We start from the raw sequence: 56,779 nt of genomic DNA on the forward strand, positions 1-56,779 counted from the left end.
AGCCCGTGCGCATGGGATCGACGTGATTCTCGACGGCGCGCACTCACTGGGCCAGATGGAGGTCGATCTCGCCGACATGGGCGTGGAAATGGCGGGCTTCAATTTGCAGAAATGGATCGGCGCGCCGCTCAGCCTCGGAGTCATTCACGTACGCCGCGAGCGCCTGGCCGATTTCGCTCCCGATATGGGCAACCCCAGCTACCCGGCCGACGACATACGCTGCCTCACACCCTATGGCACCCCCAATGTACCGGCGCTGATGAGCCTGCCGACAGTGTTCGCCGAACACCAGGCACTGGGGGGCTGGCAGGTGAAAGGTGCACGCCTGCGCTACCTGCGCGACCTCTGGTTGCCGGCGGCGCGTGCGCTGCCCGGCATTGAAGTGCTCACGCCGGACGATCCGCGCCTGGCGTGCGGCATCGCCTCGTTCCGCTTTCGCGACGTCGAGGATCAACAAGGCAAGATCGACCAGTTGCTGGCGCAGTTCAATATCTTCACGGTGGCCCGCGCCGGCTCGGCGTGCGGACCCTGCATACGGGTGACGCCAGGCATCAACACCACGCCAGCCGACATGTATGCCCTGGCGAGCGCCTTGACGCTGATGAGCAAGTGACTGAACGCGGTTGCACTACAAGATCTGCGCGGCGGGCGCCGCGCAGATCCAGATCACCCAAGGGCAGGGCGCCCCCAGGCCGGCCTCAACGGTTGGGGGTGACCCGCCAGATGGTGTTGGCCAGGTCGTCGGCGATGATCAGCGCACCGCGAGGGTCGACCGTGACGCCCACCGGGCGGCCGCGGGTCTTGCCATCGTCGCCGCGGAAGCCAGTGGCGAAGTCGATAGGCTCGCCGGCGGGTTTGTCACCGGCGAACGGCACGAAGATCACCTTGTAGCCCACGGGATTGTCGCGGTTCCAGCTGCCGTGCTCACCGACGAATGCACCCTGGGCAAATTTCTCGCCCATGGCCGGGATCGAGAAGTCCACACCCAGTGCAGCCACGTGGGAGCCCAGGCTGTAGTCGGGCTTGACCGCAGCGGCGACTTTCGCCGGGTTCTGCGGCTGAGCGCGGGAATCGACGTTCTGGCCCCAGTAGCTGTACGGCCAGCCATAGAACTGGCCTTCACGTACCGAGCTCAGGTAGTCGGGCACCAGGTCCGGGCCCAATTCGTCACGCTCGTTGACCACCGCCCACAACTGGCCGGTCCCCGGCTGAATGGTCAGCGCTGTCGGGTTGCGTATACCGGTCGCGTAGGGCTTGTGCGCACCGGTCTGCGCATCGATCTGCCAGACCATGGCGCGGTCGATCTCGACCTCCATGCCGCGTTCGGTCACGTTGCTGTTGGAGCCGATGCCCACGTACAGGTAGCGCGCGTCGTCACTGATGGCCAGCGACTTGGTCCAGTGGTGGTTGATCGCCGACGGCAGGTCGGCCAGTTTGGTCGGTGCCGCGCTGGCTTTGGTCTGCCCGTCGGTGTAGTCGAAGCGCACCAGGGCATCCTGGTTGGCCACGTACAGTTTGCCGTTGGCATAGGCCAGGCCGTAGGGCGCGTTGAGGTTTTCCGCGAACACCGTTTTCAGCTCATAGGTGCCGTCGCCATCGGCGTCGCGCAGCAGGGTCAGGCGGTTGCCGCCTTTGACCTGGGTGTTGCCCTGGGCCTTGATGTAGCTGGCGATCACGTCCTTGGGCTTGAGCTTGGCGGCGCTGCCGCCGCGACCCTCGGCCACCAGGATGTCACCGTTGGGCAAGACCAGGGTCTGCCGCGGGATGGCCAGGCCGGTGGCGATCGCGCTGATGGTATAGCCTTGCGGCACGGTCGGCTTGCTGTCACCCCACGCCACCGGCTCGGCGATCTTCATGCTCGGCAGCAGGCCGCGCTGCGCTTCCGGCAACTTCGGGTCGGGCCCGCGTGCCTGGGTGCTGTCGGCTTCGCTGCCGCAGCCGGCGAGCAACAGCGCCATGCTCAAGGCCGTCAATGCGCCTGAATATTTCATCGAACACCTCCCGAACGCAGATTGCTCAAGCCGATCCATGCCGCCACCAGCGACAGTACGGTCACCACCACCGACATGACCAACCCGGTGGGCATCACCGCCCAGGCATCCTTGGCATGCTCGAAGGCGTTCACCAGGCCCAGCACCCACGTGACCAGCAACAGCAGAAAATACAGCACCGCACGGCCGCCCTTGTGCTCGGCACGGATCAGGTTGATCAGCGCAAAGACCAGCGCCAGCCCGCAGAACACCAGGCCACCGGCGATGAGCCAGGCGGCGAAGTTGCTCCATTGGATCTGGTAGCTCTGGTAGTAGGCGATATCACTGAGCAGGGCGCCGAGAAACAGCGGCACGGTGCCGGCCAGAAAAATCGCATGCAGCGGGCCTGGCCTGTGTCGATAGGCGAGTTGGGTAGAAGTGGTCACGATTGTTCCTCATCGTTGGACAACATCGGCACGGGTGTACCGGCTCGTCAGGGGCGCAGGGTGCGCATAGCAAGGGATCGCCGACGCCAACTGTTAGTTCACCAGGCTTCGTGTCGAAATATTTTAAGCGGCGCATGCGCAGCCCTGCGCAATGGCCCGAGCCAGACGCCACCGGCCGTCGGCCGCCGCGATCTTCATTCAATCAATCGCCTCGAGTGGCCGATACAACGCCAGCCCATGCTTTCGCAGGGTTCCCCTTCTCGAGGTCTGTCATGTTCAAAACGTCTCTGCGCGCACAGGTCCTGGCGCTGCTGGCCACTGGGTTGCTGATCCTGCTGCTGATTGCCCTGGGCAGCTTCAAGTTTCTTGCGGCCAGCCTGGACGACTACACGGCGCTGGTGGCGGGGCCCCTGCGCGCCACTGAACTGGTCGACCGGGCCAACGTTCAGTTCAAGACCCAGGTGCAGGAGTGGAAGAACGTACTGCTGCGCGGGAAGGATGCCAAGGCGGCGGACAAGTATTGGGCGCAGTTCGAGGAGCAGGAGCGCGCGGTGGCGGCGACCTTGCAAGCGCTTGGCGAGCTGCCGGGGGTGCCCGCCGGCATCAGTCAGAATGCGCAACGCCTGCGCGCCGAACACGCGGTGCTGGGTGCGGCCTATCGCAAGGGGCGCGACGCCTTCCTGGCCAGCGGCGCCGATGCTGCCCGCGGTGACCGCGCCGTGGCAGGCGTCGATCGCGCTACCAGCGAGCAGCTCAATGCCCTGGTCAGCGAACTGCGTACACTCGCCGACGAACAATCGCTGCTGATCAACCACCAAGGCCACCAGGCGATCATCTGGGGCATCGCCATCATGCTGATGTCGGGCCTGTTGATCACGGCCCTGAGCCTGTGGCTGGTCAACCGCAACCTGGTCACCCCGGTACGCGATCTGATCGACTACGTAGCGCGCCTGAGCCAGGGTCATCTGGCCGAGCGCGTGGTCAGCCATCGTCGTGACGAGCTGGGTCGCCTGGCCGTGGCGGCGAACACCCTGCGTGATTTCCTCGCCGACACCTTCACCCGCCTGCAACGCAGCACGGCCGATCTGGACCAGGCCAGCGGCGAGCTCAACACCATCGCTGCAGTCATGCTGCAGGGCACCAGCGAGCAGTTCGAACGCACCGACCAGGTGGCCACGGCGATGCAGGAAATGTCTGCGACCGCCCAGGAAGTCGCACGCCACGCCGCTGGCGCAGCCACTGCGGCGGATGACGCCGACCGCGAAGCCCAGGACGGCGAGCAGGCGATGCAAGCCACCATCCATACCATCACCCGCATGCGCGGTGAAATTGCCGTGACCGGCGATGTCATTCGTCAGTTGCGCGACGACAGTGGCCGCATCGGCAAGGTATTGGAAGTCATCCGCGGCATTGCCGACCAGACCAATCTGCTCGCGCTCAACGCCGCCATCGAAGCCGCGCGCGCGGGCGATGCCGGCCGCGGGTTTGCCGTTGTGGCCGACGAAGTGCGTACCCTGGCGCAGCGCACCGCCGCCTCCACCCAGGAAATCCATCAGATCATCGACACCGTGCAGACCGGCGCGGTGAACGCCGTGCAGGCCATCGAAAGCGGGCAGAAGCGCAGCGACGAGGGCGCCGAGCAAGTGGTGGCGGCGGGTCAGACTCTGACCCGCATCACCCAGACCATCGAGTCGATCAGGGACATGAACCGGCAGATTGCCACCGCTGCCGAGGAACAGAACGCGGTGGTCGAAGACATCGCGCAGAATCTGGTGGAAATCACCGCCATCGCCACCACCAACCAGGGCAGCGTCGAGCGCACGCAGGCTGCCAGCAGCCACCTGCATCAATTGTCGGCGGAACTGGCTCAGGTCACCGCGCGTATCAAGGCGGCCTGATCAACCGCCTCGCCGCCAGCTGGCGCTACGTGCCCTTGGGCAGCAGCCGCGCCAGCTTGCGCATCTCCACTTCGGCCTTGGCCAGCTCCGTGGCCGACGCTTCTTCCCAGACCCGCTGCAGCGGCTGCAGGTCGGGCTCGACCTTGACCTTGATGCACCACTGGTGATGGTCGTGCCACGAGCCCAGTGCCGACTGCACCGCCTTGAGGGATTTCTCCGCCTTGGGCGACAGCGGCGACAGGTCCCCGAACGCCTGGATCAGGTAGCGAGTGCGCTTGACCAAGATCCGCAGTTCGTGGCGGTCGAACTCGGCATCCTTCAAGGCGTGCCGCAGCTTGCGCACGTGCTTGTCGAGGGTCTTGACCACGAGCTTTTCGAACGCTCGCGAGTGGCTGCCCAGTTCGCTGGCGCGGAACGCGGCCGACCAGGTGTCCAGCGCACTGAACAGGGCGTTCAGGCTCGAATGGTCGACGATCCCCCGATGCTCGCCTGCAAGCCGCGCGCGACGTTTCTCGGTCGCGCCGTGCAAGCCACGCCGCTCCAGCTCCTGCACCATGACTTCCAGATCGCGGGTGGGCGTGGTGAAGCGGCCCACGTTCTTGGCTGCGCTCAGCAGCGGTTGCAGCGCCGGCAGCGCACGAACCGGTATCAACAGGCTGCGAATGCGCCGTACGGCAATGCGCAGATCGTGCAGCGCCTCTTCGTCGGTCGCTGCCTGCAGACGTACCCGCGCATGAAAGAGCGCCACTTCCAGTGCGATGATCTCTTTCACATAGCTGTCGACAAATGCCATCGAATCCTCCAATAGATAGTCACGCAGCGTCGTCGCGAACGCCTGTTCAGTGATAGACCGGAAGGCCTGGCCAACGTTGCCCAAGTGCACGGATGAATATGTTTGCAAATACATCAACCGCAAACGGGTGACTGATTTTCCTGTCCGCTAAACCTCGAGGGCCCAGTGCGGTCACACCTACACTTTCCACCGCAGGCAAGCGCTGCACGTCCCACCAGGAGCTTTTCGATGACTGTGAAGTCAGACCCCGTCAAACCCTCGACCCTCAACCCACCGGTATTCTGGATATCGGCCATCTTGCTGTTGCTGCTGGTGCTGTTCGCCAGCCTGATGCCGCGGCAGGCGCAGACCTTCTTTGCCGTGGTGCAAGACTGGATTTTCACCAACGTCAGCTGGTTCTACATCCTGGCCGTGGCGATCATCCTGGGCACCGTGGTGTTCCTGGGCGTGAGTCGCTACGGCGACATCAAGCTGGGCCCGGACCACAGCACCCCGGACTACAGCAGCATGACCTGGTTTGCCATGCTCTTTTCGGCAGGCATGGGCATCGGCCTGATGTTCTTCGGCGTCGCCGAGCCGGTCATGCATTTCCTCAACCCGCCCTACGGGGAGGGTGCCACGGTCGCTGCGGCGGGCGAGGCGATGAAGATCACCTTCTTTCACTGGGGCCTGCATGCCTGGGCCATCTACGCCATCGTCGCCTTGATCCTGGCGTATTTCAGCTTTCGCCACGGCCTGCCGCTGACGCTGCGTTCAGCCCTCTATCCGCTGATCGGCGAGCGCATCTACGGTCCCATCGGGCATGCCGTGGACATCTTCGCCATCATCGGTACGGTGCTGGGTGTGGCCACTTCGCTGGGCTTCGGCGTGGCGCAGATCAACACCGGCCTCAACGCGCTGTTCGGCGTGCCGGTGTCGATCCCGATCCAGATCGCCCTGATCATCGGCACCACGGCGCTGGCCACGCTGTCGGTGGTGTCCGGGCTGGACAAGGGCATTCGCCGGTTGTCCGAGCTCAACCTCGGGCTGGCCGTGCTGTTGATGGCCATGGTGATGATTCTCGGCCCCACCGTGCTGATCCTGCAGACCTTCGTGCAGAACACCGGCGGGTACCTGAGCGAAATCGTCAGCCGTACGCTCAACCTCAATGCCTACCAGCCCACCGACTGGATCGGCGGCTGGACCCTGTTCTACTGGGGCTGGTGGCTGGCCTGGTCGCCGTTCGTGGGGCTGTTCATCGCGCGCATCTCGCGCGGCCGCACCATTCGTGAATTCGTCACCGGCGTGCTGCTGGTGCCTACCGCGTTCACCCTGCTGTGGATGACCGTGTTCGGCAACACCGCGATCCACATGATCCTCGAGCAGGGCATGGTGGACCTGGGCATTGCCGTGGACAAGGACACCTCCCTGGCACTGTTCGCGTTTCTCCAGCACTTCCCGTTTTCCGGGGTGATCAGCGCGCTGGCGATCATCATGGTAGTGGTGTTCTTCGTGACGTCCGCCGACTCCGGCGCCATGGTGGTCGATATGCTTGCGTCCGGTGGTTCGGAAAACACCCCCGTACGCCAGCGCATCTTCTGGGCCTCGAGCATGGGCCTGGTGGCGATCGCGCTGCTGCTGGCCGACGGCCTCAAGGCCTTGCAGACCGCAACCATCGCCAGCGCGCTGCCCTTTACCCTGGCTTTGCTGCTGAGCATGCGCGGCCTGCTCAAGGCGCTCAAGCTCGACGCCACCAAGCGTGACCTGCGTCACCAGGCGCTCGCCATCTCGCCAAGCACGCCGCGTACCGGCGGCACCTGGCAGCGCCGCCTGCGTACCCTGGCGATGTTTCCGCGGCGTGCCCACGTGATTCGTTTCATCGAGGACGTGGCGCGTCCGGCGTGCCTTGGCGTTGCCGAGGAATGGCGCCTGCAGGGTTACGACTGCACCGTGGAAGACGGCGAGGAGGGCGGCGTGCGCCTGAGCGTCGGTCCTACCGACACCGCTTTCATCTACGAGATCAGGCCCCATGCCTATGCCACACCCAGCTTCGTCATGAGCGGGCCGCCGGGCGAAGAGCGCAAGTACTTCCGCGCCGAAGTGCATCTGCGCGAGGGTGGCCAGGATCACGACGTGATGGGCTGGTCCCGCGACGAGGTGATCGGCGACATTCTCGACCACTACGAGCGGCACATGCACTTCCTGCACCTGGTGGGTTGAGCTTCACGCCGTTTCAATTTGCAATGGCCGGGCGGTAACATGCCGGCCATTGCCATCCCTCATTTCAGGAGCCACCCATGGCCCATTCCGACATCACGTTCCTGCCAGACCCCGACCCCGAGTCGATTTCCTCGGACGTCGCAGGTTTCGGCGGCCTGCTGGTAACCACTCAGATCCCGACCCGCGCCGACGGCAGCCTGGAGCTGGGCAGCATCACCGAGCAGAGCGAATGCACGCTGCAGGCGCTGAAAGTGGCGCTGGAGGCGGCGGGCAGTTCGCTCGATCGCGTCCTGCACCTGACCATCTACCTGACCGACATGGCCGATCGTCCCGCGTTCAACGAGGTCTACCAGCGCTTTTTCGCCAAGCCCTGGCCGGTGCGTGCGGCGGTGGGCATCACCGCGCTCGCTGCCACAGGCATGCGCGTGGAAGTCACCGCCATGGCAGCCAAGGGCTGATCGTGCAGGAGAGCAGCATGATCGAAGTCACCGAGGTTTCCATCGCGCAACTGCGCGCCGCGCTGGAAAGCGGCCAGACCACCGCTGTCGAGCTGGTCCAGGCCTATCTGCAGCGTATCGCCGCCTACGACGGCGCCGACACGCCCACCGCGCTGAACGCGCTGGTGGTGCCGAACCCCTCGGCGCTGGCCGAAGCCCGCGCGGCGGATGCACGTCGCGCCAGTGGCCAGACGCTGGGGCCGCTCGATGGCATCCCCTACACCGCCAAGGACAGCTACCTGGTCAAGGGCCTGACCGCAGCTTCCGGCAGCCCGGCCTTCGCCGGGCTGGTGGCGCAGCGCGATGCGTTCACCGTCGAGCGCCTGCGCGCGGCCGGGGCGATCTGCCTGGGCAAGACCAACATGCCGCCGATGGCCAACGGGGGCATGCAGCGCGGTGTCTATGGACGCGCCGAAAGCCCGTACAACGCCGACTTTCTCACGGCGCCTTTCGCGTCCGGCTCGTCGAATGGCGCCGGCACCGCGACCGCCGCCAGTTTCGCTGCCTTCGGCCTGGCCGAGGAAACCTGGTCCAGCGGGCGCGGCCCTGCGTCCAACAATGGTCTGTGCGCCTACACACCCTCGCGCGGGATCATCTCGGTGCGCGGCAACTGGCCACTGACGCCGACCATGGACGTGGTTGTGCCATTTGCTCGCACCATGGCCGATCTGCTGGAAATCCTCGACGTGGTGGTCGCCGACGACCCCGACACCCGGGGCGACCTGTGGCGCCTGCAACCCTGGGTGCCGATACCCCAGGTCGCCAGCGTGCGCCCGGCGTCCTACCTGGAGCTGGCCGCGCCCGCCGAGGCACTGGCGGGCAAGCGTTTCGGCGTCCCGCGCATGTACATCAATGCCGACCCGCTGGCGGGCACTGCGGAGCAACCGGGCATCGGCGGCCCGACCGGGCAGCGCATCCACACCCGTGCCTCGGTGATCGAACTGTGGCAGCAGGCACGGCGCGCCCTCGAGGCTGCCGGCGCCGAAGTCGTGGAAGTGGACTTCCCTCTGGTGTCCAATTGCGAAGGCGACCGACCGGGTGCGCCAACCGTGTTCAACCGCGGCATCGTCGACCCGGCGTTCCTTCACCATGAGCTGTGGGACCTGACCGCCTGGGCGTTCGACGATTTCCTGCGCGCCAATGGCGACCCGGCGCTCAACCGTCTGGTGGACGTCGATGGGCCGCTGATCTTTCCGCACGACCCCGGCACGCTGCCCAACCGCGAAGGCGACCTGGCCGCCGGTATGGACGAGTACGTGAAGATGGCCGAGCGGGGCATCACCCCGTGGGACCGGATCGACACCCTCGCCGACGGCCTGCGTGCACTGGAACACACCCGCAAGATCGACCTGGAAGACTGGCTGCAGGCACTGCAGCTGGATGCCGTGGTGTTTCCTACCGTCGCCGACGTGGCACCGGCCAATGCCGACGTCGACCCGGCCGCGGCGGACATCGCCTGGAGCAACGGTGTGTGGGTGGCCAACGGCAATCTGGCGATCCGCCATTTGGGCGTGCCGACCGTGACCGTGCCGATGGGCGTGATGGCCGACATTGGCATGCCGGTGGGTCTCACGTTCGCCGGCCGCGCCTACGACGACACGCAACTGCTGCGGTTCGCCGCGGCCTTCGAAGCCACGGGCAACCGCCGGGCGATTCCACCGCGCACGCCACCCCTGCAGCGCTGAGCGTACGGACGACACCCGGGCGTCATGGCGCTCCGGTGTCAGCCGCCGCGCTGGCCATCGGTGCGGTCCATGAGCTCATTCCAGATGTACATGACGGCGTAGGCACGCCATGGTCGCCAGTCTTCGCTGCGCAGCCGTTGATGACCGGGCTTGAGCAGCTCGGGGTGTGCGCGTGTGATCTCCTGCATGATCACCAGATCGCTGCCCGGCCAGGCGTCGGCGTCGCGCCAGGCACGCATCGCCACATATTCGACCGTCCACGGGCCAATACCCGGTAGCGCCAGCAGGCCTTGGCGCAGGGGCGTCAGGTCGGTACGTGTGTGTTCATCGACGAACGCTTCGATCTGTACCTGATTGCAAGCCACTGCAGCGGCGAAGTTCTGCAGCGCGGCCACGCGCTTGCCGGGCATGCCGATGCGGTCGAGGTTGACCTCGGCCAAGGCAGCGGGAGTGGGAAACTGCCACGCGACCTGTGGGTGCTGTGGCAGCGCAACCGGCCGCCCGGCCCGCTCGGCCAGACGCCCGGCAATGGTGGTGGCCGCCTTGACGCTGACTTGCTGGCCGACGATGGTGCGCACGATCAGCTCGAAGGTCGACCAGGTGCCAGGCACGCGCAGTCCCGGCGTCTGCAGCAGCAGGCGACCAAGCCAGGGGTCGCTGTCCAGCGCCGCGTGCAACCGCTGCGGGTCAAGATCCAGGTCGAACATGCGCCGCAGGCGTGGCACCAGCGCGGGCAGGTGAACGCTGGCCGGTCCATCGATACGCGCGATCAGGCAGTCACGGGTGGGGTCCTGGCGGACACTTAGCAGGCCTTCGTCACCCTGCCATTCGACGGTACGCAGGTAGACGCCGTCGATGACGGTCTCGACCAGGGCGCTGGAGCGTCCGCCGTAGAACCTGAGCAGGCGCTGCCAGTCGAAAGGCGGCTGATAGAACAGCTCGATGTCGGTACTGAGTGAGGGCATGGTGAAAAACTCCTTGCCGGTTCAGACCGTGCATCCCGCCACTTTGCTGCATCCACAGCCGACGCGGCTCGCGCCGCTGCTACACCCACTCCCCACCGACCTGTAGCAGCGGCGCAAGCCGCGTCTGGCCTCACCGTGTTCATCCAGACACACCACCTTGCCCGCCGACGCGGCTCGCGCCGCTGCTACACCCACTCCCCACCGACCTGTAGCAGCGGCGCAAGCCGCGTCCGGCCTCACCGCGTTCATCCAGACACACCGCCTTGCCCACCGACGCGGCTCGCGCCGCTGCTACAGACATGTGGTTACCTGGCTGCTGCGGGGCGCTTGATCATCAGCAGGGCTACGATCAGCGCCAGCACCGCCACGCCGGTGGCCAGCAGACCGAGGGATTCCAGGCCGAACTGACGAATGCCCACGCCACCGAAAATAGCGCCCAGACCAATGCCGGCATTGGCCGCCGAGATGTTCAGCGACGCCGCCAGGGCCTGGGCCTTGGCGCCAGCCTGCATGACGCGTACCTGGCAGATCGGAAACAGCGCCGTATAGGCGATGCCCCAGGCAATCAGTGCCGCGATCAACCAGGCGCGCTGCTCGGCCAGCGCTACGGCAGCGGTCATGCCTGCGCCCAGCACCAGCAGAAACACCACCATCGCCCCCAGCGGGCGTCGGTCGACCATGCTGCCACCCAAGTGGTTACCCAGCATGCCGACTGCGCCGAAGCCCATCAGCCACCAACCGACCTGACCTGCCGGCACACCACCCAACCGCTCGAGGATGTCGGCTAGGTAGGTGTAGGCAGTGAACATGGCGGTAAAGGTCAGCACCGACAGCAACACATGGGCCAGGAAGCGCGGCTGACGCAGGATCGCCGTCTGCTTCTCGCCGACCGCGGCGGCGGGCGAGCCGGGCAGTTTCGGCATTACCAGATGCATCAGTACGCCAATCAGCAGCGACACCCCAGCCAGCACCCAGAAGCTCCCGCGCCAGCCGATCAGGTCGGCGGCCACGGTGCCCAGCGGAACGCCGAACACCAATGCTGCGGAAATGCCCAGGTACACCTTGGCCACGGCCTTGCCGGATTGTCCGGGCGCAGCCAGTTGGCCGGCGGTTTCACTGGCGGTGCCCCAGAACACCGGTAGCGCCAGGGCAGGGATGAAGCGAGCGATGGCCAGCACCCAGATATTGGTGGACACCGCCGCCAGCACATTGGACGCCGCGAACACCAGCAGAATCAGGGTGAACAGCTTCTTGCGCTCGACGTGCGCCAGACGCGCCGTCAGATACGGTCCGAACAGCATCACGGTGAACGCGAACAGGGTCACCACCTGACCGGCCAGGGCAATGGAAATGTCCAGGTCCCGCGCCAGGCTCGGCAACAAGCCGACGATCAGGAACTCGGTGGTCACGATGATGAAGGCCGCCACGGCCATGATCAGGATCTGCACGCCGGAAGCGCCGCTGCTCGAGGCAGACGGCGCGGCCTCGGCCATGTGGGAAGAAGACATCGAACTTAACTCCGGAAAGATTTTGTAATAGCCTATTGGGGAAGTCCTGGAAAATCCCGGCCATTAATTACCTTGTGAATTGAACTGAATTCACCAATCGGAGATGCGATGTTTTCCTCGGAGCGCCTCAAGGGCATCGACGTCTTCGTCAGCGTCGCCGACCTGGGCAGTTTCACTGCCGCCGCCGAACGCCTGAACCTCAGCAACTCGGCGGTCAGCAAAGGCGTTGCGCGCCTGGAAGCGCGGCTCGGCGTACGGCTGTTCCAGCGCACCACGCGGCGCCTGGCGCTGACCGAGGCAGGGCAGACCTTCTACCGCACCTGCACCAGCGTGCTCGCCGACCTCGAAGAGGTGGAACTGGCCATGAGCGCCGAGCAGCGCGAACCCCATGGGCGCCTGCGCATCGACCTGCCTGCGTCCTACGGCCGATTGCACGTGCTGCCTCTGATTCTCGAGTTCGCTGCGCGGCATCCGCGGCTGCAGCCTCACGTGTCGTTCTCGGACCGCTTCGTCGACCCTGTCCAGGAAGGCATCGACATCGTCGTGCGCATCGGGGGTTCCGATGCCTGGCCCAGCAACGTCGGGCGACGCTTTCTGGGGCGTCAGCGACTGGTATTCTGCGCAGCACCCGCCTACCTGCACGAGCACGGTACGCCACAAGGTGAGCGTGAGCTGGAACAGCATCGCTGCGTTGGCTATGGGCAGACCGATGGCACGGTCTATTCGTGGTACTTCAAGGGCCGCCAGGCCGGCGACATGGAGCGGCGGACCATTCATCCGCACGTGGCCGTTGGCGACGGCGAAGGGCAGGTGATGGCCGTGCTTGCCGGGCAGGGCATCGCCCAGCTGCCGACCTGGCTGATCCAGCGGCATCTGGACAGCGGCGCCCTGGTCGAAGTGCTCGCGCCATTGGCCACCGACGGCCTGGCAATGAACCTGGTGTGGCTGAAAAGCCGTGAAGCCCTGCCCAAGGTGCATGCCCTGCTGGAATTCCTCACCGCGCGACTGACCCCGGCCGGCTCGGTTCCCTAGCGGTCTAGGGCCGGGGACCGGGATTTCGCTTTACGCACTCGGTACACCGTTTAAAATGCCAGCATCCATTGGAGGCCTCCGCATGTCGTCATTCGCCCACATGATCGAAAACATCACCCCTGATATCTACGAAAGCCTCAAGCTGGCCGTCGAAATCGGCAAATGGTCCGACGGCCGCAAGCTGACCGCCGAGCAGAAAGAACTGACCCTGCAGGCCATCATCGCCTGGGAAATGAAGAACCTGCCCGAAGATCAGCGTACCGGCTACATGGGCCCGCAAGAGTGCGCCTCGAAGTCCGCGCCGATCGAAAACATCCTGTTCAAGTCGGATTCGATCCATTGACCTGCGATCTCTTTGCGCAAGACACCCTGCAGGAGCTCGGTCGCGGTGCGGCCAGCAAGATGTCCGCACAGCTCGAGGCGCCAGTGGTGCAATACCAGCTGCGTCTGGGCGATACGCAGATTGCCGTCAATCCCTTGATCGGCAGCAAGCTGCGCCTGGAGTTTCTCGGCGCCATCCACTGCGTGAACTGCGGACGCAAGACCAAGACCAGTTTCAGCCAAGGCTACTGCTACCCCTGTATGACCAAGCTGGCCCAGTGCGATGTGTGCATCATGGCTCCGGAAAAATGCCACTACGACGCCGGTACCTGCCGCGATCCGGCCTGGGGCGAGCAGTTCTGCATGACCGATCATGTGGTCTATCTGGCCAACTCTTCAGGGGTCAAGGTCGGCATCACCCGCGCCAGCCAGTTGCCTACCCGCTGGCTCGACCAGGGCGCCAGCCAGGCACTGCCGATCATGCGCGTGGCGACCCGCCAGCAATCCGGGCTGGTCGAAGACCTGTTCCGCTCGCAGGTCGCGGACCGCACCAACTGGCGCGCGCTGCTCAAGGGTGACGCCCCGGCGGTGGACCTGGTGGCCATCCGCGAGCAACTGTTCGACAGCTGCGCGGCCGGTATCCACATGCTGCAGGATCGCTTCGGCCTGCAGGCGATCCAGGCCCTGAACGATGTGGACCCCATCGAGATCCGCTACCCGGTGCACACCTACCCGAGCAAGATCGCCAGCTTCAACCTGGACAAGAACCCCATCGCCGAAGGCACGTTGCTGGGCATCAAGGGTCAATACCTGATCTTAGACTCCGGCGTCATCAATATTCGCAAGTACACGGCTTACCAATTGGCCGTGCATCAGTAGAAGGGTTTTCGCATGCGTACCGAACAACCGAAAATGATCTACCTGAAAGACTATCAGGCGCCCGATTATCTGATCGACGAGACGCACCTGACCTTTGAGTTGTTCGACGATCACAGCCTGGTTCACGCGCAGTTGGTCATGCGCCGCAACCCGGCGCGCGGGGCCGGGCTGCCACCGCTGGTGCTCGACGGCGAGTTGATGGAGCTGCTTGGCGTCAAGCTCGACGACAGCGACCTGGGTGCCGCCGACTACCAGCTGACCGCCGACAGCCTGACCCTGCAGCCGCGCAGCGAGGCGTTCACCGTCGACACCAGCGTGCGCATCCACCCCGAAACCAACACCGCACTGGAAGGCCTGTACAAGTCCACGGGCATGTTCTGTACCCAGTGCGAGGCCGAAGGCTTCCGCAAGATCACCTACTACCTTGATCGTCCCGACGTGATGAGCCGCTTCACCACCACGTTGATCGCCGACCAGCAGCAGTACCCAATCCTGCTGTCCAACGGCAATCCGGTCGGAAACGGTCCCCAGGAAGATGGCCGGCACTGGGCCACCTGGGAAGACCCGTTCGTGAAACCGGCGTACCTGTTCGCGCTGGTGGCCGGTGACCTGTGGTGCGTGGAAGACAGCTTCACCACCGTCAGTGGTCGCGATGTGGCGCTGCGCATCTATGTCGAGCCGGAGAACATCGACAAGTGCGCTCACGCCATGACCAGCCTGAAGAAGTCCATGCGTTGGGACGAAGAAGCCTACGGCCGTGAGTACGACCTGGACATCTTCATGATCGTCGCGGTCAACGACTTCAACATGGGCGCCATGGAAAACAAGGGCCTGAACATCTTCAACTCCAGCGCCGTGCTGGCCCGCGCCGAAACCGCCACCGATGCCGCCCACCAACGGGTCGAGGCCATCGTGGCCCACGAATATTTCCACAACTGGTCGGGCAACCGAGTGACCTGCCGCGACTGGTTCCAGTTGTCGCTCAAGGAAGGCTTCACCGTCTACCGCGATGCAGGCTTCAGCGCCGACATGCATTCGCCGACCGTCAAGCGCATCCAGGACGTCGCCTACCTGCGCACCCATCAGTTCGCCGAAGATGCCGGGCCGATGGCTCACGCGGTGCGCCCCGACAGCTTCATCGAGATCTCCAACTTCTACACCTTGACCGTGTACGAGAAGGGCTCGGAAGTGGTCGGCATGCTGCACACTCTGTTGGGCGCCGAAGGCTTCCGCAAGGGCAGCGACCTGTACTTCGAGCGTCACGATGGCCAGGCCGTGACCTGCGACGACTTCATCAGTGCGATGGAAGACGCCAATGGTGTCGAGCTCAAGCAGTTCAAGCGCTGGTACAGCCAGGCGGGCACGCCACGCCTTCAGGTAAGCGAACACTTCGATGCGCAAGCTCGCACCTACAGCTTGACCCTGCGCCAGAGCTGCCCCGAGACCCCGGACAAGGTCGAGAAGCTGCCATTCGTGATTCCCGTTGCGCTGGGCCTGCTGGACGCCAGTGGCCGCGAGCTGCCATTGCGTTTGCGCGACGAGGCCGCGGCGGTCGGTACCAGCCGTGTGCTGGCGGTGACCGAGGCCGAACAGACGTTCACTTTCGTCGACATCGCCGAGCAACCATTGCCGTCGCTGCTGCGCGGCTTCAGTGCGCCCGTCAAGCTGATCTTCCCGTATACCCGTGACCAGCTGATGTTCCTCATGCAGCACGACAGCGACGGTTTCAACCGCTGGGATGCCGGCCAGCAGCTGTCGGTCCAGGTGCTGCAGGAAATGATCGGCCAGTACCAGCGCGGCGAGTCGTTGTCGATGGATCCACGCCTGCTCACGGCCCTGGCCAGCGTGCTGGAGAATCCGCAACTGGATCCGGCGATGGTTGCCGAGATGTTGTCGTTGCCCAGCGAGGCCTATCTGGCCGAGATCAGCGAAGTGGCCGATGTCGACGCGATCCATGCCGCTCGCGAATTCGCCCGCAAGCAGCTGGCCGATGGTCTGTTCGATGGGCTGTGGACGCGCTACCAGGCCAATCGCGAGGTCTCCAGGGCCACTGCGTACGTGGCCGAGAAAGAGCATTTCGCCCGCCGCGCGCTGCAGAACATCGCGTTGTCCTACCTGATGCTCAGCGGACGTCCCGAAGTGCTCGCCGCTACCCTTGAACAATATGATGCCTGCGACAACATGACCGAGCGCCTGACGGCCCTGGCAGTGTTGGTCAATTCGCCGTTCGAAGCGGAAAAGGCGCGTGCACTGCAAGCCTTTGCCGAACACTTCAAGGACAATCCACTGGTCATGGATCAGTGGTTCAGCGTGCAGGCGGCCAGTGGCTTGCCGGGCGGGCTGCAGCGGGTGAAGGCGCTGATGCAGCATCCGGCGTTCACCCTGAAGAACCCGAACAAGGTGCGTGCGCTGATCGGTGCCTTCGCGGGTCAGAACCTGATCAACTTCCATGCGGCCGATGGCTCGGGCTACCGTTTCCTGGCCGACCTGGTGATCGAGCTCAATGCCCTGAACCCGCAGATCGCCTCGCGGCAACTGTCGCCGCTGACCCGTTGGAGAAAGTACGACAGTGCGCGGCAGGCACTGATGAAAGCCGAGCTTGAACGGATTCTCGCCTCCGGCCCGCTGTCCAGCGACGTCTACGAAGTGGTCAGCAAAAGCCTGGCTTGATGGATCGATTGGTGGGGATTCTTCGCGGGCAGAGCCCGCTCCCACAATGAATGCGGGTACATCGTCTCATTGTGGGAGCGGGCTCTGCCCGCGAAAAGGGCCCCGCAAATTGGCTGACGCACCGCAGCGCTCGGTTCGCGGCCACAGACCGCTCCTACAGGAGCGTTACAGGGTCAGGTGCTGACCTTCAGCCCCACCAACCCCAGGATGATCAGACCCACACTGACCATCCGCATCAGCGCCATCGACTCGCCAAACAGCACGATACCGGCAATCACCGTACCCACCGCACCGACCCCGGTCCAGATGGCATAGGCGGTGCCCAAGGGCAGCTCACGCATGGCCAGGCCGAGCAGGCCGAGGCTCGCCGCCATGGCGGCAACGGTCAACACGGTAGGAAGGGGGCGGGTAAAGCCGTCGGTGTACTTCAGGCCGATGGCCCAGCACACTTCGAACAGACCGGCGAAGAACAACAGTAACCAGGACATGGAAAAACCCTCATCGAAGATGGGGTCGTCCCCGTTTGCAGGAAAAGTGGCGCCGGGTCGTCCCGGCGCCGAACACCATGTTGCCCATCCTTGCCCGATGGATCAAGTGCGACCGGTCAAGGTTCGGTCTTCAACGCGCCCGGCTCGGTGCCTTCCATGCGCCGGAAATAGGTCGAGAGCAGTGCTCCGGAAATATTGTGCCAGACGCTGAACAAGGCGCTGGGCACCGCCGCCAGCGGTGAGAAGTGAGCACTGGCCAAGGCCGCGCCCAGTCCCGAGTTCTGCATCCCGACTTCCAGGGCCAATGACTTGCGCTGCGCCAGCGGCAGCTTGAACAGCTTGCCGGTGAAGTAGCCGAGCAGGAACCCGAAACTGTTGTGCAGAATCACCACCGCCATGATCAACAGGCCCGACTCGGCAATGCGTGCCTGGCTGGCCGCGACCACGGCGCAGACGATCAACACGATACTCACCACCGACACCAGCGGCAGCACATCGACCGCCAGCTGGACCCGCGCACCGAGCAGCTTCTGGGCAACGACGCCCAGAACGATCGGCAGCATGACCAGTTGCAGGATCGACCAGAACATTTCCATGAACGATACCGGCAGCCAGGCCGAAGCCAACAGCCAGATCAGGGCAGGGGTGAGCAGCGGGGCGAGCAGGGTAGTCACTGCGGCGATGGCCACCGACAGCGCCAAGTCGCCCTTGGCCAGCCAGGTCATCACGTTGGACGAGGTGCCGCTCGGGCAGCAACCGACCAGAATCACACCGACGGCGATCTCCGGCGGCAGATGGAACACCTGGCACAACAGCCAGGCGACACCTGGCATGATCACGAAGTGCGCAACCACGCCCAGCGCCACGCGCCACGGATGACGCCCTACCTCGGCAAAATCGTCGAGCTTGAGGGTCAGGCCCATGCCGAACATCACCAGGCCCAGCAGCGGCACGATCAGCGGCTTGAGGCCGATGAACCATTCAGGCGCCAGAAACGCCAGTATGGCGAACAGCAGGACCCAGTAGGCAAAGGTATTGCCAACGAAGCGACTCAAAGCGGCCAAGGCGCGCATGGGGTAGTTCCTTCTTATATAGAATCATCATGTTGGTACCCACGAACCCCTGTGGGAGCGGTCCGCGGCCGCGAAAGCCACACCACGGTCTGCCTGACACACCGCAGCGCCCCTTCGCGGGCAGCGCTCACTCCCACAGAAATCGCGCACCCCCTGTAGGAGCGGTCCGCGGCCGCGAAAGCCGTACCACGGTCTGCCTGACTCACCGCAGAGCCCACTCCCACAGAAACCACACAACCCCTGTGGGAGCGGGCTCTGCCCGCGAAGGGCGCGCTGCCGGTCAAATCCCCTGGGGCAGCTCTTCGCCGCCCAGCGCCTCGAACAGCACAGGCAGGAATTCACCGAAGGTCAGCATCATCAAGGTAAAGCTGGCATCCAGCTGCCCCAGCGCTTCCTCGCCACCGTCCTGCTCGGCTTGATCCTGCAGCAATTCCTCGAACTTCAAACGCTTGACCACCATCTTGTCATCCAGCACGAATGACAACTTGTCCTGCCACGCCAGCGACAACTGGGTAACCTGCTTGCCAGTGCTCAGGTGCAATTGGATCTCGTCGCTGGTCAAATCCTGGCGCTTGCAACGCACGATACCGCCATCTTCATGGGTGTCGCGCAGCTCGCACTCGTCCAGAACATGGAAGTCATCGGCCGCTTTCTGCGTCTTCACCCACTCGGTCATGGTCGCGGTCGGCGCCACCTTCACGGTCAGCGGGCGCACCGGCAACGAGCCGATCACTTCACGCAGGGTCGACAGCAGATCTTCGGCGCGTTTCGGGCTGGCCGAGTTGACCAGGATCAAGCCTTGCTTGGGCGCAATGGCGGCGAAGGTCGACGAGCGACGAATGAACGCGCGCGGCAGGAAGGCCTGGATGATCTCGTCCTTGATCTGGTCGCGTTCCTTCTTGTAGACCTTGCGCATCTGCTCGGCCTCGATCTCCTCGACCTTCTCCTTGACCGCGTCACGCACGACGCTGCCCGGCAGGATGCGCTCTTCCTTGCGTGCGGCGATCAGCATGAAATCCTGGCTGACATGCACGAACGGGGCGTCTTCGCCTTTGCCGAACGGCGCCACGAAACCATAGGTGGTCAGTTCCTGGCTGGCACATGGGCGTGCCGGTTTAGTCGCCAGTGCGGTTTCCAAAGCCTCGGCGTCGAAGGGGATATCCTGGGTAAGACGGTAGACAAGCAGGTTTTTGAACCACATGGGGTGAAGCACTCCTCAACATTAGGCAGGCATTATTCTCCGTGTGCGAAGCCGACGCCATCCCTGTGCTAAGTGTTTGGAAGGCCTCGAAAATTTTTTTGAAAAAGTGCTTGCCAGAGTTTGGGTCGCTCCGTAGAATGCGCGCCACACCGAGAGACAAAGGGTGATTAGCTCAGCCGGGAGAGCATCTGCCTTACAAGCAGAGGGTCGGCGGTTCGATCCCGTCATCACCCACCAATCTCTCTCAGTGTTACGCGCAGCGGTAGTTCAGTCGGTTAGAATACCGGCCTGTCACGCCGGGGGTCGCGGGTTCGAGTCCCGTCCGCTGCGCCATTAATTCCGCCTCAGAGCCCTTGAACTCTCTGAAGCAAAAAAAAGCGACCTTCGGGTCGCTTTTTTTTGTCCAGAATTCCTGCCCGCAGGCAGCCCGTGGGATCAATGTGTGGGAGCGGGCCGCGAAATTTGTGGGAGCGGGCTCTGCCCGCGAAGCAGGCGCTGCCGTGTGTCAGGGGTAGCACAGCTCCCACAGGGTTTACCACGCTGGCTGCTTCATTCGCCGCGGATGTACTGCTGCAGCTGCTCGATCAGGCTGGCTTGTTCGGCGATGGCTTCCTTGACCAGGTCACCGATGGATAGCAGCCCCAGCAGTTGGCCGTTGTCGACCACCGGCAGGTGGCGCAGACGACCCTCGGTCATCAATGCCATGCAATGATCGATGTTCTGTTGGGGAGTCACGGTGATCACATGGGCGCTCATGATCTCGCTGACCGGCGTGCCAATCGACGAGCGCCCCAGCAGCACCATCTTGCGTGCATAGTCGCGCTCGCTGACGATACCCACCACGCGCCCCTCGACCACCACCGGCAGGGCGCCGACATTCATCTGCGCCATGAGCTTGAGGGCATCGAACACCGTCTGTTGCGGCTCGATGGTGTGCACCTGCTGGTTGTGCTGGACTTTACTCTTCAACAGTTCCGCGACGGTTTTCATGGGCTATGGCTCCAGGGAAAGGCGAGTGCAGCTAAAGCGCCCTCGTGTGCCGTGGCGCCATGTCAATTAGTCCACGTTCCGCATCGCCCGCTGCATCCCCAAAGCGAACACCACATGCCCAACTGCGTTATGCGGCTGCCGCGTTCAGCCCGCCGGGGCGGCCTGGCACTGTCGGCAGACATGCTTGCCATTGCGATTGGCCCAGCCCAGCTCGGCAATGCGCGCCTGCGCTGCAGGTTTTTGCGCCTTGGTGCCGAGCTTGGCGTCCACCGCAAACTCGAAGTCGAGGACCTTGCCGCAGCTGTCGCAATTGACTTTCCACTGATGGATCGCCAGTTCGCCGAACACCGGACCGGTGGCCACGGCCACCCACTGGCCAGGCGGGTTGATCAGATGACGGACCTTCTCCACCACCAGGCGCATCGAAAGATCCTTGCTGCCCTTGAGGGTGACCAGCAGGGTGTCGGTGTTGTGGATGGAGCCGCCGTTGCCGGTGACCTGGTAACGGCCGGGCATGAGCGCGCGGCACTCGATCAAGGTGTGCTGCGGGTTGAGCAGACTGAAGCGGAAATCGTGTTCGACCATGGGTCCTCCAAATAGACGCGACATGCTAGCACGCCGGCCACGGCGGGGCCTCAGGCCATCGCGCGGGCCTGTTCCTCGAGGCGAGTGATGGCGTCGTCCAGTTCATCCAGCGCCGCCAAGGCTGCCGGATCGTTCTGCTTGAGCAGGGTTTCGCTGCGCAGGCAGGCCGCACGCAGTTGCGGCACGCCGCAGTAGCGTGTGGCGCCGTGCAGGCGATGCACCCGCTCGATCATGGCATTCTGATCGGCATTGATTCGCGCCAGTTGAATGGCTTCGCGGTCGGCCTGCAGTGACGCCAGCAGCATCGCCAGCATGTCGGCGGCCAGATCGGCCTTGCCTGCCGCCAGGCGCAGGCCTTCGGCGGCATCGAGCACCTGCAGGGTATTGCTTTCCAGCGGCAGGTCCGCGGTCTTGTCCAGGGACTGCGCGCTGAGCGCCAGCCCGGTCCATTTCAGCACCACCTGGGCCAGCTGGCGTTCGCTGATGGGCTTGGTCAGGTAGTCGTCCATGCCGCTCTGCAGCAAGGCCCTCTTTTCATTGGCCATCGCATGGGCAGTCAGCGCCACGATGGGCAGGGCGGCACCGGTCTGGGCACTTTCCCACAGCCGGATGCGCTCGGTGGTTTCGCGGCCGTCCATCTCCGGCATCTGCACGTCCATCAGCACCAGGTCGAGCCCGCCTTCCTGTACGGCCTTGATCGCTGCCGCACCGTTGTCCACCGCTCGCACCTCGGCGCCGAGGTCTTCGAGCAGGGTCTGCACCAGCAGCAGGTTGGCCGGATTGTCGTCCACGCACAGCACGCGCGGTGCGCGCTCGCCGCTGCCCTCGGGGCTTTCGTAGCGCAATTGCTTGGGGTTGATCAGGTCCGCCAGCGCTCGGCGCAGTCGGCGTGTGCAACTGGGCTTGGCCTGCAGCTGACGATCCGCATTGGGCACTGCGGCATGGAACAGCGCTTGCTCGGTAGTCGGGCACAGCACCAGCACCTGGCAGCCGCTCTGCTCGATCTCGCGAATCTGCACGCCCAGGCGTTCCGGCGATATCTCATGGGCGGTGATGCCCAGCACGGCCAGGTCGAGCGGCTGGCCTGCCTGCCGCGCAGCGTGGGTGGCCAGTACCAGCTTGTCCAGCGACTTGAAGTCGGTGACGTCCAGGCCACAGTCTTCGAGCTGATGCTGCAGGGCCTGCCGCGCCAGTTCATGGCCATCGACGATCGCGATGCGACGGCCGAGCAGGGGCGCCGACGGCAGGTCCTCGGCATCGTCGCGGGCCTTGGGCAGATTGAGGCTGATCCAGAATTCCGAGCCCTCGCCGGGCGTGCTGTCGACCCCGATCTCGCCGCCCATCTGCTCGACCAGACGCTTGGAAATCACCAGCCCCAGGCCCGTGCCGCCGGGCTGCCGCGACAGCGAGTTGTCGGCCTGGCTGAAGGCCTGGAACAGCGCCCGCACATCCTGGCCGGACAGGCCGATACCGGTGTCCTGGACACTGATGCGCAGTTGCACGCTGTCTTCGTTCTCGTCCTCCATCATGGCGCGGGCGACGATGGTGCCCTCGCGGGTGAACTTGATGGCGTTGCTGACCAGGTTGGTCAGGATCTGCTTGAGCCGCAGCGGGTCGCCGATCAGCGACAGCGGAGTATCGCGGTAGACCAGGCTGACCAGTTCGAGCTGCTTGGCATGGGCGGCGGGTGCGAGGATGGTCAGCGTGTCCTGCAGCAGGTCGCGCAGATTGAAGGGAATATTGTCGAGTACCAGCTTGCCCGCCTCGATCTTCGAGAAGTCCAGAATTTCATTGATGATGCCCAGCAGGCTGTCTGCGGATTTCTCGATGGTGCCCAGGTAATCCAGCTGGCGCGGGGTGAGCTCGCTTTTCTGCAGCAGATGAGTGAAACCCAGTATGCCGTTGAGTGGGGTTCTGATTTCGTGACTCATGTTGGCGAGGAATTCGGATTTGATCCGGCTCGCTTCCAACGCTTCCTTGCGCGCCAGGTCCAGTTCGATGTTCTGGATCTCGATGGTTTCCAGGTTCTGCCGGACGTCTTCGGTGGCCTGGTCGATGCTGTGCTGCAGTTCTTCCTGGGCATCCTGCAGGGTTTCGGCCATGCGATTGATGCCGGCGGCCAGGGCGTCCATTTCATGGCTGCCCATGGCCGGTACGCGACTTTCCAGATTGCCGTCCTTGATCTGCGTGACGGTGTCCTTGATCTGCCGAATCGGCGCACTGATGCTGCGACTCATGTGCGCCGCGAGCAGCGCGGTGATGCTCAGCCCGGTGAGGATCAGCAGCAGGCTGGCGAACAGGCTGCGGTAGCCGCGCAGCAAGGTGCCGTCATGGGACAGTTCCAGTTCGACCCAGCCCAGCAGGTGATCGACTTCGCCGGGCACCTCGTCACTGGCCAGGTCGCGATGGCGGCCGAACACGGGCATCAGATAGCGCGTGGCGTCGAAGCCGCTGCGCTGCAGCGAGTGCGTGCTGTTGCCGATCGGCACCGCGTTGAGCATCATCGGCCCGGCATGGGCGAGCAGGGTCCTGTCCGCTCCCAGGAAGGTCACCGAGCGCACGTCGGTCAGCTCCAGGGATTGCGCGGCGATGCGCTCCAGGCGCTCGCGGTCCTTGGCCGCCAGTGCCGGTGCGGCCAGCGGCGCGAGCTGTTCGGAAATCATGTCGCCGCGCTGCAGCAACTGCCGCTGCAGGTCGGATTGCTGCATCCAGGTGAAATAACCCCCCAGGATCAGCGCCATGCAGGTGGCCGGAATGAGCGCGAGCAACAGCACGCGGGTTTTGATACCGAGTTTCTTCAACACGCCGCAGGCGCCTTTCTGACTGAGCAATGCTGGGAAAATACAGCGGGGCGTGCCGATGCGCCAGTCGCGCGCGCCGCGGCGTTGGGCCAATGGCATGTGCAAGGTCGCCAGGGGCTGAACCAGAACGACCAAAGGTGATGGAAGGGCATTGGACTTGCGCGTGTGAAGGTGCCGCACCGGTTGCTTATGCTTTCGCGCTATAAGGTGCGCACTTTGCGTGATATGGGTAGGCGCCGTTTGCCGGTATGATAGGCTACCCCCGCAGTCTGGATTGCGAATACGCCATGACCCCGCAGTACCTAACCATCGCCGACTGCGTCGGCAACACGCCGCTGGTGCGCCTGCAGCGCCTGGCCGGCGAGACCAGCAACACCTTGCTGCTCAAGCTGGAAGGCAACAACCCGGCCGGTTCCGTGAAGGACCGCCCGGCGCTGTCGATGATCAGCCGCGCCGAAAGCCGCGGGCAGATCCAGCCCGGCGACACCCTGATCGAAGCGACCTCCGGCAATACCGGTATCGCCCTGGCCATGGCGGCGGCGATCAAGGGCTACAAGATGATCCTGATCATGCCCGACAACTCGACAGCCGAGCGCAAGGCGGCCATGACCGCCTATGGCGCCGAGCTGATCCTGGTCACCCGCGAGCAGGGCATGGAAGGCGCGCGCGACCTGGCCGAGCGCATGCAGCGCGAAGGGCGCGGCAAGGTCCTCGACCAGTTCGCCAATGGCGACAACCCCGAGGCGCACTATCGCAGCACCGGCCCCGAGATCTGGCAGCAGACGGCCGGTACCATTACCCATTTCGTCAGTTCCATGGGCACCACCGGCACCATCATGGGCACCTCTCGTTTTCTCAAGGAGCAGAACCCCGCGGTGCAGATCGTTGGCCTGCAACCCATGGAGGGGGCTGCCATTCCCGGCATCCGCCGCTGGCCGGAAGAATACCTGCCGCGCATCTACGAGGCCGATCGGGTCGATCGGATCATCGACATGGCCCAGCACGAAGCCGAAGAAACCACCCGTCGGCTGGCGCGCGAAGAAGGCATCTTCTGCGGCGTGTCGTCCGGCGGCGCGGTGGCAGGCATGCTGCGCCTGTCGCGCGAAGTGAGCAATGCGGTCATCGTCGCGATCATCTGCGACCGCGGCGACCGCTACCTGTCCAGCGGCATCTTCGACGCGCCCAACTGATGGCCAGAACCAAACCGGGCCTGCGCTTCCAGCCGACAGGCGGCACCCGTGCGCCACAGGTACCGACCGGCAAGAAACAGCGCCTGCCGATCGAGCGCCTGGCCAACGACGGCCGCGGCATTGCCTTCTTCGAAGGCCGGACCTGGTTCGTCAGTGGCGCCCTGGCCGGCGAGCAGGTCGAGGCGCGGGTGCTCAATGCCCACGGCAAGATCGTCGAAGCGCGCTGCGAGCGCGTGCTCGTGGCCAGCGAGCTGCGCCGCCCGGCGCCGTGTCCGCATTTCGGCACCTGCGGTGGCTGCAGCCTCCAGCACCTGCCGCACGACCGGCAGTTGGCGCTCAAGCAAGGTCTGCTGGCCGAGCAGTTGTCGCGCGTGGCCGGGGTCGCGCCCGAGCAATGGGCAGCACCGTTGAGCGGGCCTGAGCTGGGCTATCGCCGACGCGCCCGGCTGGCAGTGCGCTGGGATCCCAAGGCGCGTCATCTGGCCGTGGGCTTTCGCGCTGCAGCCAGCCAGGACATCGTCGACATCAGCCAGTGCCAGGTGCTGGTGCCGGCGTTGCAGCCGGTCATCGAGCAGTTGCCACAGCTGCTGCGCAGCTTCGTCAAACCCCAGTCGCTGGGCCACGTCGAGCTGTACGCGGGTACCGCACTGGCCTTGCTGCTTCGTCATACCGCCGCGCTGGCCGATACTGACCTGGCGGCGCTGCAGGCCTTCTGCACGGACCTGGGCCTGCAGTTGTGGCTGCACGGCGAAGGCGAGCCGGCACCGCTGGTCGCAGGCGCAACGCTGGGGTTCGCCCTGGCCCCCTGGGGACTCGAGCTGGCGTACCGACCCGGTGACTTCGTCCAGGTCAACGCGGCCGTCAACGATGCCATGATCGCCCAGGCGCTGGACTGGCTGGCACCCGAACCCCACGAGCGAGTCCTGGATCTGTTCTGCGGGCTCGGCAACTTCGCCTTGCCCCTGGCCCAGCGCGCGCGCGAAGTGGTGGCGGTCGAAGGCGTGGCGGCCATGGTGCAGCGTGCTGCCGACAATGCCGCTGGCAACAATTTGCATAACACTGGTTTTTACCAGAGCGACCTGTCGCAGCCTCTGGACGCCGCCGAGTGGGTGGGTGAAGGTTTTTCTGCGGTACTCTTGGATCCACCTCGCGACGGTGCTTTCGAGGTGGTGCGCACGATCCGCGCACTGGGTGCGCAACGTCTGGTGTATGTCTCCTGTAACCCGGCAACTTTGGCCCGCGATACGGTCGAATTGTTGAGGCAAGGCTACAGGCTAAAACGAGCCGGGATCCTCGACATGTTTCCGCAAACTGCGCATGTCGAGGCCATGGCGTTATTCGAAGCGGGCCAGGATGGCCCGTCCAATCCGACTGGCGCGCGAAACGCCTGACCATTGCCGGCCCAGCATTGGTCATAGCCAGCGACTGTTGATGCGCTTCGGCGTGTTGTAGGGAAAGGTAAGCAAGATGGTACAGGTGAGAGCACGCCAGCCGATCAACACCGACGGCAGTATCAATCTCGATGCATGGCTGGATCATATCGTCAGCGTGGATCTGGTGCTGGATCGCGAGGCCCTGAAGCAGGCCTGCGAATTCGCCCAGGCCGCCGAACTGGTCGGCAACCCGGCCCAGCATTCCTGGGCCGACGGCACGTCGTGTTTCCAGGCGGGGCTGGAGATCGCCGAGATTCTCGCCGACCTCAAGCTAGACCAGGATTCGCTCATGGCCGCGGTCATCTACCGCGCGGTCCGCGAGGGCAAGGCGAGCCTGGAAGAGGTCGGCCGGCGCTTCGGCAGCACCGTGTCCAAGCTCATCGACGGCGTGCTGCGCATGGCGGCCATCAGCGCCAGCCTCAGCCCGCGCCAGTCCATGGTGCTGGGCTCGCAGGTACAGGTCGAGAACCTGCGCAAGATGCTCGTGGCCATGGTCGACGATGTCCGCGTGGCGCTGATCAAGCTGGCCGAGCGTACCTGCGCGATCCGCGCGGTGAAGAGCGCCGACGACGAAAAGCGCAACCGCGTGGCCCGCGAGGTGTTCGACATCTATGCACCGCTGGCGCATCGACTGGGCATCGGCCACATCAAATGGGAACTCGAGGACCTGTCGTTCCGCTACCTGGAGCCCGACCAATACAAACAGATTGCCAAGCTGCTGCACGAACGCCGCCTGGATCGCGAGCGTTTCATCACCGAGGTGATGAGCCAGCTGCACAACGAACTGCTCGACACCGGGGTCAAGGCCGACATCAGCGGGCGGGCAAAACACATCTATTCCATCTGGCGCAAGATGCAGCGCAAGGGCCTGGAGTTCAGCCAGATCTACGACGTGCGCGCGGTTCGCGTGCTGGTTCCGGAAATGCGCGATTGCTATACCGCGCTGGGCATCGTGCACACCCTCTGGCGGCACATCCCCAAGGAGTTCGACGACTACATCGCCAACCCCAAGGAGAACGGCTACCGGTCGCTGCACACTGCGGTGATCGGCCCCGAGGGCAAGGTGCTTGAAGTGCAGATTCGCACCCACGCCATGCACGAAGAGGCGGAGCTGGGTGTTTGCGCGCACTGGCGCTACAAGGGCACCGACGTCAAGTCCGGGTCCAATCAATACGAAGAAAAGATCTCCTGGCTGCGCCAGGTGCTGGAATGGCACGAGGAGCTGGGCGACATCGGTGGCCTCGCCGACCAGTTGCGGGTCGACATCGAACCCGATCGAGTCTATGTGTTCACCCCCGACGGCCACGCCATCGACCTGCCCAAGGGCGCTACGCCCCTGGACTTCGCCTACCGCGTGCACACCGAGATCGGTCACAACTGCCGCGGCGCCAAGATCAACGGCCGCATCGTCCCGCTCAACTACAGCCTGAACACCGGCGAGCAGGTCGAGATCATCACCAGCAAGCACGGCACGCCCAGCCGTGACTGGCTCAACTCCAACCTTGGCTACGTCACCACGTCCCGCGCACGGGCGAAGATCGTCCACTGGTTCAAGTTGCAGGCCCGCGACCAGAACGTCGCCGCCGGCAAGTCGCTGCTCGAGCGCGAGCTCAGTCGCCTGGGCCTGCCTCAGGTCGACTTCGACCAGTTGGCCGAAAAGGCCAACCACAAGGGCGCCGAGGACATGTTCGCCGCCCTCGGCGCGGGCGACCTGCGCCTGGCGCATCTGGTCAATTCGGCGCAGCAACTGGTCGAACCCGAGCGCGGCAACGAGCCGATGGAGCTGGTCACCCGCAAGGCCACCGGTTACAAGCCTGGCAAGCGCGGCGATATCCAGATCCAGGGCGTCGGCAATCTGATGACGCAGATGGCCGGCTGCTGCCAGCCGCTGCCGGGCGATGCCATCGTCGGCTACATCACCCAGGGCCGCGGCGTGAGCATCCACCGCCAGGACTGCGCATCGGTGCTGCAACTGGGCGGGCGCGAGCCGGAGCGGATCATTCAGGTCAGCTGGGGCCCGGTGCCGGTGCTGACCTATCCGGTCGATATCATCATCCGTGCCTACGACCGTTCGGGCCTGCTGCGCGACGTTTCGCAGATCCTGCTCAACGAGCGGATCAACGTGTTGGCGGTCAATACCCGCTCGAACAAGGAAGACAACACCGCCTTGATGTCGCTGACCATCGAGATCCCCGGCCTCGACGCCCTCGGACGCCTGCTCGGACGCATCTCGCAGTTGCCGAACATCATCGAGACACGCCGTAACCGGACGCCGTGAACCGGCGGATCCCGACACCTTTGCAAAGAGCCCGAGCATGTACACACTGCAAGACCTGCTCAACCTCATGGCCCGGCTGCGTGATCCGCAGCACGGTTGCCCGTGGGATGTGAAGCAAACCTACGCCAGCATCGTGCCGTTCACCCTGGAAGAAGCCTATGAGGTGGCCGACGCCATCGAACGCGAGGACTTCGAGCACCTCCAGGGCGAGCTTGGCGACCTGCTGTTCCAAGTGGTCTATTACAGCCAGCTGGCGCGCGAGGAAGGCCGTTTCGAGTTCGATGGCGTGGTCGATGGCATCACCCGCAAGCTGATTCGCCGCCACCCCCACGTGTTCCCCACCGGCGAGCTCTACGCGGCCCTGGACACGCCGCAGCTGGACGAGCAACAGGTCAAGCAGCGCTGGGAAGAAATCAAAGCCCAGGAGCGTGCCGAGAAGGGCGGGGCGGGCGAGCAGCTGTCGCTGCTTGACGACGTGCCCGCAGCGCTGCCGGCGTTGTCGCGTGCTGCCAAGTTGCAGAAGCGTGCCGCGGTTGTCGGTTTTGACTGGCCGGGACCGCTGCCGGTGCTCGACAAGGTCCGGGAAGAACTCGACGAGGTACTGGAGGCCATGGCCGCCGACGATGCGCCAGCGGTGGCCGAAGAAATCGGCGACCTGTTGTTCAGCGTGGTCAATCTGGCCCGCCACCTCAAGGTCGACCCGGAAAATGCCCTGCGCGGCGCCAACGTCAAGTTCGACAGGCGATTCCGCTTCATCGAGCAGGCATTGCGCGACACCCATACCAACATCCAAGATTGCACCCTGGAAGACATGGACGCCCTGTGGGGCGAGGCCAAACGTCAGGAACAGAATCTGCCCAGCTGTGGCTGAGCCGTTTTATAAGTGAGCAGAACACCATGAGCCTTTCCCTCCGCGACCAATTGTTGAAAGCTGGACTGGTCAACCAGAAGCAGGTCAAGCAAGTCAGCAAGGACAAGCAGAAGCAGAAGCGTCTGGAGAACAAGGGCCAGGTCGAGGTGGACGACACGCAGCAGCGTATTGCCCAGCAAGCCATGGCCGAGAAGGCGCGCCGCGACCAGGAGCTCAATCGCCAGCAGCAGGACAAGGTCGAGGAGAAGGCCCGTGCCGCGCAGGTCAAGCAGTTGATCGAGGCGACCCGACTGCCCAAGCTCACCACCGAGGACTACTACAACTTCGTCGACGACAAGAAGGTCAAGCGCCTGTCGGTCAACAACCTCATGCGCAGCAAGCTGAGCAACGGTTCGCTGGCGATCGTGCAGCATGGCGGAGGCTATGAGGTGATCCCGCGCGAGGCCGCGCTCAAGGTCCAGGAGCGCGCGCCGCAGCGCATCGTCATGCTCAATGTGGCCACCGAAGAAGTCGAGTCGGCAGAAGATCCATACGCCGCCTACAAGATTCCGGACGACCTGATGTGGTAACGGCCTGAAACGACAAACCCCGCCTGAGCGGGGTTTTTCTTGCGCGGCGAACGGTCAATTCGAAGCGCGTTGGCTTTCGAGTGTTTCCAGTTCGTTCTTGTAGCTGTGGGCATCGTTCTCGTTGTGGAACATCCCTACCAACAGGTCCTGCTGATAGACATCCCAGATCTGGATGCCTGCCGCCACGCCTTCGTGGGACATATGGGCTTCGTCGCGTTCGGTCACTTTTACAGTCATGGGAAAGCTCCTTTCTCGAATATCTGCAACCTGGCGTGTGCAGGTCTTTGTTATAGAGTTGGGTAGCTTGCTAAGTAAACAGACGAATCCTGCAACAGTTTTTTACCGAAACAGCAGCAATCGGCAAACGCCCGTAGGGCGTGCGCTGCGGCGGATTGTCGCAGCGGGTTCAGTGCTGTGAAACAAATTTCATCCAACAAAAAACCCATCCGAAGATGGGTTTTTTTTTATCGCTGCACGGGATCAGCGAAGGGTAGTGCTCTGTGGCGTGGTGTCGGCATCACGGCCTTCGGCAACGCCCAGGTCGTCTTCCGGACGGCCGTCGACGATGGCGCGGCCACCGGAAGCCAGCTCGGTCTGCAGGACTTTCTCGTCCAGCTCGCCTACCCACTTGGCAACCACCAGCGTGGCAACCGCGTTACCGACCAGGTTGGTCAGTGCGCGTGCTTCGGACATGAAGCGGTCGATACCCAGGATCAGTGCAAGGCCTGCGACCGGCAGTTGGCCAACGGCCGACAGAGTAGCGGCCAGCACGATGAAGCCCGAACCGGTGACACCGGCAGCGCCCTTGGAGGACAGCAGCAGTACCAGCAGCAGGGTGATCTGGTGAGTCAGGTCCATGGTGGTGTCGGTCGCCTGGGCGATGAACACGGCGGCCATGGTCAGGTAGATCGAGGTGCCGTCCAGGTTGAACGAGTAGCCAGTCGGAATGACCAGGCCTACTACCGACTTCTTCGCACCCAGGCGTTCCATCTTGATCAGCATGCGAGGCAGTGCCGATTCCGAGGAAGAAGTGCCGAGAACGATCAGCAGTTCTTCACGGATGTAACGGATCACCTTGACCACGCTGAAGCCGTGGGCGCGGCAGATGGCGCCCAGCACCAGCAGCACGAACAGTACGCAGGTGACGTAGAAGCAGATCATCAGCTGGCCCAGCTGCACCAGCGAACCGACACCGTAGGCGCCGATGGTGAAGGCCATGGCACCGAACGCACCCAGCGGCGCCAGCTTCATAATCATGTTGATGATGTTGAACATGGCGTGGGCGAAGCGATCGATCAGGTCCAGCAACGGCTTGCCGTAGGCACCCAGGCGATGCAGGGCGAAACCGAAGATCACCGAGAACATCAATACCTGAAGGATATCGCCGTTGGCGAAGGCGCCGACGATGGTGTTCGGGATCACGTTGAGGATGAAGCCGACGATGCTCTGGTCAGCGCCTGCCGAAACGTAGCTGGCGATCTTGCTGGCGTCCAGGGTCGATACGTCGACGTGCATGCCGGCACCGGGCTGGACCACGTTGACCACGACCAGGCCGATGATCAGCGCCAGGGTCGAGACGACTTCGAAGTACAGCAGGGCGTAGCCACCGGTCTTGCCGACCGACTTCATGCTCTGCATGCCGGCGATGCCGCTGACCACGGTGCAGAAGATGATGGGGGCAATGACCATCTTGATCAGCTTGATGAAGCCGTCGCCGAAAGGCTTGAGCTTGACCGCGAACTGAGGGTAGAAGTGGCCGATCAGAATACCGATGATGATCGCGACGATCACCTGGAAATACAGCGATTTGTACAGCGGCTGACGAGTCGTCATTTTGCAAGTTCCTCAAGTGTATCGCCTGGCACCCGTTCCGGAGTGTTCGCGACACCTAAAGCACGAACCCTCCTGTCTGGAGGGATTTGTTGTGGGCGAGTTGCACGGTGGCAAACCTCTGCGGAATGTATTGCAGGTGCCGTGCCATAGTTGCGTACTGATGGCACAACACGGGTGGCTGCGGCCTGGGCAGGCGTATGGTTGTCGTCACATAGCTGTACAAGTGGCGGGAATCCGCCCTGTGCGCCTCCCCGCGCCGAAACCGTGGCGGATATCCGCCCACGAAAAAGGGCCCCGCAGGGCCCTTGTCGTTACCGCAAGGCAGCCACTCAGCTGCCCTTTACCGATTTGCCGTCCACCGTGCCGTCCTGCAGCATGATGTTGTACTCCTTGCCGTCGGTCTCGACCTGCTGCAGGCGCACCAGCAGGTAGTCCCAATCCTTGGCGAACCAGAGCACGGTGATGCGCTTGCTTTGGGTGGGATCGCGCACGCGCTCGACCTTGATCGCGTCGACCTGGCCCGCCTTGGTCTCGACCTTCTCGGTACCCAGCACGCGGAAGTCGTAGGTGTCGATCTCGTCGCCATCGACCACTTGGTAGCTCATGCTCTTCTTGCCTGCGGCAACGTCGTGCTGCAGAGCCAGCTGATAGGTGGATTTGTCCAGGACGCCGGTGTTGAGGGGCAGGTTGATCGGGTCGCCACGGTCGGTACCGGTGACCTTCTTGGCCGCCCAGTCGAAGTCGAGGTTGACCTTGCGGGCCTTGCCCAGCCCGCCACGTTCGAAATTGTAGGTCTCGGGCAGCATGGCTTCCTTGTCGACACGCAGGGTGCTGACTTCACTCAGGCTGGCGATCATCATCGAGGCCTTGAATGCCAGCGTCCAATCGCCATTGGCGCCTTTGCTCAGGCTGCGCTCGGCAGTGCCGCTCATGGGCAGCTGTTTCCAGTCGGCCGTGTAGCTGGCGGAAAAGGGCTTGAGCTCTGCGGCGTGAAGCGGAAGGGCCAGCAGGGCAACGGCGAAGAGCAGGGCGCGACGCATATAAACTCCTAGAGTCGAATCAAATGGCCACAAGCCGGTAACGGCTGGCCATCGAGCAGTGCACCCTGTTCGCCCAGGCGCACACGGCCTTCGGCGAACCAGCGCACTGCCAGCGGGTAGATCTGGTGTTCCTGGGCATGCACCCGTTGCGCCAGGGTGTCTGGCGTGTCGGTCGACTGTACCGGAATCACTGCCTGTACGACCAGTGGCCCGCCATCGAGTTCCTCGGTGACGAAGTGCACACTGCAGCCATGCTCCCGGTCCCCGGCCTCGAGCGCGCGACGGTGGGTATGCAGACCCTTGTAACGCGGCAGCAGGGAGGGATGGATGTTGAGCAGACGGCCCTGGTAGTGGCGCACGAAAGACGGGCTGAGGATGCGCATGAAGCCGGCGAGGACCACCAGGTGGGGTTGGTACCGGTCGACGAGGTCGATCAGGGCAGCATCGAAGGCTTCGCGGTCGGCGAACCCCTGATGCTCCAGTACGCGTGCCTCGATGCCTGCATCGCGTGCGCGCTGCAGGCCAAGGGCATCGGCCCGGTTGGAAACCACCGCGGCGATGCGGGCGGGGTTGCCTGCCTGCAGGCTGTCGAGCAAGGCCTGCAGGTTGCTGCCAGTGCCCGACAGCAGCACCACGACGTTACAGGTCGAAGGCATCAGTGAGCCTTGAGGTTCTTCAGTTCGACCTGTGCGGCACCTTCAGCGGCCTGGGCGATTTCACCGATGACCCAAGGTTGCTCGCCGGCGGCGCGCAGGGACGCCAGCGTTTTCTCGACATCGGCCTGGGCCACGCAGATGACCATGCCGACGCCGCAGTTCAGCACCCGGTGCATCTCGTGCTCATCGACGTTGCCCTGCTGCTGCAGCCAGTCGAACACCGCAGGACGCTGCCAGCTGGCGACGTCGACCACGGCCTGGGCACCCTTGGGCAGGACCCGCGGGATATTGTCGAGCAGCCCGCCGCCGGTGATGTGCGCCATGGCCTTGACGGCTCCGGTGTCCTTGATCAGTTGCAGCAGGGGTTTGACGTAGATGCGCGTGGGTGCCATCAGCAGGTCGGTCAACGGCTTGCCGTCGAGCTCGACGGTCTCGATGTCGGCACCGGCGACTTCGATGATCTTGCGCACCAGCGAATAGCCGTTGGAGTGAGGGCCCGAAGACGGCAGGGCGATCAACGCGTCGCCGTTGGCGACCTTGCTGCCGTCGATGATCTCGGCCTTCTCGACCACACCCACGCAGAAGCCGGCCAGGTCGTAGTCTTCGCCTTCGTACATGCCCGGCATCTCGGCCGTCTCGCCGCCTACCAGAGAGCAGCCGGCCAGTTCGCAGCCGGCGCCGATGCCGGTGACCACGGTGGCGGCGGTGTCGACGTTGAGCTTGCCGGTGGCGTAGTAGTCGAGGAAGAACAGCGGCTCGGCGCCACACACCACCAGGTCGTTGACGCACATGGCAACCAGGTCGATGCCGATGCTTTCATGGCGATTGAGGTTCAGTGCCAGGCGCAGCTTGGTGCCCACACCGTCGGTGCCCGACACCAGCACGGGCTGCTTGTAGCCGGCCGGGATTTCGCACAAGGCACCAAAACCGCCCAGGCCGCCCATGACCTCGGGGCGCGCGGTACGCTTGGCGACGCCTTTGATGCGTTCGACCAATGCTTCACCGGCGTCGATGTCTACACCGGCGTCCTTGTAGCTCACGGAGGGTTTATTGCTCATGATCCAGGCCTTTAAAGGAGGGAGTCGGGGGAGTCGACCGTCGTCGATCCACGAAGGCGCGCGATTTTATCAGGCTTGTCCGAACGTCACCAGCGCGGTTCGACGGTTGTGCCGTTGCCGGCCTGCGCCCGCCCGCAGCCAAGGCGCGCGCGGGCATGCTACATTGGGCGCCGAGATTGACCACTGAGCTTTTTGCCGATTGTACGGTCACAGCCTCAATCCGCTATTACCGTCGGGAAACGTCCATGCGTCTGCGCCACTACCTGCTAGCCACCTGCATCACCCTGTCGAGCGTGTCGCTGCACGCCGAAACCATCAGCAACCTGTATCAGGTGCGCGAGCCCGTGGCCAGCCAGACGCCCGAAGAGCGTACCCAGGCCACCCAGCGTGCGCTGGAAACCCTGGTGCTGCGCCTGACCGGCGATGCCAAGGCGTTTGCCAGCCCAGGCCTGGCCAGCGTGCGCAAGGATCCACAGCAGATCATCAGCCAGTACGGCTACGATGCAGGCCCGCCCGAGTCGCTGCAGGTCGATTTCGACATGGCCAGCACCGACGCCGCCTTGCGCTCGGCGGGTCTGCCGACCTGGGGCAGCAATCGGCCTTCGATCCTGGGCTGGTGGTTGAGCGACAGCGTCGAGGGCAGCAGCCTGGTCGGTGACGGCCAATCCGCCGCCGAGCCGCTGCGCCGCGCCGCACAGCATCGCGGTCTGCCATTGCGCCTGCCCCTGGCCGACCTCGGCGAGCAGGGCGTGGGGACTGCACAGAACCTCGAAGCCAGCGACCCGGCGGCGCTGCGTGGCGCGTCCGAGCGCTACGGTGCCGATGGCCTGCTGGCTGTGCATGCGCGCGAGGAGGAAGGCAAATGGTCGGGCACCTGGCGCCTGTGGCTGGGCAACCAGCGCGAACAGGGCAAGGCCGAGGGCGCCGACCAGGCGGCCCTTGCCGATGCCGTGCTGCTGGCCGTCAGTCAGCGCCTGGCCACGCGTTTCGTGGCCAAGCCCGGCGCCAGCAGCGAAATGACCCTGGCAGTCGAAGGCATGAACCTGGAGCGCTACGCGCAGATGGGTCGCCTGCTCGAATCCTACGGTGCGCGCCTGCGCACGGTGGACGGCGACAAGGTCGTCTACCGCGTGACGGGCAGTGCCGAGCAGTTGCGCGCGCAACTGGGCCTGGCCAAGCTGCAGGAGGTGCCGTACCAGGCGCCCGCGGTACCGGTCGATGCCCAGGCGGCTCCCGGCATGCCGGCGCCAGCGCCCCAGCCCGCGCCGGACCTGAGCTTTCGCTGGTAAGCCAGCGACGCCAGTGCGGCGCCGCACTGGCGTCGCACCCAATTCCCGTTTTGTCTCTTCTATATATAGCTGGGCTGTCCGATGACTGATATGCGCCGTTGGTTCTGGCTGGGAGCAGTGCTGCTGCTCTGCGTGTTCTTCTACCTGCTGCATCCGATTCTCTCGCCTTTCCTGGTAGGTATCCTGCTGGCTTATCTGGCGGATCCGCTGGTCGATCGACTGGAGAAATGGAAGCTGTCGCGCACCTGGGGCGTGGTGGTGGTGTTCGCCCTGTTCACGCTGCTGTTGGTGCTGGCGCTGCTGGTGCTCATCCCCATGCTCGCCAAGCAGTTGGTCAGCCTGTACCAGATGGCCCCGCAGATGCTCGACTGGTTGCAGCATTCGGCGCTGCCATGGGTGCAGACCCGGCTGGGCCTGGCCGAAGGATTCTGGAAATTCGACCAGATCAAGGCCGCTATCAGCAGCCATATGGGACAGACCACCGATGTGGTCGGGGTGATCCTGTCCCAGGCCACGGCCTCCGGTCTGGCGTTCATGGCCTGGTTGGCCAACTTCGTGCTGATCCCCGTAGTCGCCTTTTACCTGTTGCGCGACTGGGACCTGATGATGGCGAAAATCCGTGGCCTGCTGCCACGGCAACGGGAAGGGCAGATCGTGCGCCTCGCGGGTGAGTGCCACGAGGTGCTGGGCGCGTTCGTGCGTGGTCAGCTGCTGGTGATGCTGGCCCTGGGTGTCATCTACGCCACCGGATTGATGCTGGTGGGCCTGCAGTTGGGCCTGTTGATCGGCGTCGTCGCCGGGCTTGCGGCCATCGTGCCGTACATGGGCTTCGTCATCGGCATCGGTTCGGCGATCATCGCCGGCCTGTTCCAGTTCGGCCTGGACCCGTTCCACATGATCGCCATCGTCGCCGTATTCATGATCGGCCAGGCGCTGGAGGGCATGGTGCTCACGCCTTTGCTGGTGGGCGATCGCATAGGTCTGCACCCGGTGGCGGTGATCTTCGCCATTCTCGCCGGCGGCGAGCTGTTCGGTTTCACCGGCGTGCTGCTGGCGCTGCCGGTGGCTGCAGTGATCATGGTCCTGGTGCGGCACATGCACGACCTGTACAAGGACTCGAACATCTACGCCGGCTCCGAGGATCCAGACCTGTGAGCGCGGCGGGCCCTGCGGGGCTCGCTGCAGTCAAACTGTAAACCTTTGATTTTCCAAGCAGTGTTGCGCATTGTGCGGCTGCCCGGGCAGGTATAGACTTTGCACACTTCACATTGAGGCCCTTTGCAGCTCGATCCCAGGGCTGTTCAGCCAGCATGAAACCGATTCAGCTGCCCCTAGGTGTGCGTCTGCGGGATGACGCGACCTTCATCAATTACTATCCAGGCGCCAATGCCGCGGCACTCGGCTACGTCGAGCGCCTGTGCGAAGCCGACGCCGGTTGGACCGAAAGCCTCATCTACCTGTGGGGCAAGCACGGGGTAGGGCGCACTCATTTGCTGCACGCAGCCTGCCTGCGTTTCGAGCAACTGGGCGAACCGGCGGTGTACCTGCCGCTGGCCGAACTGCTCGATCGTGGCGTCGGCATCCTCGATGATCTGGCCCAGTACGAGCTGGTATGCCTGGATGACCTGCATGTGGTGGCCGGCAAGCCGGAGTGGGAAGAAGCCCTGTTCCACCTGTTCAACCGCCTTCGCGACAGTGGCCGCCGGCTGCTGATCGCCGCTTCCCACTCGCCCCGCGAACTGCCGGTGAAGCTTGCCGACCTGAAGTCGCGCCTGACCCTCGCCCTGATCTTCCAGATGCGCCCGCTGTCCGACGAGGACAAACTGCGCGCCCTGCAACTGCGTGCATCGCGTCGCGGCCTGCACCTGACCGACGAGGTCGGCCATTTCATTCTCACCCGCGGAACGCGCAGCATGAGTGCACTGTTCGAGCTGCTCGAGCGCCTCGATCAGGCCTCGCTGCAGGCGCAGCGCAAGCTGACCATCCCTTTCCTCAAGGAAACGCTGGGGTGGTAGAAAAGGCAGGTCGATTCAGCCGCTCTATGACCTGTTTCACCGGTGTTCCAATCGGTTCTAAGTGCGCCTCTGCAGCATGCTTATCTGTATAGACGTCCAGTCATGATGGTGGCATTTTGCGATTATCTTTCGGCCAATGAATTCGGGGATTCGGCGTCATTACCGTGCAACGGGGTGCGAGGGGGGCTGCAAAATGGGGCGTTAGATGTCACCGTAATTCTCCTGAGTCACATTTCGTTCGATTGAATTTGCAAATAATCGCGATACAGGTATAGTCGCTTCTCTTTCACTATTCCTCGTCACGGTCGTGCCCATGCTCAATCGCTTAGCACCCCTCGTGCCCATCGCACTGTTGACCCTTCTGGTCGGTTGCGCGGCGCAAGCGCCGGTCTCCCAGCAGCAGGTCCTGGACCCGGTCACCGCCGTCCAGCCGCATCAATCCCCTTCGAAAGCCTCGCTGCTGTTCGAAGAAGAAATTGCCACCGAAGACGAGCTGGCCCAGTTCGACGGCAGCAAGGGCTACAGCTTGCCGATCCTGGCCGACAGCATCCTTGAGCGTGGCAAATCCCTGATCGGTACCCGCTACCGTTTCGGCGGCACCGACAAGGCTTCCGGTTTCGATTGCAGTGGTTTCATCGGCTATCTGTTCCGCGAAGAGGCGGGCATGAACCTGCCGCGCTCGACTCGCGAGATGATCAACGTCAAGGCCCCACTGGTTGCCCGCAACAAGCTCAAGCCCGGTGACCTGCTGTTCTTCAGCACCAACGGCCGTGGTCGTGTCAGCCATGCCGGCATCTACCTGGGCGATGACCAGTTCATCCACTCCAGCAGCCGCCGCAGCGGTGGCGTTCGCGTAGACAGCCTGGGCGACAGCTACTGGAGCAAGACTTTCATCGAGGCCAAGCGGGCCCTGGCCATGGCGCCCACCACGATGATCTCCAGCAAATAACGGATGCAGCGCAACAAAGCGGCGGTGAGGTGAAAATCTCAGCGCCGTTTGTGTTTTCGGGTAATGAATCTAGTCTATTACGGCAGTCGGCTCAGGATGGTTCGGTACATGTCTACCCAGGCACGCGTTTTCGCTTCAATCGCATTGGCTGCCGTGCTTGCCGGCTGCGCCAGTGCGCCTCCGGCCAAGGTAGTCAGGCCCAAGGTCATCAACCCGATCGTCATGAACCCCAACAACGACATGGTCGGCGCCGCCGACGACGTCTTGTTCCGGGCCTTGGGATTGGTGGGCACGCCGTACCGCTGGGGAGGCAATACGCCCGACTCCGGGTTCGACTGCAGCGGCCTGATCAGCTTCGTTTATCGCGACGCCGCCGGCATTGCCCTGCCGCGCTCGACGCGGGAAATGATCGTGATGCGCTCGCCGGATGTCGACCAGTCGCACCTGCAGTCCGGGGATCTGGTGTTCTTTGCCACCAGCGGTGGCTCGCAAGTCAGTCACGCCGGTATCTACGTAGGGGAGGGGCGTTTCGTGCATGCCCCGTCGAGCGGCGGCACGGTCAAGCTCGATTATCTGAACAAGCCCTATTGGCAAAAAGCCTATCTCAACGCCAAGCGGGTGCTGCAACCTGGCCAGTTGGCGCGCAATCCGTGACCCGAACGGGGCGAGTGATCTCGCCCCGGCCTGGCTCGATCACTTGGCGGCAGTGACTCGCCAGATCTTGTTGCCCACATCGTCGGCAACCAGCACACCGCCCTTGTGGTCGGGCAGTACCGCAACCGGGCGACCCATGGCTTTCTCGTCGCCATTGAGGAAGCCACTGAGCAGGTCGATGGGCTGGCCGCTCGGCTTGCCATCCACGAACGGTACGAACACCACTTTATAGCCGCTGTGCGGCTTGCGATTCCACGATCCATGCTGGCCGATCAGTGCGCCCGTGGTGAAGGGGGCAGGCAATCCGCTGCCGTCGGCGAAACTCAAGCCCAGCGATGCCGTATGCGGCCCGACTGCATAGTCCGGCGCGATGGCCTTGGCCACCAGTTCGGGATTCTGCGGCTCGACGCGTACGTCTACATGCTGCCCGTAATAGCTATAGGGCCAGCCGTAGAAACCGCCATCCTTGACCGAGGTGATGTAATCCGGCACCAGGTCGCTGCCGATCTCGTCGCGCTCGTTGACCGCCGTCCACAACTTGCCGGTCTTGGGTTGCCAGGCCATGCCGTTGGGGTTGCGCAGGCCGGAGGCGAAAATCCGGTGCTGGCCCGTGGCAGCATCCACTTCCCAGATTGCTGCGCGGCCTTGTTCCTGATCCATGCCGTTCTCGCCCACGTTGCTGTTGGAGCCAACGGTGACGTACAGCTTCTTGCCATCTGGGCTGGCGATGACGTTCTTGGTCCAGTGGTGGTTGAGCGTGCCGCCCGGCAGGTCCACGACTTTCTCGCCCGCGCCGCTGATCGAGGTGGCGCCATCGGTGTATTTGAAGCGCAGCAGCTTGTCGGTGTCCGCCACATAGAAATCGTTGCCGACCAGGGTCATGCCGAACGGCGAATTGAGGTTGGCAATGAAGACGGTACGGGTCTCGGCCACGCCATCACCGTCCTTGTCGCGCAGCAGCGAAATCCGGTTGGCGCTGGGCACGCCGGCGCCCGCCCGGCTCATCACCTTCTCCATGACGAAGCCGCGAATACCCTTGCTGTCGTCAGGCTTGGCCGGCGAGTTGGTTTCCGCCACCAGCACGTCACCGTTGGGCAGCACGTAAAGCCAGCGCGGGTGGTCCAGGTCTGCGGCGAATGCGGCCACCTGGGTGCCGGGCGCCGCCGTTGGCTTGCCACCTTCGGGCCAGCCCACCGCCGGCGCGATGTTGACGGTAGGGATCAGGGTCTTGTTAGGCTCGGGCAGCTTGGGCGAGGGGCCCGTCCCGTCGCTGACCTGCAATGACGATGTTTCGCCACAGGCGGCAAGGCCGGCAGCCAGCAGGATCAATGTAGCGAGGCGGGTCTTGTGCATGGTCGGGCTCTCTGAGGTTTTGTTCACAGAAGGTAGAGGCACTGGCGGTTGGCAAGGTTCAACCGCGTTGCCGATCAGCGGCAGCAGGGGATCAGGTGCTGCGGATCAATTGACGCTCCTGGCTCAACCCTCTAACCTGCGCGGCTGTTCCAGGTGCTCGGCGATCGGACGATCCAGACGAGTGAAACAGGGAAGCCGGTGCGCAGCGTTCGACGCGCCATCCCGGCGCTGCCCCCGCAACGGTAGACGAGTCAAGGCTGCACACGATGCCACTGAAGTGATTCGGGAAGGCGTGCGGCCTGGGTGTGTACAGCCCCGCTCGTGAGCCCGGAGACCGGCCTGGTCCACCTTTACGGCACGCTGCAGGGCCGGCGCTCATTCTCGGGCGTCGTTGCGCCGGGCCGTGCCCTGACCCATGTACTGTCGCGCGGGGAGAGCGGCATTGACGTTCACTGTTCGGCCAGCCGGCCGCGGTGTCGCGTCGATGCTGCCTGCGTGCAGGTGTAGCGGAGAGCCACCATGAACGAAACGACCGAACGCGACGCACGTCACCTGGCGCGCATGCTGCGCAAGAAAGCCGTGATGGACGAACGCATCGCCAATTCTCCCAACGAATGTGGCTTGCTGCTGGTGCTCAGCGGCAACGGCAAGGGCAAGAGCAGTTCCGCGTTCGGCATGCTCGCGCGAGCCATGGGCCACGGCCTGCAGTGCGGCGTGGTGCAGTTCATCAAGGGGCGCAACAGCACCGGCGAGGAACTGTTCTTCCGGCGCTTTCCCGAGCAGGTGCGCTACCACGTGATGGGTGAAGGGTTCACCTGGGAAACTCAGGATCGGCAGCGAGACATCGCGGCGGCCGAGGCTGCCTGGGACGTCTCCAGGCAGCTGATGAGCGATCCGGCCATTGGCCTGGTGGTGCTCGACGAACTCAACATTGCCCTCAAGCATGGTTATCTCGACCTGGACACCGTGCTGCATGATCTGCAGGCACGTCCGCCCATGCAGCATGTGATCGTCACCGGTCGCGGGGCCAAGCCCGAGCTGATCGAACTGGCCGACACAGTCACCGAAATGGGTGTGGTCAAGCATGCGTTCCAGGCCGGCATCCGTGCCCAGAAGGGCATCGAGCTATGACCGAGCCGCGCCAGTGTCCGGCGGTGCTGATCGCCGCCCCGGCCTCCGGGCAGGGCAAGACCACGGTGACTGCCGCCCTGGCGCGCCTGCATCGCAATCAGGGGCGGCGGGTGCGGGTGTTCAAGTGCGGCCCGGACTTTCTCGATCCGATGATCCTCGCTCGCGCCAGCGGCGCGCCTGTCTATCAGTTGGACATGTGGATGGTCGGCGAGCAGGACAGCCGGCGGCTGTTATGGGAAGCGGCGCAGGAAGCCGACATCATCCTCATCGAAGGCGTCATGGGCCTGTTCGACGGCACGCCGTCCAGCGCTGACCTGGCGCGTCATTTCGGCGTTCCGGTGCTGGCCGTGATCGATGGCACCGCCATGGCGCAGACGTTCGGCGCTCTTGCCCTGGGCCTGGCCTGTTACCAACCCGATCTGCCGTTCGCCGGCGTCCTGGCCAACCGGGTCGGCACGGTGCGTCACGCGCAACTGCTCGAGGGCAGCCTGACCCAGGGTCTGCGCTGGTACGGCGCGTTGTCCCGGGAAACCGGGATCGAACTGCCGAGCCGCCATCTGGGGCTGGTCCAGGCCAGCGAGCTCAACGACCTGGATACCCGCCTGGATGCCGCTGCCGCCGCCCTGGCCCAGACCTGCCAGGTGGCCTTGCCGCCTGCGGTCACCTTCGCCGCCCCGGTCGAACGCTCGGTGGCGCGCCTGCTCGATGGTGTGCGCCTTGGTGTGGCCCGCGATGCCGCGTTCGCCTTCGTCTACGACGCCAGTCTGGATGTGTTGCGCGACATGGGCGCCGAGCTGGTGTTCTTCTCGCCGTTGCACGACCTGCGGCTGCCGCCATGCGACAGCCTGTACCTGCCCGGTGGCTACCCCGAGCTGCACCATTTGGCGCTCGCCGCCAACGTTTCGATGCTCGACGATATCCGCGCTCACCATGCCGCGGGCAAGCCGCTGCTGGCCGAATGTGGCGGCATGCTCTACTTGCTCGACGCGCTGACCGACGTCGAAGGGGCCCGCGCGCAACTGCTGGGTCTGCTGCCCGGCGAAGCAGTCATGCAGAAGCGTCTGGCGGCCCTGGCCTTGCAGGCGGTCGAGCTGCCGGAGGGGGTATTGCGCGGGCACACTTATCACCACTCGCTGACCAGTACCGAGCTGCAGCCGATTGCTCGTGGCGTCAGCCCCAATGGCGGTCGCGGCGCCGAGGCGGTTTACCGCCAGGGACGGATGACCGCCTCTTACGTGCATTTCTATTTCCCGTCCAATCCGGCGGCGGTGGCCGCACTGTTCGCGCCCGATGATCGCGCGCCTGCAGCCGGGCATCGGGCGGCGTCATGAGCGAGCCCTACAGCGACAGCGAGCGCGCCGCCATCTACCGAGTGATCGCCGAACGCCGCGACATGCGTCACTTCGCCGGCGGCAGCGTCCCCCCGGAGCTGCTTGCGCGGTTGCTGGCGGCCGCCCACCAGGGGCCCAGCGTCGGCCTGATGCAGCCCTGGCGATTCATTCGCATCAGCGACGCGGGTGTGCGCGGACGCATCCAGGCGTTGGTCGAGCAAGAACGACTGCGCACCGCACACGCCATGGGCGAGCGTTCGGACCAGTTCATGCAGCTCAAGGTCGAAGGGATCGCGGACTGCGCCGAAGTGCTGGTTGCGGCGCTGATGGACGATCGCGAGCGCCATGTGTTCGGCCGCCGGACCTTGCCGGAAATGGACCTGGCCTCGGTGTCCTGCGCCATCCAGAACCTGTGGCTGGCGGCGCGCGCCGAGGGTTTGGGCATGGGTTGGGTGTCGCTGTTCGATCCCCGTGCACTGGCCGAGGTACTGGGCATGCCCGCTGGAGCCAAACCGGTGGCGGTACTGTGCCTGGGGCCGGTCGAAGGCTTCTACGATGCGCCGATGCTGGAACTTCAAGGCTGGGCTGCCCCCCAGCCGCTCGAACACATGCTGTACGAAAACCAATGGGGAAAATCGTTGTGAGCATTGCGTTGATGACGGCGGCCGGGGTGGCGCTCGATGCCCTGTTGGGCGAGCCGCGCAGGCACCATCCGCTGGTTGCCTTCGGCCGTCTGGCCAACCGGATCGAAGCACGTTTCAACAGCGCCGGGCGTGGCTGGCGCAGCCACGGTGTCACCGCCTGGTTCCTGGCCGTGGTGCCCCTGACCCTGTTGGCGACATTGCTGTCCTGGCTGCCGCTGGTCGGCTGGCTGGTGGAGATTGGCGCGCTGTACCTGGCGCTGGGCATGCGCAGCCTGGGGGAGCACGTGATGCCCGTGGCCCAGGCTCTGCGCAGCGACGACCTGGCCAGCGCTCGTCAGCGTGTCGGCTATCTGGTCAGCCGGCAGACCGATGAGCTGGACGCCGAGGCAGTGGCCCGGGCCGGCACCGAATCGGTGCTGGAAAACGGCAGTGATGCGGTGTTCGCGGCGATCTTCTGGTTCGTCGTGGCCGGCGCGCCCGGGGTTGTCCTGTATCGCTTGAGCAACACGCTGGACGCCATGTGGGGCTACCGCAACGAACGCTTCGAGCGTTTCGGTTGGGCGGCGGCGCGGATCGACGACCTGCTCAACTACATCCCGGCGCGCCTGGTTGCGCTCACCTATGCCGTGCTGGGCAAGACCCGCCTGGCCTTGCGCTGCTGGCGCCGGCAGGCACCGCAGTGGGACAGCCCCAACGCCGGCCCGGTGATGGCGGCAGGGGCCGGCGCATTGGGCGTGCAGCTGGGCGGTCCGGCTATCTATCACGGCGAGCTGCATCAGCGGGCCGTGCTGGGCGAGGGTGCGCCGGCCGATGCCGACAGCATCGAGCGCGGCTGGAACCTGGTCCAGCGCGGCGTGTGGCTGTGGCTGTTGGTGCTGTGTCTGGGAGGCTTGCTCGATGCTTGAACACGGAGGGCGCTTGCGCCAGGCGGTGCTCGAATACGGTATCGCCGAAGACGACTGGGTCGACCTGTCCACCGGTATTGCGCCATGGGCTTTCCCCCTGCCCGAGATCACGGCGCGCGCCTGGGCGCGGCTGCCGGAAAACGAAGACGGCCTGGAAGACGCCGCGCGCAGCTACTATGGCTTCGCGCACGTGCTGCCGGTGCCGGGCTCGCAAGCGGCCATTCAGACACTGCCACGCCTTCGTCGCAGTGGTCGGGTAGGGGTGCTGTCGCCGTGCTACGCCGAACATGCCGAGGGCTGGCGACAAGCGGGGCATGTGGTACGCGAAATCAGCGAAGACGAGGTCGAGCACTTCATCGACAGTCTCGACGTGCTGGTCGTCGTCAACCCGAACAACCCCACTGGCCGGCTGTTGTCCGCCGACTGCCTGCTGGCCTGGAATGCGCGTCTGAACAGCCGGGGCGGCTGGCTGGTGGTCGATGAAGCGTTCATGGACAACACCCCGCGTGCCGGTCTGGCTCGCTACGGCGTACAACCTGGGTTGATCGTGCTGCGCTCGTTCGGCAAGTTCTTCGGGCTGGCGGGTGTACGGCTGGGCTTTGTCCTCGGCGAGCCGCGCCTGCTGCGCTTGCTGGCCGACCTGATCGGGCCTTGGGCAGTGAGCGGACCGACACGCCAGCTGGGGCAGGCCTGCCTGCTCGACCAGCCGTCGCAGCAGGCGCAGATCGCCCGCTGCGCCGCCGCCAGCGAGCGCCTTGCCCAATGCTTGCGGCGCCACGACCTGGCGCCACAGGGCGGCTGCGCACTGTTCCAGTCGGTGGCGTACGAAGGGGCCGAGCGCCTGCAGGATTTCCTCGCCCGTCGCGGCATCCTCGTGCGGCTGTTCAAGCAGGACAGCCGCCTGCGCTTCGGCCTGCCTGCCCGCGAGGGCGACTGGGCACGACTCGAATCCGCCCTGGGCGAGTATCGCAAGGAGCATGCATGAGCACATTGATGGTTCAGGGCACCACGTCCGATGCAGGGAAAAGCACGCTGGTCACCGCGCTGTGCCGCTGGCTGACCCGTCAGGGCGTGGCGGTGGTGCCGTTCAAACCGCAGAACATGGCCCTCAACAGTGCGGTGACTGCCGACGGCGGCGAGATCGGTCGTGCCCAGGCGGTGCAGGCCCAGGCCGCGGGTCTGCAGCCGCATACCGACATGAACCCGGTGTTGCTCAAGCCCAACAGCGACACCGGCGCCCAGGTGATCATCCACGGGCGCGCCGTGACCAGCATGAACGCCGTCGCGTATCACGACTACAAGGCCATCGCCATGCAGGCGGTACTGGCTTCGCACCAACGCTTGAGTGGCCGCTACGAGGTGGTGATGGTCGAAGGGGCCGGTTCACCGGCCGAGATCAACCTGCGCGCCGGCGACATCGCCAACATGGGCTTCGCCGAGGCGGTGGACTGCCCGGTGCTGCTGATCGCCGACATCAACCGCGGCGGCGTGTTCGCCCATCTGGTTGGTACCCTGGAACTGCTTTCGCCGACTGAACAGGCGCGGGTTCAGGGCTTCATCATCAATCGCTTTCGCGGCGACATCGCCTTGCTCCAACCCGGCCTGGATTGGCTGGAGGCCCGTACCGGCAAGCCGGTGATCGGTGTGCTGCCGTATGTCATGGACCTGCACCTGGAGGCCGAGGACGGCCTGGATCGGCGTCAGTCAAGCAAGGCCGACAAGGTGCTCAAGGTGATCGTGCCGGTCTTGCCGCGCATCAGCAACCACACCGATTTCGACCCGCTGCGCCTGCACCCGCAGGTCGACCTGCAGTTCATCGGCGTGGGCGATGACATCCCCCCGGCCGACCTGATCATCCTGCCCGGCTCGAAGAGCGTGCGGGCCGACCTGGCCCACCTGCGTGCCCAGGGCTGGGAACAAGCGATCGCCCGCCACCTGCGTTATGGCGGCAAGGTGCTGGGCATCTGCGGCGGGCTGCAGATGCTCGGCACGCGCATCGACGACCCGCTGGGCCTCGAAGGCGCTGCCGGTTCCAGCGCGGGCCTGGGCCTGCTGGAGTTCACCACCGAACTGCAGGCGCAAAAGCAGCTGCGCAACGTGACCGGCCAGTTGACCCTTGAACAGGCCGCCGTCAGCGGCTACGAGATCCATGCCGGGGTGACCACCGGGGCGGCGCTGGATCATCCGGCGGTGCAATTGAGTGATGGTCGCCGCGACGGCGCGATCAGTGCTGACGGGCAGATTCTGGGGACTTACCTGCACGGCTTGTTCGAAGCGCCGCAGTCATCGGTGGCCTTGCTGCGCTGGGCGGGGCTGGCCGACGTGCAGTCGGTGGATTACCACGCGTTGCGCGAGGCCGACATCGAGCGCCTGGCCGACCTGGTCGAGCAGCACCTGGACACCGCGCGCCTGCGCGAGCTGTGCGGCTTGCCTGGGGGAGGTGCCTGACATGCTGCAACTGATCCTCGGCGGTGCCCGCTCCGGCAAGAGCCGCCTGGCCGAACGGCTGGCCACCGACAGCCAGCTGCACGTCGTATACATTGCTACCAGCCAGCCGGTGGATGGCGAGCTTGACCAGCGGGTGGCCTTGCACCGCGAGCGCCGTCCCGATCATTGGGGGCTGGTGGAAGAGCCACTTGCTTTGGCCGACGTGCTGCGTGCTCAAGCGCGCAGCGATCGCTGCCTGTTGGTTGACTGCCTGACCCTGTGGCTGACCAATCTGCTCATGCTCGACGAGCCCGAGCGCTTGAAGGCAGAGCGTCAAGCTCTGCTGGAAACACTGCCTGGCCTGCCGGGACACATCCTATTCGTCAGCAACGAAACCGGCCTGGGCGTCGTGCCGCTGGGTGAACTGACCCGGCGCTACGTCGACGAGGCAGGCCTGCTGCACCAGGCCTTGGCCGAACGCTGCGAGCGAGTGGTGTTCACCGTGGCCGGCCTTCCCATGGTATTGAAAGGACCTGCGTTATGAACTCAGCCTGGTGGCTGCACACTGCCCGTGCCGCCGATGCCCGCATTCATCGCGAGGCGCTGGAGCGTCAGCAGCAGTTGACCAAGCCGGCGGGCTCGCTCGGCGCGCTGGAACAGGTGGCCGTGCAACTGGCCGCATTGCAAGGGCGGCTCAAGCCCTCGGTCGAGCAGGTCTGGATCTCGGTGTTCGCTGCCGACCACGGCATCGTCGCCGAGGGCGTCTCGCCCTATCCGCAGGAAGTCACTGCGCAAATGGTGCACAACTTCGTCAACGGCGGTGCGGCCATCAGCGTATTGGCCCGCCGCCTGCAGGCACGCCTGGAAGTGGTGGACCTCGGTACCGCGACGCCGCTGGGCGATCTGCCTGGCGTACAGCATGTGCGGATCGCTGCCGGTACGCGCAATTTCATCGACGCGCCGGCGATGAGTGTCGAGCAGGGTACGCAGGCACTGCAGGCCGGTCGCGACAGTGTGCTGCGGGCGAAAGCCAGCGGCACCGAGCTGTTCATCGGCGGTGAGATGGGCATTGGCAACACCACGTCGGCCACCGCGCTGGCCTGCGCCTCGCTGGCGTGCGCCGTGGTCGATCTGGCCGGGCCGGGCACCGGTCTGGACGCCGCTGGCGTGACCCACAAGGTGCAGGTCATCGAGCGCGCCTTGAAGGCCCATGCCGGGCTGCCCGACGAACCACTGCAGCGCCTGTTCTGCTACGGTGGCTTCGAGGTTGCCGCGCTGGTCGGCGCCTACCTGGCCTGTGCCCAGGAGGGCATCGTGGCACTGGTGGATGGTTTCATCTGCAGTGTCGCGGCGCTGTTGGCGGTGCAGTTGAACCCGTCCATCCGGTCTTGGCTGCTGTTCGCTCACAACGGCGCCGAACCCGGCCATCGCCATGTCCTGGCAGCCCTCGAGGCGCAACCGTTGCTGCAACTGGGCTTGCGCCTGGGCGAAGGCAGTGGCGCCGCCTTGGCCGTGCCGCTGTTGCGCCTGGCGTGCGACCTGCACGAGCAGATGGCGACCTTCGCCGAAGCGGCTGTCGCGGACCGTCCGGCATGATCTTGCACCTGGATCTGCTGCGCCATGGCGAAACCGAGATCGGCGGGTTTCGCGGCAGCCTCGATGACGCCCTGACCGAGCGCGGTTGGGCCCAACTGCACGCGGCGGTTGCCGACCGTTCCGGTTGGGACCGCATCGTCAGCTCACCGCTGCAGCGATGCGCACGCTTCGCAGAGGTGCTGGCCGGACAGCGCGGACTGCCGCTGACCTTCGAAGGCGGTCTTCAGGAGCTGCATTTCGGCGCCTGGGAAGGCCTGAGTGCGGCGCAATTGATGCAGACCGACGAAGCCGGTCTGGGGCTGTTCTGGGACGACCCCTACGCCTTCACGCCACCCGACGGCGAGCCCATGCTGGATTTTTCCGCGCGCATCCATGCCGCGTTGCGCAGGTTGCACCTGCAATATCCGGGCGAGCGGTTGCTGCTGGTGGTGCACGGCGGGGTCATGCGCCTGTTGCTGGCCGAAGCACGCGCCCTGCCACGCGAACAGCTGCTCCAAGTCGAGGTCGGACACGCTGCCTTGTTCAGTGTGGTGATGGCAGCCGACGGCAGCCTGAGCGAGCCGTCCTGAGCATGCTGCCGTTCTGGATCGCCTTGCAGTTTCTCAGCAGCTTGCCGGTGCGCCTGCCCGGTATGCCCAGTCCAGAGGCTTCCGGGCGCTCGCTGTTGTTCTATCCTGCCGTGGGGCTGCTGTTCGGCGTGCTCTTGTGGGCCGCCAGTGCGCTGCTCGCCGGAACGCCAGTGCTTCTGCACGCCGCGCTGTTGCTGGCGCTGTGGGTGGTGCTCAGCGGTGGCCTGCACCTGGACGGTCTGGCGGACAGCGCCGATGCCTGGCTGGGCGGATTCGGCGACCGCGAACGCACCTTGCTGATCATGAAGGACCCACGCAGCGGTCCCATGGCCGTGGTGACGCTGATGTTGGTGCTGCTGCTCAAGTTCTGTGCGCTGCTGGCCTTGCTCGAGCAGGGCCAGCAGGCCGCGCTGATGCTGGCCCCGATACTGGGGCGGGCCGCCATGCTCGGCCTGTTCATGACCACGCCCTACGTGCGCGCTGGCGGGCTGGGCCAGGCCCTGGCCGACCACCTGCCGCGTCGTGCCGGCGCCTGGTTGCTGGCAGGCGTGGCACTGGTCAGCCTGGCGTTCTGCGGGGTTTGGATCAGCCTGCTGGTGCTGGCTGGCTTCGTGGCGCTGCGACACCAGATGATCAAGCGTTTGGGCGGCACCACCGGCGACACCGCCGGCGCCATGCTCGAGTTGCTCGAACTGTTGCTGCTGCTGGGCGCTGCGCTGTAGAACCTGCCTCGCAGATGGTTGCATGCGGCGCTGCCTGTCGGCGATGAACAGGCATACAATCGAGCGGCCTGTCCCCTCATGCCCGGAGCACACAATAATGACATCGGTATGGCGTACCAGCGGCTGGGTCCTGCTCGGCGCAGCCCTGATCCTTGCCCTGTCCCTGGGCATTCGCCACGGCTTCGGGCTGTTCCTGGCGCCCATGAGTGCGGAGTTCGGCTGGGGCAGGGGCGTATTCGCGCTGGCCATCGCGCTGCAGAACCTGATCTGGGGCCTGGCCCAACCCTTCGCCGGCGCCCTGGCGGATCGCTTCGGCGCCGGGCGGGTGGTTGCGGTGGGTGGTGTGCTCTACGCGGTCGGCCTTGGCTGCATGGGGCTGGCCAACTCCGAGTTGAGCCTGAGCCTCAGCGCTGGCCTGCTGATCGGCCTGGGGCTCTCCGGTACGTCGTTCTCGGTGATTCTGGGCGTGGTCGGGCGAGCCCTGCCCGCCGAACACCGCAGCATGGGCATGGGGATCGCCAGTGCAGCCGGCTCGTTCGGGCAATTCGCGATGCTGCCCGGCACGCTCGGCCTTATCAGTTGGCTGGGCTGGTCGACGGCCTTGCTGGTGATGGGCGTACTGGTGGCGTTCATCGTCCCCCTGGTACGCATGCTCAAGGACCGGCCACTGCCAGCCCAGGCCCACGATCAGAGCCTTGGCCAGGCGCTGCGTGAGGCGTGCGGCCATTCAGGGTTCTGGCTGCTGGCGCTGGGCTTCTTCGTCTGTGGTTTCCAGGTGGTATTCATCGGTGTGCACCTGCCGTCCTACCTCGTCGACCAGCACCTCCCGGCAAGCGTCGGCACCACGGTTCTGGCGCTGATCGGGCTGTTCAACATCTTCGGCACCTACATCGCCGGCTGGTTGGGTGGACGCATGTCCAAGCCGCGTTTGCTGACCGCCTTGTACCTGATGCGCGCCGTGGTGATCGTGCTGTTCCTGTGGTTCCCTGTCACTACCGTCAGCGCCTGCCTGTTCGGCATGGCGATGGGGCTGCTCTGGTTATCCACCGTTCCCTTGACCAACGGTACCGTCGCAACGCTGTTTGGCGTGCGCAACCTGTCGATGCTCGGCGGCATCGTGTTTCTCTTCCACCAGCTGGGGGCGTTTCTGGGGGGCTGGCTGGGCGGCCTGGTGTACGACCAGACCGGCAGCTATGACCTGGTCTGGCAGCTGTCGATTGCGTTGAGCCTGCTCGCCGCTGCGCTCAACTGGCCGGTGCGCGAACGCCCCGTTGCCCGGCTGCAGGCGCAGGGAGCGAGCGCATGAGCAGGCTCCGCAGCGTGCAACTCGCCATGGCATGCGCACTGGCCGCGCTGCTGGGTCTGGCGTGGTGGGGCTGGCAGCAGGGCGGACTGGCCCTGCTGCAAATGAACATGAGCCTGTGCTGACGTCACACATGAAAAAGCCCCGAACCGGTCGGGGCTTTTCGTATTACCTGATCGATCAGAATCGATAGGTCACTGAAGTACCGAAGCCATGTGCGCTGTTCTCGTACTTGGCCTGGTAGGCACCCTTGGTGGCGCTGACCAGATTGATCTTCGTGTCTTCTTCCTTCAGGTAGGAATAGGCGAAGTCGAAGGTCAGGTCGTCCGTCGGGCTCCAGCCAGCACCCAGGCTGAGGATGGCGCGGTCGCCCGTCGGGATGCGTGGCGAACGGTTGGTGTTGTTGGTCGGCGACTGGTCAACCGAAAAGCCCGTGCGCAGTGTCCACTGTTTGTTCAGTTTGTAGGCGGCGCCCACGGCATGGGACCAGGTGTCGTGCCAGTTCTGTTCTTCGGTGATGGTGCCGATCGATGGGCGCAGCGCGGCAGGCACGCCTTCGTTCTCGACCGAGATTTCCTTCAGGCGGCTCCAACGGGTCCAGGTGCTGCCTGCGTACAGGGTCCAGTCCTGGTTGAGTTCGTGGGTGACCGAGAAGTCCATCGACTCAGGCGTGTCGATGTCCAGCGATGCATCGTACTTGCTGCCGTTGAACGGCCCGAACCCCGAACCTTCGACCTTGGTATGGCCGTCCAGCTTGTACTTGACCTTGGAGTGGTAGGTCAGGCCCACGCGGGTATCATCAGTGGCCTGAACGAGCACGCCGACGTTGAAGCCCACGGCGGTATCGTCGCCCTTGATCTTGACTTCGCCGTCGTTGCGGCCTGGCGTCGCGCGGTTCAGCGCGGCCGACGTCAGCTCGCCTTCAAGGCGGTTGAAGGTAGGACCGAAGCCGATCGACACACGCTCGTTGAAGGCATAGCTGACGGTAGGCTGCAGCGTGACGACCGCCACATGGCTCTTGTCGCCCCAGTAGCGGCCGGCAAAACCACTTTCATAGTCGGTGACCAGACCGAAAGGCGCGTACAGACCGAAACCGACGGTCCAGTTGTCATCCAGGGGTTTGACGTAGTAGCCCATGGGTACACCGACGAACGGCACCATGTCGCCGTCGTTGCTGCCGCCGAAGGTTCCACGGCCGCTGATGTCGGTCTTGGCGACGATGGCCGCCGCGCCGACGCTGACCTGTTCACGTTTGATGCGGGACATGCCGGCAGGGTTGCCATAGACAGTGCTGGCGTCCTCGGCGGACGACGAGCGACCGGCGAAGCCGGTACCCATGCCGCTGATGCTTTGTTCATTGAGGGCGAAGCCGGCAGCGAAAAGCTGGCTGGATGCCAGGGTGACAGCGAAGCCGAGAGTGGTCTTGAGCATTGGTCTTTTCATTGTTTTAACTCTAGGGGGGCACTGAGGCGCAAGCTACCAACATTTTCACTGCAACGCTATAGCCTGAAACACTCTGGCTAGAGCGGTTTTGTAGGACAATCCGACCAGAATTTACGGGCGCCCGAATGCAGCTTCCAGGGGCCGCGTATGCGTCACGCCTGTGCCATGGGCGCACGCCGGTGCCTGGTAGATTCCACGCAGCTGTCTAGCTCGGGCAAGACGGGGTCATTGGCGTGCAGAAAAATGACGTCAGATTTTCGATTGCGCGGCAGTGGGCGACGCGCGGTGGTCCTTCGGCCGGACTGGCGAACTGTAATGTGCGTTTACAGTTGCATGCATCGACGGCATGCCAAGGCCTGCGCGTCCCTTGAATCGCAGGCATGAAAAAGCCCCGACGGGTCGAGGCTTTTCTATACATCACATCGTGGTGCATCGTTGCAGCGATCAGGCAACCAGGGCCTGACGCGTACGGTCGATCACGGCCTGCAGCGGTTCGGCACTGGAGTACTGTTCCGGGTACAAGCGCTCGCTGTGACGGGCGATACCGTGCTCATTGACGATGGTGAAGCTGAAGCAGCCTTTGCGCGCGGCCATGATCAGGCAGTTCATCGGAGCGAAGGCGTGGGTGAGGGTGCGGATGGCATCCTGGGTCTGGATATGAGTCATGTTGTTGTATGTTCCTGCAATGGTCACGACTTGGAGCCGTGATCGATAAAAACGTTCCAGTAGCGCGGGCCTTTGGGCCGGGCGAAGAACCTGTCTGGAACAAGACAGCCAGTGAACAGCGCTTTATCGTTTTGGCTGTTGGGCTGACTGGTAGGTACTTAGGAGGGCAGGCAACATTCCGGGCTAAGGTTCGGGGCCCTGGATGCAGATCCTGATCAATCGTAGGTTGGTCGGGGCAGAGTAATTCGCTTGATGCCGGACTTGTTCGCAAGTCGGGGAGCGTTACCTGGAGACCATCATGTTGGTCGAGCCCGTGTGAACAGGGTGGTCGACCTGAATTGACTTTCAGCTTGGTACTAACGGGTCGAAGACTATCGCATCGGCTATGAGAAGCGCAAGCGATATTCCGAAAAAATACCTTATCGCTACCTTGAAGACGCAAACGAAGACCCGGTCACTGCAAGTGCAAGAAATCATGTCTGTCCGGTCTGATCGTGCCTCGTCGATCATGGCTACTCGGTATGACTCACGCAAGTCAATGAAAAAAAACGTCTTTTCGAGTTGGTGAAAAAATCGACAGTTTGACTTCAGGCCCCATTCCATATGGGTTTGCGAGGGGCAGGGGGGGTTGTCCACTGACTTATCCACAGCTTCTGTGGATTGTCCCAAGGACGCGCTCTGGCACGGGGTTGGTCGCCTCCGAAAGGGCAGACATCTGTCACCTGGGGCTAAACCCTCGGCCATTGCCGCCGATAACACTACCATGACCCTGATGCCGGTGCCTTATGTTCAACAACAAACTCAAGCAGCAACTCAGCGCCCAAGCCGACGAACTGGTGGAATTGCGTCAACTGGTAGCCGGCATGACCCACGAGATGCTCAGCCTGGACATCGATGCATCGCTGCGCATCATCGCCTGCAACGACTTGTTTGCGACCACTTTGGGCTATACCGAAGCCCAGCTGGTTGGCAGGCTGATGACCGAATTGGTCCCCACCTACGTGACCAAACTGCCGTGCTATAACAACTTCCGTGCGGCGGTGGCAGCGGGCACTTCGGTGTCGGACAACTATCGCTACCTCAGGGCGGACGGCAGCCTGGTCTGGGTCAATGCGCACTGGAAGCCCATCCGCAATGCGGCAGGTGTGCTGATGCACATCAAGTGCTTTGCCACCGATGTCACCAAGAGCATGGAGAAAGCAGCGGAGAACGCTTCGTTCATCGACGCCTTGCTGCGTTCCACGGCGGTCATCGAGTTCGACTTGAAAGGCACCGTGCTGTCGGCCAACGACCAGTTCATGCGCGGCATGGGCTATACCCTGGCGCAGGTGCAGGGCAAGCATCACCGCATGTTCTGCCACAGCGAAGAAACCAGTTCGCCGAGCTACACCGAATTCTGGGCAAACCTGAACCGCGGTGAGTTCGTCGCCGGGCGCTTCAAGCGCCTCGACAGCATGGGCCGCACCATCTGGCTCGAGGCGACCTACAACCCGGTCTACGACACCGAAGGCAAGCTCTACAAGGTGGTCAAGTTCGCTACCGTGGTCACCGAGCAGGTCGAGCGCGAGGCCGAGGTCAATCAGGCCGCGCAGACCGCCTATGAAATCTCGCGCAGCACCGACATCAGCGCCCAGCGTGGCGCGGTGGTAGTGACCGATACCGTGCAGACCATGCGCAAGATCGCCGACGACATGCAGTCCGCGTCCAGCGGTGTGGAAGCGCTGGGCAAGCAATCGCTGCTGATCAGCTCGATCATCCAGACCATCAGCAGCATCGCCCAACAGACCAACCTGCTGGCGCTGAACGCCGCCATCGAAGCGGCCCGCGCCGGCGAACAGGGGCGCGGGTTCGCCGTGGTGGCCGACGAAGTCCGGCAACTGGCGGGCCGGACCAGCACCGCCACCGACGAGATCGCCGCCGTGGTGCAGCAGAACCAGGCACTGGTCGACGGCACCGTGCGCGACATGGCCAACAGCAGGCAGCAGGCTGAGCAGGGCGTACAACTGGCCGGTCAGGCCGGTGACGTGATCGTCGAAATCCAGGACGGGGCGAAGAAAGTGGTGGAGGCGGTGGCACGTTTCACCAACCTCTGACGGCCTGTACGGCACCTTCGCAGCGGTTGTATTAGAATGGGCCACGTTCATTCAGCGAAGGTAATCGATATGACAGTCCAGACCGAAACCGCTCTGCTGGCGGGTGGCTGCTTCTGGGGCATGCAGGACCTGATCCGTCGTTATCCGGGCGTCCTGGAGACGCGGGTCGGGTACAGCGGCGGCGATGTCGCCAATGCGACCTACCGCAACCACGGCACCCACGCCGAAGCCATCGAGATCGTGTTCGATCCCAGCGTGATCGGCTATCGCCAGATCCTCGAGTTTTTCTTCCAGATTCACGACCCGTCCACGGCCAACCGCCAGGGCAACGATGTAGGCCTGAGCTACCGCTCGGCGATCTTCTACAACACCGAGGAGCAGAAACGCGTCGCACTGGAAACGATCGCCGACGTCGATGCCTCCGACCTGTGGCCCGGCAAGGTCGTCACCGAGCTTGTCCCGGCAGGTGATTTCTGGGAAGCCGAGCCCGAGCATCAGGATTACCTGGAGCGTATTCCCAACGGCTACACCTGCCATTTCGTACGTCCCGACTGGAAACTTCCCGCGCGCGGCTGATCTGGTTGCGCCAATAGCTAGACATATCCAGTAATAATTTCCCGGCGGTGGCGTTCATCACTGCCGGGACATCCATCCTGACGCCCCCTGCAACGACCCCTCTCCATCGTGCAGCCCGCACGCTCTGCGCTCTTCATACGCACTTATTCAGCCTGCGCGCTCGCTGGCAAAGACCAATGCTTCT

At 64.2% G+C, this 56,779-nt stretch carries 52 protein-coding genes, 2 tRNA genes and 1 riboswitch (1 of these 55 cut by a window edge); of the genes, 35 read left to right on the top strand and 19 right to left on the bottom strand.

The window, feature by feature from the left end:
- Positions 1-613: the 3' portion of an aminotransferase class V-fold PLP-dependent enzyme gene (locus tag ONG87_RS07325; RefSeq protein WP_264382535.1), read on the top strand. It extends 584 nt beyond the left edge of the window; only the last 613 of its 1,197 coding nucleotides appear in the window; its start codon lies off the left edge, out of view; it ends in the stop codon at positions 611-613.
- A gap of 85 nt (positions 614-698) precedes the next feature.
- On the opposite strand, the gene ONG87_RS07330 is transcribed toward ONG87_RS07325, so the two are convergent.
- Positions 699-1,991: a sorbosone dehydrogenase family protein gene (locus ONG87_RS07330; protein ID WP_122478964.1), complete on the bottom strand. Its 1,293-nt coding sequence runs from the start codon at positions 1,989-1,991 to the stop codon at positions 699-701.
- Positions 1,988-2,416 (bottom strand): DUF2231 domain-containing protein, encoded by a 429-nt coding sequence (locus ONG87_RS07335; RefSeq protein ID WP_192057446.1) that lies wholly within the window; start codon positions 2,414-2,416, stop codon positions 1,988-1,990. Before ONG87_RS07335 ends, ONG87_RS07330 begins: the two co-directional genes overlap by 4 nt.
- A 272-nt stretch (positions 2,417-2,688) precedes the next feature.
- On the opposite strand from ONG87_RS07335, the gene ONG87_RS07340 reads away from it, so the two are divergent.
- Complete coding sequence (locus ONG87_RS07340; protein WP_264382536.1) at positions 2,689-4,314, top strand: methyl-accepting chemotaxis protein; 1,626 nt, start codon at positions 2,689-2,691, stop codon at positions 4,312-4,314.
- Between the two features lie 25 nt (positions 4,315-4,339).
- Here the strand turns inward: ONG87_RS07340 and ONG87_RS07345 are convergent, their stop codons facing one another.
- Positions 4,340-5,107 carry a CHAD domain-containing protein gene (locus tag ONG87_RS07345; RefSeq protein WP_264382537.1) on the bottom strand — a complete coding sequence of 256 codons (768 nt, stop codon included), beginning with the start codon at positions 5,105-5,107 and terminating at the stop codon, positions 4,340-4,342.
- A 228-nt stretch (positions 5,108-5,335) separates the two neighbouring features.
- Here ONG87_RS07345 and ONG87_RS07350 point away from each other — a divergent pair, with 228 nt between their 5' ends.
- The 3 genes from ONG87_RS07350 (at position 5,336) to ONG87_RS07360 (ending at position 9,488) form a co-directional block, all read left to right on the top strand.
- Complete coding sequence (locus ONG87_RS07350; protein ID WP_264382538.1) at positions 5,336-7,306, top strand: choline BCCT transporter BetT; 1,971 nt, start codon at positions 5,336-5,338, stop codon at positions 7,304-7,306.
- Positions 7,307-7,383: 77 nt separating this feature from the next.
- Positions 7,384-7,764, top strand: a complete 381-nt coding sequence (locus tag ONG87_RS07355; RefSeq protein ID WP_122478956.1) for a RidA family protein — start codon at positions 7,384-7,386, stop codon at positions 7,762-7,764.
- A gap of 17 nt (positions 7,765-7,781) precedes the next feature.
- Entirely contained in the window at positions 7,782-9,488 is a 1,707-nt protein-coding gene (locus ONG87_RS07360; protein ID WP_122478954.1) for an amidase, read from the top strand.
- Between the two features lie 38 nt (positions 9,489-9,526).
- Here ONG87_RS07360 and ONG87_RS07365 read toward each other — a convergent pair whose 3' ends face one another.
- Positions 9,527-10,453, bottom strand: a complete 927-nt coding sequence (locus ONG87_RS07365; RefSeq protein WP_192136543.1) for a DNA-3-methyladenine glycosylase — start codon at positions 10,451-10,453, stop codon at positions 9,527-9,529.
- A 305-nt stretch (positions 10,454-10,758) separates the two neighbouring features.
- Entirely contained in the window at positions 10,759-11,961 is a 1,203-nt protein-coding gene (locus ONG87_RS07370; RefSeq protein WP_264382539.1) for an MFS transporter, read from the bottom strand.
- Positions 11,962-12,069: 108 nt separating this feature from the next.
- Here ONG87_RS07370 and ONG87_RS07375 point away from each other — a divergent pair, with 108 nt between their 5' ends.
- The 4 genes from ONG87_RS07375 (at position 12,070) to pepN (ending at position 16,863) form a co-directional block, all read left to right on the top strand.
- Positions 12,070-12,993 carry a LysR family transcriptional regulator gene (locus tag ONG87_RS07375; RefSeq protein ID WP_264382540.1) on the top strand — a complete coding sequence of 308 codons (924 nt, stop codon included), beginning with the start codon at positions 12,070-12,072 and terminating at the stop codon, positions 12,991-12,993.
- Positions 12,994-13,075: 82 nt separating this feature from the next.
- The gene (locus ONG87_RS07380) at positions 13,076-13,336 is read left to right on the top strand and encodes a YeaC family protein (protein ID WP_122478948.1); all 261 of its coding nucleotides are present in this window, start codon (positions 13,076-13,078) and stop codon (positions 13,334-13,336) included.
- 26 nt (positions 13,337-13,362) lie between these two features.
- The gene (locus ONG87_RS07385; protein ID WP_264382837.1) at positions 13,363-14,193 is read left to right on the top strand and encodes a DUF2797 domain-containing protein; all 831 of its coding nucleotides are present in this window, start codon (positions 13,363-13,365) and stop codon (positions 14,191-14,193) included.
- A gap of 12 nt (positions 14,194-14,205) precedes the next feature.
- Positions 14,206-16,863 carry an aminopeptidase N gene (gene pepN, locus ONG87_RS07390; RefSeq protein WP_264382541.1) on the top strand — a complete coding sequence of 886 codons (2,658 nt, stop codon included), beginning with the start codon at positions 14,206-14,208 and terminating at the stop codon, positions 16,861-16,863.
- A 173-nt stretch (positions 16,864-17,036) separates the two neighbouring features.
- Here the strand turns inward: pepN and sugE are convergent, their stop codons facing one another.
- The 3 genes from sugE to rdgC form a co-directional block, all read right to left on the bottom strand.
- On the bottom strand, positions 17,037-17,351 hold the full coding sequence (gene sugE / locus ONG87_RS07395) for a quaternary ammonium compound efflux SMR transporter SugE (RefSeq protein WP_122478945.1): 315 nt from the start codon (positions 17,349-17,351) through the stop codon (positions 17,037-17,039).
- A 116-nt stretch (positions 17,352-17,467) separates the two neighbouring features.
- The gene (locus ONG87_RS07400) at positions 17,468-18,424 is read right to left on the bottom strand and encodes a bile acid:sodium symporter family protein (protein WP_122713038.1); all 957 of its coding nucleotides are present in this window, start codon (positions 18,422-18,424) and stop codon (positions 17,468-17,470) included.
- A gap of 280 nt (positions 18,425-18,704) precedes the next feature.
- Positions 18,705-19,625 carry a recombination-associated protein RdgC gene (gene rdgC / locus ONG87_RS07405; RefSeq protein WP_185793756.1) on the bottom strand — a complete coding sequence of 307 codons (921 nt, stop codon included), beginning with the start codon at positions 19,623-19,625 and terminating at the stop codon, positions 18,705-18,707.
- A gap of 161 nt (positions 19,626-19,786) precedes the next feature.
- Here rdgC and ONG87_RS07410 point away from each other — a divergent pair.
- Positions 19,787-19,862, top strand: a tRNA-Val gene (locus tag ONG87_RS07410).
- 19 nt (positions 19,863-19,881) lie between these two features.
- A tRNA-Asp gene (locus ONG87_RS07415) sits at positions 19,882-19,958 on the top strand.
- Positions 19,959-20,174: 216 nt separating this feature from the next.
- Here ONG87_RS07415 and ONG87_RS07420 read toward each other — a convergent pair.
- From ONG87_RS07420 to ONG87_RS07430, 3 genes are all read right to left on the bottom strand, one after another.
- Positions 20,175-20,615 carry a CBS domain-containing protein gene (locus tag ONG87_RS07420; protein WP_264382542.1) on the bottom strand — a complete coding sequence of 147 codons (441 nt, stop codon included), beginning with the start codon at positions 20,613-20,615 and terminating at the stop codon, positions 20,175-20,177.
- A gap of 144 nt (positions 20,616-20,759) precedes the next feature.
- The gene (locus ONG87_RS07425) at positions 20,760-21,200 is read right to left on the bottom strand and encodes a hypothetical protein (RefSeq protein WP_264382543.1); all 441 of its coding nucleotides are present in this window, start codon (positions 21,198-21,200) and stop codon (positions 20,760-20,762) included.
- A 50-nt stretch (positions 21,201-21,250) separates the two neighbouring features.
- The gene (locus ONG87_RS07430; protein ID WP_122479694.1) at positions 21,251-24,004 is read right to left on the bottom strand and encodes a response regulator; all 2,754 of its coding nucleotides are present in this window, start codon (positions 24,002-24,004) and stop codon (positions 21,251-21,253) included.
- Positions 24,005-24,288: 284 nt separating this feature from the next.
- Between ONG87_RS07430 and cysM the strand changes: the two genes are divergently transcribed.
- From cysM to ONG87_RS07455, 5 genes are all read left to right on the top strand, one after another.
- Positions 24,289-25,191 (top strand): cysteine synthase CysM, encoded by a 903-nt coding sequence (cysM, locus tag ONG87_RS07435; protein WP_163007601.1) that lies wholly within the window; start codon positions 24,289-24,291, stop codon positions 25,189-25,191.
- Complete coding sequence (gene rlmD / locus ONG87_RS07440; RefSeq protein ID WP_264382544.1) at positions 25,191-26,582, top strand: 23S rRNA (uracil(1939)-C(5))-methyltransferase RlmD; 1,392 nt, start codon at positions 25,191-25,193, stop codon at positions 26,580-26,582. The genes cysM and rlmD overlap by 1 nt, the downstream gene beginning before the upstream one ends.
- Positions 26,583-26,658: 76 nt before the next feature.
- Positions 26,659-28,902: a GTP diphosphokinase gene (gene relA / locus ONG87_RS07445; RefSeq protein ID WP_122478932.1), complete on the top strand. Its 2,244-nt coding sequence runs from the start codon at positions 26,659-26,661 to the stop codon at positions 28,900-28,902.
- 37 nt (positions 28,903-28,939) lie between these two features.
- Entirely contained in the window at positions 28,940-29,773 is an 834-nt protein-coding gene (gene mazG / locus ONG87_RS07450) for a nucleoside triphosphate pyrophosphohydrolase (protein ID WP_122478930.1), read from the top strand.
- Positions 29,774-29,799: 26 nt separating this feature from the next.
- Positions 29,800-30,342 (top strand): DUF2058 domain-containing protein, encoded by a 543-nt coding sequence (locus ONG87_RS07455; RefSeq protein ID WP_122797447.1) that lies wholly within the window; start codon positions 29,800-29,802, stop codon positions 30,340-30,342.
- A gap of 54 nt (positions 30,343-30,396) precedes the next feature.
- Here ONG87_RS07455 and ONG87_RS07460 read toward each other — a convergent pair whose 3' ends face one another.
- The 5 genes from ONG87_RS07460 to purM all read right to left on the bottom strand — a co-directional run bounded on the left by ONG87_RS07460 (position 30,397) and on the right by purM (position 34,929).
- A complete protein-coding gene (locus ONG87_RS07460) occupies positions 30,397-30,579 on the bottom strand; it encodes a hypothetical protein (protein ID WP_122478927.1) in 183 nt (60 codons plus the stop codon).
- A gap of 243 nt (positions 30,580-30,822) precedes the next feature.
- On the bottom strand, positions 30,823-32,175 hold the full coding sequence (locus ONG87_RS07465; RefSeq protein WP_122478926.1) for a dicarboxylate/amino acid:cation symporter: 1,353 nt from the start codon (positions 32,173-32,175) through the stop codon (positions 30,823-30,825).
- A gap of 329 nt (positions 32,176-32,504) precedes the next feature.
- Entirely contained in the window at positions 32,505-33,215 is a 711-nt protein-coding gene (locus ONG87_RS07470; RefSeq protein WP_122478924.1) for a DUF3108 domain-containing protein, read from the bottom strand.
- 8 nt (positions 33,216-33,223) lie between these two features.
- Positions 33,224-33,871 (bottom strand): phosphoribosylglycinamide formyltransferase, encoded by a 648-nt coding sequence (gene purN, locus ONG87_RS07475; protein WP_122478922.1) that lies wholly within the window; start codon positions 33,869-33,871, stop codon positions 33,224-33,226.
- A complete protein-coding gene (gene purM, locus ONG87_RS07480) occupies positions 33,871-34,929 on the bottom strand; it encodes a phosphoribosylformylglycinamidine cyclo-ligase (RefSeq protein WP_122478920.1) in 1,059 nt (352 codons plus the stop codon). Before purM ends, purN begins: the two co-directional genes overlap by 1 nt.
- Positions 34,930-35,174: 245 nt before the next feature.
- Between purM and ONG87_RS07485 the strand changes: the two genes are divergently transcribed.
- The 5 genes from ONG87_RS07485 (at position 35,175) to ONG87_RS07505 (ending at position 39,836) form a co-directional block, all read left to right on the top strand.
- Positions 35,175-36,218, top strand: a complete 1,044-nt coding sequence (locus ONG87_RS07485) for a DUF2066 domain-containing protein (protein ID WP_264382545.1) — start codon at positions 35,175-35,177, stop codon at positions 36,216-36,218.
- 81 nt (positions 36,219-36,299) lie between these two features.
- Positions 36,300-37,373, top strand: a complete 1,074-nt coding sequence (locus ONG87_RS07490) for an AI-2E family transporter (protein ID WP_122478916.1) — start codon at positions 36,300-36,302, stop codon at positions 37,371-37,373.
- 155 nt (positions 37,374-37,528) lie between these two features.
- Positions 37,529-38,233: a DnaA regulatory inactivator Hda gene (hda, locus tag ONG87_RS07495; protein WP_122478914.1), complete on the top strand. Its 705-nt coding sequence runs from the start codon at positions 37,529-37,531 to the stop codon at positions 38,231-38,233.
- 313 nt (positions 38,234-38,546) lie between these two features.
- Positions 38,547-39,182, top strand: a complete 636-nt coding sequence (locus ONG87_RS07500) for a C40 family peptidase (RefSeq protein ID WP_122478913.1) — start codon at positions 38,547-38,549, stop codon at positions 39,180-39,182.
- 108 nt (positions 39,183-39,290) lie between these two features.
- Entirely contained in the window at positions 39,291-39,836 is a 546-nt protein-coding gene (locus ONG87_RS07505; protein ID WP_122478911.1) for a C40 family peptidase, read from the top strand.
- 39 nt (positions 39,837-39,875) lie between these two features.
- Here ONG87_RS07505 and ONG87_RS07510 read toward each other — a convergent pair whose 3' ends face one another.
- On the bottom strand, positions 39,876-41,189 hold the full coding sequence (locus ONG87_RS07510; RefSeq protein ID WP_264382546.1) for a sorbosone dehydrogenase family protein: 1,314 nt from the start codon (positions 41,187-41,189) through the stop codon (positions 39,876-39,878).
- Between the two features lie 134 nt (positions 41,190-41,323).
- Positions 41,324-41,547: riboswitch (cobalamin riboswitch) on the top strand.
- A 161-nt stretch (positions 41,548-41,708) separates the two neighbouring features.
- Between ONG87_RS07510 and cobO the strand changes: the two genes are divergently transcribed.
- The 12 genes from cobO to ONG87_RS07570 all read left to right on the top strand — a co-directional run bounded on the left by cobO (position 41,709) and on the right by ONG87_RS07570 (position 51,942).
- Positions 41,709-42,320, top strand: a complete 612-nt coding sequence (gene cobO, locus ONG87_RS07515) for a cob(I)yrinic acid a,c-diamide adenosyltransferase (protein ID WP_192057433.1) — start codon at positions 41,709-41,711, stop codon at positions 42,318-42,320.
- Positions 42,317-43,651, top strand: coding sequence for a cobyrinate a,c-diamide synthase (locus ONG87_RS07520; protein WP_264382547.1), 1,335 nt, complete (start codon positions 42,317-42,319; stop codon positions 43,649-43,651). The genes cobO and ONG87_RS07520 overlap by 4 nt, the downstream gene beginning before the upstream one ends.
- Entirely contained in the window at positions 43,648-44,295 is a 648-nt protein-coding gene (gene bluB / locus ONG87_RS07525) for a 5,6-dimethylbenzimidazole synthase (protein WP_264382548.1), read from the top strand. Before ONG87_RS07520 ends, bluB begins: the two co-directional genes overlap by 4 nt.
- Positions 44,292-45,200 carry an adenosylcobinamide-phosphate synthase CbiB gene (gene cbiB, locus ONG87_RS07530; RefSeq protein WP_264382549.1) on the top strand — a complete coding sequence of 303 codons (909 nt, stop codon included), beginning with the start codon at positions 44,292-44,294 and terminating at the stop codon, positions 45,198-45,200. The genes bluB and cbiB overlap by 4 nt, the downstream gene beginning before the upstream one ends.
- Positions 45,193-46,185: a threonine-phosphate decarboxylase CobD gene (cobD, locus tag ONG87_RS07535; RefSeq protein WP_122478901.1), complete on the top strand. Its 993-nt coding sequence runs from the start codon at positions 45,193-45,195 to the stop codon at positions 46,183-46,185. The genes cbiB and cobD overlap by 8 nt, the downstream gene beginning before the upstream one ends.
- The gene (locus ONG87_RS07540; protein ID WP_264382550.1) at positions 46,182-47,648 is read left to right on the top strand and encodes a cobyric acid synthase; all 1,467 of its coding nucleotides are present in this window, start codon (positions 46,182-46,184) and stop codon (positions 47,646-47,648) included. The genes cobD and ONG87_RS07540 overlap by 4 nt, the downstream gene beginning before the upstream one ends.
- Before the next feature lies 1 nt (position 47,649).
- Complete coding sequence (gene cobU, locus ONG87_RS07545; RefSeq protein ID WP_185793742.1) at positions 47,650-48,171, top strand: bifunctional adenosylcobinamide kinase/adenosylcobinamide-phosphate guanylyltransferase; 522 nt, start codon at positions 47,650-47,652, stop codon at positions 48,169-48,171.
- A complete protein-coding gene (gene cobT, locus ONG87_RS07550) occupies positions 48,168-49,223 on the top strand; it encodes a nicotinate-nucleotide--dimethylbenzimidazole phosphoribosyltransferase (protein ID WP_264382551.1) in 1,056 nt (351 codons plus the stop codon). The genes cobU and cobT overlap by 4 nt, the downstream gene beginning before the upstream one ends.
- Positions 49,220-49,792, top strand: coding sequence for an alpha-ribazole phosphatase family protein (gene cobC, locus ONG87_RS07555; protein ID WP_264382552.1), 573 nt, complete (start codon positions 49,220-49,222; stop codon positions 49,790-49,792). Before cobT ends, cobC begins: the two co-directional genes overlap by 4 nt.
- A gap of 2 nt (positions 49,793-49,794) precedes the next feature.
- Complete coding sequence (locus tag ONG87_RS07560; RefSeq protein WP_264382553.1) at positions 49,795-50,514, top strand: adenosylcobinamide-GDP ribazoletransferase; 720 nt, start codon at positions 49,795-49,797, stop codon at positions 50,512-50,514.
- A 97-nt stretch (positions 50,515-50,611) separates the two neighbouring features.
- Positions 50,612-51,820, top strand: a complete 1,209-nt coding sequence (locus tag ONG87_RS07565; RefSeq protein ID WP_264382554.1) for an MFS transporter — start codon at positions 50,612-50,614, stop codon at positions 51,818-51,820.
- Positions 51,817-51,942, top strand: a complete 126-nt coding sequence (locus tag ONG87_RS07570) for a hypothetical protein (protein ID WP_264382555.1) — start codon at positions 51,817-51,819, stop codon at positions 51,940-51,942. The genes ONG87_RS07565 and ONG87_RS07570 overlap by 4 nt, the downstream gene beginning before the upstream one ends.
- Positions 51,943-51,997: 55 nt before the next feature.
- On the opposite strand, the gene ONG87_RS07575 is transcribed toward ONG87_RS07570, so the two are convergent.
- Positions 51,998-53,260: an OmpP1/FadL family transporter gene (locus ONG87_RS07575; protein ID WP_264382556.1), complete on the bottom strand. Its 1,263-nt coding sequence runs from the start codon at positions 53,258-53,260 to the stop codon at positions 51,998-52,000.
- Positions 53,261-53,704: 444 nt separating this feature from the next.
- A complete protein-coding gene (locus ONG87_RS07580; RefSeq protein ID WP_122478886.1) occupies positions 53,705-53,926 on the bottom strand; it encodes a hypothetical protein in 222 nt (73 codons plus the stop codon).
- 785 nt (positions 53,927-54,711) lie between these two features.
- Here ONG87_RS07580 and ONG87_RS07585 point away from each other — a divergent pair.
- Positions 54,712-56,019 carry a PAS domain-containing methyl-accepting chemotaxis protein gene (locus ONG87_RS07585; RefSeq protein ID WP_122478883.1) on the top strand — a complete coding sequence of 436 codons (1,308 nt, stop codon included), beginning with the start codon at positions 54,712-54,714 and terminating at the stop codon, positions 56,017-56,019.
- 69 nt (positions 56,020-56,088) lie between these two features.
- Complete coding sequence (gene msrA, locus ONG87_RS07590) at positions 56,089-56,595, top strand: peptide-methionine (S)-S-oxide reductase MsrA (RefSeq protein WP_264382557.1); 507 nt, start codon at positions 56,089-56,091, stop codon at positions 56,593-56,595.
- Positions 56,596-56,779: the final 184 nt, after the last annotated feature.

Source organism: Pseudomonas sp. MM227, assembly GCF_947090715.1.
Lineage (GTDB): Bacteria > Pseudomonadota > Gammaproteobacteria > Pseudomonadales > Pseudomonadaceae > Aquipseudomonas > Aquipseudomonas baltica.

Coding starts and splice junctions, on each gene's coding strand:
- ONG87_RS07330 (WP_122478964.1), bottom strand. CDS start 1,991: ATGAAATATTCAGGCGCATTGACGGCCTTGAGCATGGCGCTGTTGCTC.
- ONG87_RS07340 (WP_264382536.1), top strand. CDS start 2,689: ATGTTCAAAACGTCTCTGCGCGCACAGGTCCTGGCGCTGCTGGCCACT.
- ONG87_RS07345 (WP_264382537.1), bottom strand. CDS start 5,107: ATGGCATTTGTCGACAGCTATGTGAAAGAGATCATCGCACTGGAAGTG.
- ONG87_RS07350 (WP_264382538.1), top strand. CDS start 5,336: ATGACTGTGAAGTCAGACCCCGTCAAACCCTCGACCCTCAACCCACCG.
- ONG87_RS07355 (WP_122478956.1), top strand. CDS start 7,384: ATGGCCCATTCCGACATCACGTTCCTGCCAGACCCCGACCCCGAGTCG.
- ONG87_RS07360 (WP_122478954.1), top strand. CDS start 7,782: ATGATCGAAGTCACCGAGGTTTCCATCGCGCAACTGCGCGCCGCGCTG.
- ONG87_RS07365 (WP_192136543.1), bottom strand. CDS start 10,453: ATGCCCTCACTCAGTACCGACATCGAGCTGTTCTATCAGCCGCCTTTC.
- ONG87_RS07370 (WP_264382539.1), bottom strand. CDS start 11,961: ATGTCTTCTTCCCACATGGCCGAGGCCGCGCCGTCTGCCTCGAGCAGC.
- ONG87_RS07375 (WP_264382540.1), top strand. CDS start 12,070: ATGTTTTCCTCGGAGCGCCTCAAGGGCATCGACGTCTTCGTCAGCGTC.
- ONG87_RS07380 (WP_122478948.1), top strand. CDS start 13,076: ATGTCGTCATTCGCCCACATGATCGAAAACATCACCCCTGATATCTAC.
- pepN (WP_264382541.1), top strand. CDS start 14,206: ATGCGTACCGAACAACCGAAAATGATCTACCTGAAAGACTATCAGGCG.
- sugE (WP_122478945.1), bottom strand. CDS start 17,351: ATGTCCTGGTTACTGTTGTTCTTCGCCGGTCTGTTCGAAGTGTGCTGG.
- ONG87_RS07400 (WP_122713038.1), bottom strand. CDS start 18,424: ATGCGCGCCTTGGCCGCTTTGAGTCGCTTCGTTGGCAATACCTTTGCC.
- rdgC (WP_185793756.1), bottom strand. CDS start 19,625: ATGTGGTTCAAAAACCTGCTTGTCTACCGTCTTACCCAGGATATCCCC.
- ONG87_RS07420 (WP_264382542.1), bottom strand. CDS start 20,615: ATGAAAACCGTCGCGGAACTGTTGAAGAGTAAAGTCCAGCACAACCAG.
- ONG87_RS07425 (WP_264382543.1), bottom strand. CDS start 21,200: ATGGTCGAACACGATTTCCGCTTCAGTCTGCTCAACCCGCAGCACACC.
- cysM (WP_163007601.1), top strand. CDS start 24,289: ATGACCCCGCAGTACCTAACCATCGCCGACTGCGTCGGCAACACGCCG.
- rlmD (WP_264382544.1), top strand. CDS start 25,191: ATGGCCAGAACCAAACCGGGCCTGCGCTTCCAGCCGACAGGCGGCACC.
- relA (WP_122478932.1), top strand. CDS start 26,659: ATGGTACAGGTGAGAGCACGCCAGCCGATCAACACCGACGGCAGTATC.
- mazG (WP_122478930.1), top strand. CDS start 28,940: ATGTACACACTGCAAGACCTGCTCAACCTCATGGCCCGGCTGCGTGAT.
- ONG87_RS07455 (WP_122797447.1), top strand. CDS start 29,800: ATGAGCCTTTCCCTCCGCGACCAATTGTTGAAAGCTGGACTGGTCAAC.
- ONG87_RS07460 (WP_122478927.1), bottom strand. CDS start 30,579: ATGACTGTAAAAGTGACCGAACGCGACGAAGCCCATATGTCCCACGAA.
- ONG87_RS07465 (WP_122478926.1), bottom strand. CDS start 32,175: ATGACGACTCGTCAGCCGCTGTACAAATCGCTGTATTTCCAGGTGATC.
- ONG87_RS07470 (WP_122478924.1), bottom strand. CDS start 33,215: ATGCGTCGCGCCCTGCTCTTCGCCGTTGCCCTGCTGGCCCTTCCGCTT.
- purN (WP_122478922.1), bottom strand. CDS start 33,871: ATGCCTTCGACCTGTAACGTCGTGGTGCTGCTGTCGGGCACTGGCAGC.
- purM (WP_122478920.1), bottom strand. CDS start 34,929: ATGAGCAATAAACCCTCCGTGAGCTACAAGGACGCCGGTGTAGACATC.
- ONG87_RS07485 (WP_264382545.1), top strand. CDS start 35,175: ATGCGTCTGCGCCACTACCTGCTAGCCACCTGCATCACCCTGTCGAGC.
- ONG87_RS07490 (WP_122478916.1), top strand. CDS start 36,300: ATGACTGATATGCGCCGTTGGTTCTGGCTGGGAGCAGTGCTGCTGCTC.
- hda (WP_122478914.1), top strand. CDS start 37,529: ATGAAACCGATTCAGCTGCCCCTAGGTGTGCGTCTGCGGGATGACGCG.
- ONG87_RS07500 (WP_122478913.1), top strand. CDS start 38,547: ATGCTCAATCGCTTAGCACCCCTCGTGCCCATCGCACTGTTGACCCTT.
- ONG87_RS07505 (WP_122478911.1), top strand. CDS start 39,291: ATGTCTACCCAGGCACGCGTTTTCGCTTCAATCGCATTGGCTGCCGTG.
- ONG87_RS07510 (WP_264382546.1), bottom strand. CDS start 41,189: ATGCACAAGACCCGCCTCGCTACATTGATCCTGCTGGCTGCCGGCCTT.
- cobO (WP_192057433.1), top strand. CDS start 41,709: ATGAACGAAACGACCGAACGCGACGCACGTCACCTGGCGCGCATGCTG.
- ONG87_RS07520 (WP_264382547.1), top strand. CDS start 42,317: ATGACCGAGCCGCGCCAGTGTCCGGCGGTGCTGATCGCCGCCCCGGCC.
- bluB (WP_264382548.1), top strand. CDS start 43,648: ATGAGCGAGCCCTACAGCGACAGCGAGCGCGCCGCCATCTACCGAGTG.
- cobD (WP_122478901.1), top strand. CDS start 45,193: ATGCTTGAACACGGAGGGCGCTTGCGCCAGGCGGTGCTCGAATACGGT.
- ONG87_RS07540 (WP_264382550.1), top strand. CDS start 46,182: ATGAGCACATTGATGGTTCAGGGCACCACGTCCGATGCAGGGAAAAGC.
- cobU (WP_185793742.1), top strand. CDS start 47,650: ATGCTGCAACTGATCCTCGGCGGTGCCCGCTCCGGCAAGAGCCGCCTG.
- cobT (WP_264382551.1), top strand. CDS start 48,168: ATGAACTCAGCCTGGTGGCTGCACACTGCCCGTGCCGCCGATGCCCGC.
- cobC (WP_264382552.1), top strand. CDS start 49,220: ATGATCTTGCACCTGGATCTGCTGCGCCATGGCGAAACCGAGATCGGC.
- ONG87_RS07560 (WP_264382553.1), top strand. CDS start 49,795: ATGCTGCCGTTCTGGATCGCCTTGCAGTTTCTCAGCAGCTTGCCGGTG.
- ONG87_RS07565 (WP_264382554.1), top strand. CDS start 50,612: ATGACATCGGTATGGCGTACCAGCGGCTGGGTCCTGCTCGGCGCAGCC.
- ONG87_RS07570 (WP_264382555.1), top strand. CDS start 51,817: ATGAGCAGGCTCCGCAGCGTGCAACTCGCCATGGCATGCGCACTGGCC.
- ONG87_RS07575 (WP_264382556.1), bottom strand. CDS start 53,260: ATGAAAAGACCAATGCTCAAGACCACTCTCGGCTTCGCTGTCACCCTG.
- ONG87_RS07580 (WP_122478886.1), bottom strand. CDS start 53,926: ATGACTCATATCCAGACCCAGGATGCCATCCGCACCCTCACCCACGCC.
- ONG87_RS07585 (WP_122478883.1), top strand. CDS start 54,712: ATGTTCAACAACAAACTCAAGCAGCAACTCAGCGCCCAAGCCGACGAA.
- msrA (WP_264382557.1), top strand. CDS start 56,089: ATGACAGTCCAGACCGAAACCGCTCTGCTGGCGGGTGGCTGCTTCTGG.